At 55.0% G+C, this 57,671-nt stretch carries 50 protein-coding genes (2 of these 50 cut by a window edge); 30 read left to right on the top strand and 20 right to left on the bottom strand.

Translation table 11 applies throughout. The annotated features are described in order from the left end of the window. Nucleotides 1-154: the 3' portion of a hypothetical protein gene (locus HNV11_RS14600; protein WP_171740364.1), read on the top strand. The gene continues 29 nt to the left of window position 1, outside the view; the window shows 154 of its 183 coding nt (coding positions 30-183); its start codon lies beyond the left edge, outside the window; the stop codon is at nucleotides 152-154. A gap of 69 nt (nucleotides 155-223) precedes the next feature. On the opposite strand, the gene HNV11_RS14605 is transcribed toward HNV11_RS14600, so the two are convergent. From HNV11_RS14605 to HNV11_RS14615, 3 genes are all read right to left on the bottom strand, one after another. Further along, a complete protein-coding gene (locus HNV11_RS14605) occupies nucleotides 224-1,261 on the bottom strand; it encodes a spore photoproduct lyase family protein (RefSeq protein ID WP_171740365.1) in 1,038 nt (345 codons plus the stop codon). A 121-nt stretch (nucleotides 1,262-1,382) separates the two neighbouring features. After that, a complete protein-coding gene (locus HNV11_RS14610; RefSeq protein ID WP_171740366.1) occupies nucleotides 1,383-1,835 on the bottom strand; it encodes a DUF2147 domain-containing protein in 453 nt (150 codons plus the stop codon). A gap of 67 nt (nucleotides 1,836-1,902) precedes the next feature. Next, complete coding sequence (locus HNV11_RS14615) at nucleotides 1,903-2,664, bottom strand: NUDIX hydrolase (RefSeq protein WP_171740367.1); 762 nt, start codon at nucleotides 2,662-2,664, stop codon at nucleotides 1,903-1,905. A 158-nt stretch (nucleotides 2,665-2,822) separates the two neighbouring features. Between HNV11_RS14615 and HNV11_RS14620 the strand changes: the two genes are divergently transcribed. The 12 genes from HNV11_RS14620 to HNV11_RS14675 all read left to right on the top strand — a co-directional run bounded on the left by HNV11_RS14620 (nucleotide 2,823) and on the right by HNV11_RS14675 (nucleotide 17,912). Further along, nucleotides 2,823-4,451 (top strand): carboxylesterase/lipase family protein, encoded by a 1,629-nt coding sequence (locus HNV11_RS14620; RefSeq protein WP_171740368.1) that lies wholly within the window; start codon nucleotides 2,823-2,825, stop codon nucleotides 4,449-4,451. A gap of 169 nt (nucleotides 4,452-4,620) precedes the next feature. Further along, nucleotides 4,621-5,946: an extracellular solute-binding protein gene (locus HNV11_RS14625; protein WP_240163448.1), complete on the top strand. Its 1,326-nt coding sequence runs from the start codon at nucleotides 4,621-4,623 to the stop codon at nucleotides 5,944-5,946. Between the two features lie 42 nt (nucleotides 5,947-5,988). After that, the gene (locus tag HNV11_RS14630; protein WP_240163450.1) at nucleotides 5,989-6,840 is read left to right on the top strand and encodes a carbohydrate ABC transporter permease; all 852 of its coding nucleotides are present in this window, start codon (nucleotides 5,989-5,991) and stop codon (nucleotides 6,838-6,840) included. A gap of 69 nt (nucleotides 6,841-6,909) precedes the next feature. Beyond that, nucleotides 6,910-7,716, top strand: a complete 807-nt coding sequence (locus HNV11_RS14635) for a carbohydrate ABC transporter permease (RefSeq protein ID WP_171740371.1) — start codon at nucleotides 6,910-6,912, stop codon at nucleotides 7,714-7,716. A 20-nt stretch (nucleotides 7,717-7,736) separates the two neighbouring features. After that, nucleotides 7,737-9,188 (top strand): glycoside hydrolase family 130 protein, encoded by a 1,452-nt coding sequence (locus tag HNV11_RS14640; RefSeq protein ID WP_171740372.1) that lies wholly within the window; start codon nucleotides 7,737-7,739, stop codon nucleotides 9,186-9,188. Next, nucleotides 9,185-10,516 carry a hypothetical protein gene (locus tag HNV11_RS14645; protein WP_171740373.1) on the top strand — a complete coding sequence of 444 codons (1,332 nt, stop codon included), beginning with the start codon at nucleotides 9,185-9,187 and terminating at the stop codon, nucleotides 10,514-10,516. Before HNV11_RS14640 ends, HNV11_RS14645 begins: the two co-directional genes overlap by 4 nt. Beyond that, nucleotides 10,504-11,604 (top strand): ABC transporter ATP-binding protein, encoded by a 1,101-nt coding sequence (locus tag HNV11_RS14650; RefSeq protein ID WP_171740374.1) that lies wholly within the window; start codon nucleotides 10,504-10,506, stop codon nucleotides 11,602-11,604. The genes HNV11_RS14645 and HNV11_RS14650 overlap by 13 nt, the downstream gene beginning before the upstream one ends. A gap of 138 nt (nucleotides 11,605-11,742) precedes the next feature. Continuing rightward, complete coding sequence (locus tag HNV11_RS14655; RefSeq protein WP_240163452.1) at nucleotides 11,743-13,596, top strand: autotransporter outer membrane beta-barrel domain-containing protein; 1,854 nt, start codon at nucleotides 11,743-11,745, stop codon at nucleotides 13,594-13,596. A gap of 167 nt (nucleotides 13,597-13,763) precedes the next feature. Next, nucleotides 13,764-15,146 (top strand): Gfo/Idh/MocA family protein, encoded by a 1,383-nt coding sequence (locus HNV11_RS14660; protein WP_171740375.1) that lies wholly within the window; start codon nucleotides 13,764-13,766, stop codon nucleotides 15,144-15,146. 13 nt (nucleotides 15,147-15,159) lie between these two features. Beyond that, nucleotides 15,160-16,083 (top strand): SMP-30/gluconolactonase/LRE family protein, encoded by a 924-nt coding sequence (locus HNV11_RS14665; RefSeq protein ID WP_171740376.1) that lies wholly within the window; start codon nucleotides 15,160-15,162, stop codon nucleotides 16,081-16,083. A gap of 119 nt (nucleotides 16,084-16,202) precedes the next feature. Next, complete coding sequence (locus HNV11_RS14670; RefSeq protein WP_171740377.1) at nucleotides 16,203-17,297, top strand: PA14 domain-containing protein; 1,095 nt, start codon at nucleotides 16,203-16,205, stop codon at nucleotides 17,295-17,297. A 27-nt stretch (nucleotides 17,298-17,324) separates the two neighbouring features. Continuing rightward, nucleotides 17,325-17,912 (top strand): dioxygenase family protein, encoded by a 588-nt coding sequence (locus HNV11_RS14675; protein WP_171740378.1) that lies wholly within the window; start codon nucleotides 17,325-17,327, stop codon nucleotides 17,910-17,912. Between the two features lie 78 nt (nucleotides 17,913-17,990). On the opposite strand, the gene HNV11_RS14680 is transcribed toward HNV11_RS14675, so the two are convergent. The 4 genes from HNV11_RS14680 to HNV11_RS14695 are packed head-to-tail and all read right to left on the bottom strand — an operon-like array spanning nucleotide 17,991 to nucleotide 20,988. Continuing rightward, a complete protein-coding gene (locus HNV11_RS14680; protein WP_171740379.1) occupies nucleotides 17,991-18,527 on the bottom strand; it encodes a hypothetical protein in 537 nt (178 codons plus the stop codon). Between the two features lie 31 nt (nucleotides 18,528-18,558). Next, a complete protein-coding gene (locus tag HNV11_RS14685) occupies nucleotides 18,559-19,131 on the bottom strand; it encodes a hypothetical protein (protein WP_171740380.1) in 573 nt (190 codons plus the stop codon). A 43-nt stretch (nucleotides 19,132-19,174) separates the two neighbouring features. Next, nucleotides 19,175-19,966, bottom strand: a complete 792-nt coding sequence (locus tag HNV11_RS14690) for a LytR/AlgR family response regulator transcription factor (RefSeq protein WP_171740381.1) — start codon at nucleotides 19,964-19,966, stop codon at nucleotides 19,175-19,177. After that, a complete protein-coding gene (locus tag HNV11_RS14695) occupies nucleotides 19,963-20,988 on the bottom strand; it encodes a sensor histidine kinase (RefSeq protein ID WP_171740382.1) in 1,026 nt (341 codons plus the stop codon). The genes HNV11_RS14690 and HNV11_RS14695 overlap by 4 nt, the downstream gene beginning before the upstream one ends. A 64-nt stretch (nucleotides 20,989-21,052) precedes the next feature. On the opposite strand from HNV11_RS14695, the gene HNV11_RS14700 reads away from it, so the two are divergent. Further along, nucleotides 21,053-21,247, top strand: a complete 195-nt coding sequence (locus tag HNV11_RS14700) for a hypothetical protein (protein ID WP_171740383.1) — start codon at nucleotides 21,053-21,055, stop codon at nucleotides 21,245-21,247. Here HNV11_RS14700 and HNV11_RS14705 read toward each other — a convergent pair. Further along, nucleotides 21,244-21,861, bottom strand: coding sequence for a response regulator (locus tag HNV11_RS14705; RefSeq protein ID WP_171740384.1), 618 nt, complete (start codon nucleotides 21,859-21,861; stop codon nucleotides 21,244-21,246). The genes HNV11_RS14700 and HNV11_RS14705 overlap by 4 nt on opposite strands. A gap of 66 nt (nucleotides 21,862-21,927) precedes the next feature. Beyond that, nucleotides 21,928-23,907, bottom strand: a complete 1,980-nt coding sequence (locus HNV11_RS14710; protein ID WP_171740385.1) for a tetratricopeptide repeat-containing sensor histidine kinase — start codon at nucleotides 23,905-23,907, stop codon at nucleotides 21,928-21,930. Nucleotides 23,908-24,086: 179 nt separating this feature from the next. On the opposite strand from HNV11_RS14710, the gene HNV11_RS14715 reads away from it, so the two are divergent. The 6 genes from HNV11_RS14715 (at nucleotide 24,087) to HNV11_RS14740 (ending at nucleotide 28,891) form a co-directional block, all read left to right on the top strand. Beyond that, complete coding sequence (locus HNV11_RS14715; RefSeq protein WP_171740386.1) at nucleotides 24,087-24,515, top strand: nuclear transport factor 2 family protein; 429 nt, start codon at nucleotides 24,087-24,089, stop codon at nucleotides 24,513-24,515. A gap of 27 nt (nucleotides 24,516-24,542) precedes the next feature. Continuing rightward, a complete protein-coding gene (locus HNV11_RS14720; protein WP_171740387.1) occupies nucleotides 24,543-25,880 on the top strand; it encodes an NAD(P)/FAD-dependent oxidoreductase in 1,338 nt (445 codons plus the stop codon). A 36-nt stretch (nucleotides 25,881-25,916) separates the two neighbouring features. Then, entirely contained in the window at nucleotides 25,917-26,876 is a 960-nt protein-coding gene (locus HNV11_RS14725) for a nuclear transport factor 2 family protein (RefSeq protein ID WP_171740388.1), read from the top strand. A 305-nt stretch (nucleotides 26,877-27,181) separates the two neighbouring features. Next, complete coding sequence (locus HNV11_RS14730; protein ID WP_171740389.1) at nucleotides 27,182-27,688, top strand: monooxygenase family protein; 507 nt, start codon at nucleotides 27,182-27,184, stop codon at nucleotides 27,686-27,688. Next, a complete protein-coding gene (locus HNV11_RS14735; RefSeq protein ID WP_171740390.1) occupies nucleotides 27,685-28,230 on the top strand; it encodes an SRPBCC family protein in 546 nt (181 codons plus the stop codon). Before HNV11_RS14730 ends, HNV11_RS14735 begins: the two co-directional genes overlap by 4 nt. Before the next feature lie 25 nt (nucleotides 28,231-28,255). Next, nucleotides 28,256-28,891 carry a hypothetical protein gene (locus HNV11_RS14740; protein ID WP_171740391.1) on the top strand — a complete coding sequence of 212 codons (636 nt, stop codon included), beginning with the start codon at nucleotides 28,256-28,258 and terminating at the stop codon, nucleotides 28,889-28,891. 29 nt (nucleotides 28,892-28,920) lie between these two features. Here the strand turns inward: HNV11_RS14740 and HNV11_RS14745 are convergent, their stop codons facing one another. The 4 genes from HNV11_RS14745 to HNV11_RS14760 all read right to left on the bottom strand — a co-directional run bounded on the left by HNV11_RS14745 (nucleotide 28,921) and on the right by HNV11_RS14760 (nucleotide 36,426). After that, a complete protein-coding gene (locus HNV11_RS14745) occupies nucleotides 28,921-30,588 on the bottom strand; it encodes an MFS transporter (RefSeq protein ID WP_171740392.1) in 1,668 nt (555 codons plus the stop codon). Between the two features lie 38 nt (nucleotides 30,589-30,626). Next, nucleotides 30,627-33,830 carry an efflux RND transporter permease subunit gene (locus tag HNV11_RS14750; protein ID WP_171740393.1) on the bottom strand — a complete coding sequence of 1,068 codons (3,204 nt, stop codon included), beginning with the start codon at nucleotides 33,828-33,830 and terminating at the stop codon, nucleotides 30,627-30,629. Between the two features lie 75 nt (nucleotides 33,831-33,905). Then, complete coding sequence (locus tag HNV11_RS14755) at nucleotides 33,906-35,018, bottom strand: efflux RND transporter periplasmic adaptor subunit (protein ID WP_171740394.1); 1,113 nt, start codon at nucleotides 35,016-35,018, stop codon at nucleotides 33,906-33,908. A gap of 67 nt (nucleotides 35,019-35,085) precedes the next feature. Continuing rightward, entirely contained in the window at nucleotides 35,086-36,426 is a 1,341-nt protein-coding gene (locus HNV11_RS14760) for a TolC family protein (protein ID WP_171740395.1), read from the bottom strand. 193 nt (nucleotides 36,427-36,619) lie between these two features. Between HNV11_RS14760 and HNV11_RS14765 the strand changes: the two genes are divergently transcribed. Both HNV11_RS14765 and HNV11_RS14770 read left to right on the top strand, forming a co-directional pair. Next, the gene (locus HNV11_RS14765) at nucleotides 36,620-38,341 is read left to right on the top strand and encodes a glutamine--tRNA ligase/YqeY domain fusion protein (RefSeq protein WP_171740396.1); all 1,722 of its coding nucleotides are present in this window, start codon (nucleotides 36,620-36,622) and stop codon (nucleotides 38,339-38,341) included. Between the two features lie 292 nt (nucleotides 38,342-38,633). Beyond that, nucleotides 38,634-39,083 carry a DUF6036 family nucleotidyltransferase gene (locus tag HNV11_RS14770; RefSeq protein WP_171740397.1) on the top strand — a complete coding sequence of 150 codons (450 nt, stop codon included), beginning with the start codon at nucleotides 38,634-38,636 and terminating at the stop codon, nucleotides 39,081-39,083. A 47-nt stretch (nucleotides 39,084-39,130) separates the two neighbouring features. Here the strand turns inward: HNV11_RS14770 and truA are convergent, their stop codons facing one another. From truA to HNV11_RS14805, 7 genes are all read right to left on the bottom strand, one after another. Further along, entirely contained in the window at nucleotides 39,131-39,898 is a 768-nt protein-coding gene (gene truA / locus HNV11_RS14775; RefSeq protein WP_171740398.1) for a tRNA pseudouridine(38-40) synthase TruA, read from the bottom strand. A gap of 129 nt (nucleotides 39,899-40,027) precedes the next feature. Beyond that, a complete protein-coding gene (locus tag HNV11_RS14780) occupies nucleotides 40,028-41,209 on the bottom strand; it encodes a DUF6600 domain-containing protein (RefSeq protein WP_171740399.1) in 1,182 nt (393 codons plus the stop codon). A gap of 131 nt (nucleotides 41,210-41,340) precedes the next feature. Then, nucleotides 41,341-41,802: a hypothetical protein gene (locus HNV11_RS14785; RefSeq protein ID WP_171740400.1), complete on the bottom strand. Its 462-nt coding sequence runs from the start codon at nucleotides 41,800-41,802 to the stop codon at nucleotides 41,341-41,343. 57 nt (nucleotides 41,803-41,859) lie between these two features. Then, on the bottom strand, nucleotides 41,860-42,810 hold the full coding sequence (gene corA, locus HNV11_RS14790) for a magnesium/cobalt transporter CorA (RefSeq protein WP_171740401.1): 951 nt from the start codon (nucleotides 42,808-42,810) through the stop codon (nucleotides 41,860-41,862). A 131-nt stretch (nucleotides 42,811-42,941) separates the two neighbouring features. Continuing rightward, complete coding sequence (locus HNV11_RS14795; protein ID WP_171740402.1) at nucleotides 42,942-44,243, bottom strand: amidohydrolase family protein; 1,302 nt, start codon at nucleotides 44,241-44,243, stop codon at nucleotides 42,942-42,944. A gap of 55 nt (nucleotides 44,244-44,298) precedes the next feature. Then, complete coding sequence (locus HNV11_RS14800; protein WP_171740403.1) at nucleotides 44,299-47,358, bottom strand: amidohydrolase family protein; 3,060 nt, start codon at nucleotides 47,356-47,358, stop codon at nucleotides 44,299-44,301. 464 nt (nucleotides 47,359-47,822) lie between these two features. Next, nucleotides 47,823-49,334: a DEAD/DEAH box helicase gene (locus HNV11_RS14805; protein WP_171742191.1), complete on the bottom strand. Its 1,512-nt coding sequence runs from the start codon at nucleotides 49,332-49,334 to the stop codon at nucleotides 47,823-47,825. A 432-nt stretch (nucleotides 49,335-49,766) separates the two neighbouring features. On the opposite strand from HNV11_RS14805, the gene hisG reads away from it, so the two are divergent. The 8 genes from hisG to HNV11_RS14845 form a co-directional block, all read left to right on the top strand. Continuing rightward, nucleotides 49,767-50,627, top strand: a complete 861-nt coding sequence (hisG, locus tag HNV11_RS14810; protein WP_171740404.1) for an ATP phosphoribosyltransferase — start codon at nucleotides 49,767-49,769, stop codon at nucleotides 50,625-50,627. Nucleotides 50,628-50,681: 54 nt separating this feature from the next. After that, nucleotides 50,682-51,971 carry a histidinol dehydrogenase gene (hisD, locus tag HNV11_RS14815; protein WP_171740405.1) on the top strand — a complete coding sequence of 430 codons (1,290 nt, stop codon included), beginning with the start codon at nucleotides 50,682-50,684 and terminating at the stop codon, nucleotides 51,969-51,971. A gap of 27 nt (nucleotides 51,972-51,998) precedes the next feature. Beyond that, the gene (locus tag HNV11_RS14820) at nucleotides 51,999-52,238 is read left to right on the top strand and encodes a hypothetical protein (RefSeq protein WP_171740406.1); all 240 of its coding nucleotides are present in this window, start codon (nucleotides 51,999-52,001) and stop codon (nucleotides 52,236-52,238) included. Beyond that, nucleotides 52,235-52,615 (top strand): type II toxin-antitoxin system VapC family toxin, encoded by a 381-nt coding sequence (locus tag HNV11_RS14825; RefSeq protein ID WP_171740407.1) that lies wholly within the window; start codon nucleotides 52,235-52,237, stop codon nucleotides 52,613-52,615. The genes HNV11_RS14820 and HNV11_RS14825 overlap by 4 nt, the downstream gene beginning before the upstream one ends. After that, complete coding sequence (locus HNV11_RS14830) at nucleotides 52,612-53,112, top strand: peptide deformylase (RefSeq protein WP_171740408.1); 501 nt, start codon at nucleotides 52,612-52,614, stop codon at nucleotides 53,110-53,112. Before HNV11_RS14825 ends, HNV11_RS14830 begins: the two co-directional genes overlap by 4 nt. 14 nt (nucleotides 53,113-53,126) lie before the next feature. Then, nucleotides 53,127-54,302, top strand: coding sequence for a histidinol-phosphate transaminase (gene hisC, locus HNV11_RS14835; RefSeq protein WP_171740409.1), 1,176 nt, complete (start codon nucleotides 53,127-53,129; stop codon nucleotides 54,300-54,302). 16 nt (nucleotides 54,303-54,318) lie between these two features. Beyond that, nucleotides 54,319-54,849: a hypothetical protein gene (locus HNV11_RS14840; protein ID WP_171740410.1), complete on the top strand. Its 531-nt coding sequence runs from the start codon at nucleotides 54,319-54,321 to the stop codon at nucleotides 54,847-54,849. 65 nt (nucleotides 54,850-54,914) lie between these two features. Further along, nucleotides 54,915-57,671 carry the 5' portion of a UvrD-helicase domain-containing protein gene (locus tag HNV11_RS14845; protein ID WP_171740411.1) on the top strand. The gene runs 567 nt beyond the window's last position, so 2,757 of the gene's 3,324 nt are visible here — the first part of the coding sequence; it begins with the start codon at nucleotides 54,915-54,917; the stop codon falls past the right edge of the window.

Here is a 57,671-nt window from a genome sequence, read left to right on the forward strand (position 1 = left end):
GCAGACAGGCGGAGGCAACAGTCACAAAAATCAGAAGGAAGAAGGCAAAGCCGGAAAAGACGGCAGCAACCAGCGTTCGACAAAGAAGGTAACCGAGAAGAACGACCCCGACAAAGTCGAACAAACGAAACGTAACGCAAATAGCGTCGATTGATTCCTTACATCAACATAGCGGGTAGTTAGTCATCTAAAGCAAAGACTAACCTCCCGCTATGTTCGTGTATCAGAAACTATAGCGGATTTCGCACCAGGGAATTTCCTCGGTTATCAAGCGCCCAAAAACCTCGACCATCTTGCTCTTAAGCTGGTGGTCGTAACGAATATTCCAGCCGCCGTACTGGCTCCGCTTGTTTTCCTGCAGTTCCGGCACCCACAGCAACTCCTCTGCCTTCGGGTTAATGGCCAGATTGGCCTGGTGCTGCCACTGGTTATGGGTTAGAAAAATAACCTCGCACTTCAACTGCGCCTTAACTTCAGGGCGTAACTGCGCATCCACCTGCCGGAACAACTCCCGGTAGTCGTCGCGCCACTGCTTGCCGCCGTACACAATAACGGGCGAGAAGTTGACGTGCACTTCGTAGCCTGCATCATAAAAGTCGTTGATGGCGGCAATCCGTTTTTCAATTGAATCGGTTCGGACATCGACTAGTTTGCTGACGTGCGAGGGCATCAGGCTAAACCGCAAACGAACCTTACGGTGTGGATCAAACGCCAGCATGTCGCGGTTTACGAACTTGGTAGCAAACGTAGCCTTGGCGCGGGGATGGTCGCGGTAGAACTCGAACGCCTGCCGGATGCCGTCCGACAGGCTATAATCGACTGCAATGTCGGAATTGCAGCCAATGTCATAGGTCCAGTAGACCGGATCAGTCTGGTTGGCGGGTTTTGGCCACGGCAACGTATGTACGTGCTTGTCGACCGACGCCAGAATTTCTTCAACGTTGGTGAATAACGTAATAGGATTCACTTTTTTGTGCCGGTCAACATAGCAATAGGCGCAGCCGCCAAAGCAGCCATTCGCCAGACTCGGCGCGATGTAATCGGAACTCCGACCGCTCCACTTGATGTCCTGCGTCTTGAGCTTACCCAGCACCAGCACGTCGGACTTCACCTTGAAGTGATTCATGCCCAGCTCTGGCAGCCGGTTGTGCTGCTTTACTTCGAGCGTTTCGGCATCGGGATACTGAGCAACAACGGCTTCGCCCCGCTCATTAAGAGCATCGGCCGTGTATAGGATCAGATTAGGATTGAAATCAGGCATGAAAAGCGTTGAGTGTGACTCTATTATAACACCTGCCAGACCGATTACGTTCACCCGACCACCTCAATAACCCGTTGACAAACAAGTAGTTATACACCTAAAGCGACCTAATTAGACAGGTTTATCTAACGCGGGTCCAGCTTTGGGTTTTACCCAGAAAGGGGATACCGAGCACATAGCCACGAACATCGAGCGTGTTCGGATCTTTCAGCGTTACTTCGCAACCGTAGGTCTTTCCATCTTCAGGATTATAAATCTGCCCGTCATTCCAGACATTCCCGCCTTTAAAATCCAGATTACTCATAATCATCAGATTAAGCAGCGGCCGGGTCCGCAGTTTCTCGTCGGGGTTATTATCGTCCATCCTGGGCTTGTTCGAAGCTGCGTAAGTCGGCTCTTTCATCCAGACCAGTTTCCCGAAGTAGCGATTACCGTGTTTGTAGATCTGCACCTGATTTCGTTTCCGCGCGCTCAGCCAGCGGCCAACGATAGCATCGGGGTCATTGGGCTCAGTAGCCGAACTTAGCGTAATCGAAAACAGAAGGAGTATAGCAACCAGACGAAACTTATTCATAACCAAGTTATAGTGCGGTTAATCAACGATCACATGAGTCAAATATGATGAAATCTTCCGGTTAAATTTAATTCTGGCTACCAATGGCGTTTTCCGCGAAGCGGTACAGGTACGGCGCTTTATGCGCGCCACCACTGTATTTCTTATCGAGCCGCTCCAGAATTCCCAGACTAAGCATCTTCCGCTGGAAACTGGTCCGCCTAAGTTTTTGTCCAAGAATAGTCTCGTACAGGTTTTGCAATTCGCCCATCGTGAAGGTTTCCGGCAGCAATGGCGTAGCCAGGTGCCTCAACCCCATCTGGCGCTGATCAAGATTAACCCGTAGGGTCTCCAACGCCTTCTGCACGATGGTTTTATGGTCTAACATCAAAACCGGCAAATGAGTTAGATCGTACCAGTCACAACTGTCCGCCAGCGCATCGGCCTTTGGAACCGCCTTCGTGAAATCGACCAGGGCGTAATAGCCTACCGTCACAAACCGGCGCAGCAGCCAGTGTGAATCCGCAGGTTCAATTCCTTTTGCGGTCATGATTGCCCGGAGCGGAGCCGGGTTATGCCGGGACTGATCGCCGAAAAGATAAAACTGCTCCAGATAAATATCCTGCAAACCAGTCCGTTCGACCAGCGCCCGCCGGGCGGCATCATTGACGTCCTCGTCCTCGCGGACAAAGCCTCCCGGCAGGGCAAACAGGCCTGTGTTCCGGTATTCAAGCAGCAGAATTTTCAACTGATTCTGATGAAACCCAAAAATGACGCAGTCGATCGCCAGCCCCGGCAAAAAGCCCTGCCCATTCGCGCGGATTTCTTCAGCAATAAACGGGTGATTCATTCCATTCTATTTTTCCAACAAGTAACAATAAAATTTGGAGAGAAAAAGACCAGATGTTATTATTGTAACAAATTGAGACAATAATAGTCTATCCGATTCTCTATTGACCCCAAAGTAATTCATCTATCACGCTTTTCCAGTTTTCCTAACCACATACGATGAAAACAAGCCTGATTCTTTTAGCGATGGTTCTTCAGCTTAGCCCGGCGGCTTTTGCGCAGGAGGGCAAATCGCCCCAAGCCAAAACAGCCAATGGTGTGCTTGAAGGCACCCTTGAGCCGAGTGGCATCCGTTCTTTCAAAGGCATTCCCTTTGCTCAGCCGCCCGTTGGCGACCTGCGCTGGCGGGAGCCGCAGCCAACCAAAAACTGGACGGGTGTTCGTCAGGCCAACAAGTTTGGTCCCCGCGCCATGCAGCGCGCCATCTTCGGCGATATGGGGTTCCGTTCGGATGGTATGAGTGAAGACTGTCTCTATCTGAACGTCTGGACACCCGCCAAATCGGAAAAAGAGCGGCTGCCGGTGCTGGTTTATTTCTACGGGGGCGGCTTTGTGGCCGGTGATGGCTCGGAGGCCCGCTACGACGGCGAAAACATGGCCAGCAAAGGCATCGTAACGCTTACGGTGAACTACCGTCTGGGCGCCTTCGGCTTTATGGCCCACCCGGAGCTAACCAAAGAGTCTCCGCACCATGCGTCGGGTAATTATGGCTACCTGGATCAGAGCGCGGCTTTGCGCTGGGTTCAGCAGAACATTGCCGCCTTTGGGGGCGACCCGAAGCGGGTGACCATCGCTGGTGAGTCGGCGGGATCGATTTCGGTGAGTGCCCAGATGGCCTCTCCCCTGTCGAAAAACCTGATTGCGGGCGCCATTGGCGAAAGCGGTTCCCTGCTGGGTACGCTGCCGCCGACCTCCCTGTCGGAGGCCGAGCAGAGCGGTGTGAAATTCGCCGAGCAGGTAGGTGCCAAATCGCTGGCTGAACTGCGGGCGATGCCCGCCGAGAAACTCCTCGAAGCGACGGCTAACCCCAACACGCCCCGTTTTTCATCGAACGTAGATGGCTACTTCTTCCCAAAATCGCCATTCGCCATTTTTGCGGCTGGCGAACAGGCTAAAGTCCCGCTGCTGGTTGGCTGGAACTCCGAAGAAATGAACTACCGCATGGTTCTGGGTAAAGAAGCGCCGACAACGGAGAATTATACAAAAGCCGTTCAGAAACTCTATGGCGAGCGGTCCGCTGAGGCTTTGAAAGCCTATGCCAGTGCCGCCGACACAGACGTTGAGCAGGTAGCTACTGACCTCGCCGGCGACCGGTTTATTGGCTACAGCACCTGGAAATGGGCCGATCTGCAAAGCAAAACCGGGGGGGGCCAACCTGTTTATCGGTATTTCTATACGCGCCCTCGTCCAGCCATGACGCCGGAAATGGGTGATGCCGCACCCGGTCTGGCGGGTGGTGTTGTCAAAGGCAACAACACGGCCGCCATGAAGGTGCCACCCGCCCGTGGGGCCGTACACTCAGCCGAGATTGAGTACGCGATGGGTAACCTGGCCACGAACAAAGTCTATGCCTGGACACCGGAAGACTACAAGGTTTCGGAAACTATGCAGAATTATTTCGCCAACTTCATTAAGACCGGCAACCCCAACGGTTCGGGCCTGCCTAACTGGCCCAAAGCCAATAGCGGTAACACCGTTCAGTATATGCGCCTTGACGTTGATTCCCGTGCCGAAACAGAGAAGAACCGGGATCGGTACCTCTTCCTGGATCAGTTTTCGACCAAATAGACCGGACTGCTTTACTCAGTTCTATATAAGCAAAAGAGTATCCAAAGTTGGGTACTCTTTTTGCTTATACAGGCTGTAGCGCCAATAATGGGGGCCGCATTGGTCCGTAAGGCGTTTGTGCTGTATGTTTACGGTACTACGGCGTTACGGGGTGTTCATTCGCTTGATTATGCAGAAACTTGGACTGATTGCGGGTGTCTTAGGGGTGTTGATGGGCGGTTGCCAGCAGCCGCAAACCGAGCGCCCCCTGCTGTTCTGGTGTTCAAACAACGCGGCCGAAATCACCTTTGCCCGCGAGTTTACCAACCGCTGGCAACGCGAGCATCCCGACCAGCCCCTGCGCTACCAGCCCATCCCCGAAGGCCAGTCGAGCGAGGAGATCATCCTGGCGTCGGTCGTAGGCAAAACCACCCCCGACATCTACGCCAATATGTGGCAGGGCAGCGTCGAAATGTATGCCCGGGCCGGAGTGCTGGTGCCGCTCGACACCATCAGCGGGTTCCTGCCCTTCCTGCGCGACCGTTGCGACAGCAGTACCATCCGGGAGATTACGTCGTCGGACGGTCATATTTATCAGGTCCCCTGGAAGGTGAACCCGATCATGACGCTCTGCAACACCCGACTGGTCAACGGGCCGGGTCTGACCGGGCCACCTTATACGTATTCCAGCTATCTGAACGCCGGTAAACACCTAACCAAAGATCTAAACCATGACGGCTACACTGATCAGTGGCTGGGCTATACGGAGGTGAAGGCGATCTGGTACCAGCGGTTCTTCAACTTTTACCCCCTGTATCTGGCTGCATCCAATGGCGGTTCTTTGGTAAGCCGAGAACCCGGACAACCCGCCCGGGCCGCGTTCAACAACCGTCATGCCGTAGACGTTTTTCGGTTCCTGCAGCAGTTGTACCGTAACGGCTATTACTCCAAAGAGCGGCAGTCGGCCACACGTGACCCGTTCCTGGATCAGCGCATTGCAACGTCGTTTACGGGGCCGTGGCAGGTTGGCTTTCTGGAACGTTACAAAGACCCCAGGCTGCAATACGACGCCTGGCCAATGCCCGTCCCCGATACGCATACCGGCCCGGTTTACACCTACGGCGACCCGAAGAACATTGTCATTTTCAACACCTGTCCCGACCCACGAGCGGCCTGGGCATTCGTGAAAACGCTGATCGATGAACCCGGCGACCTGCGGCTCATGGAACTGACGGGGCAGTTTCCGCACCGACGTAACGTCGACACCGACCCGTACTTCAGCGACTTTCTCAGAAAAAACCCGAAACTTCTTCCCTTCGCTAAACAGACGCAGTACATCAGGGGTGTGGACAACAGCGAGGTGATCGTGGAGGTATTCGACATTATTTCGCAGGAGTACGAAGCCTGCGTGGTGTATGACCGAAAAAGCCCCGAAGATGCCATCCGCGATGCGGCAAAAGCCGTTGACGTACTATTAATGAACGACCGCGGGAAAGATCAGGCAAGCGTATTTTAACGCCGGTTATTTGCTGAGCTGCACCCGTTGCGCATGTATGAAATGAAAAAGCTTCTTCCCTACTGGCTGGTTTCGCCCTACATTCTGTATTTCTGCGTGTTCATCGCGTTTCCGGTGGTGTTCTCTGTGGTGCTCACCTTCCATAGCTGGAATATTATCTCGCCTATGGAGTTTATTGGGCTGGATAACTATATCCAGCTCGTCAACGACCGCTTGTTCTGGCAGGCGCTGTATAATACGCTGCGCTTTCTGGTTGTGCACATTCCTTTACAGATTGTCGTGGCGCTGGCCCTGGCCGAGTTTCTGAACCAGAAAATCCGGGGACAGGCGTTTTTCCGGGGGGCATTTTTCCTGCCGGTCATTGTGTCGGGGGTGGTCGTTACGATCCTCTGGCAGCAGTTACTGGGGTTCAACGCGGGTATCCTGAACCGGGGACTGACGGCCCTCTCTCTGCCGAAAATACCCTGGCTGGAAGACCCCGACATCGCCATGTATGCCATCGCGTTGATGGCTACCTGGAAGAACGTCGGTCTTTACGTCATTCTGTTTCTGGTGGGTCTGCAGACCGTGCCAGTGCAGTATTACGAAGCCGCCGATATGGAAGGCGCTACGCACTGGCAGAAGTTTCGGTACATAACCTTGCCGATGATCAACCCAACGATTTTTATGGTTGTCGTGCTGTCGACTATCGGTGGCTTTTCGCTGTTCATCGAGCCGTATATCATGACCGAAGGCGGCCCGCTGAACAGCACGCTTTCGGCCGTCATGTATATCTATAAACAGGCTTTTCAGTATTATCACATGGGGTACTCGGCCACGCTGGGGTTCTTTTTTGCTTTATTGATTCTGGGCGTCGTGGCCATTCAGAAACGCTACGTCGAACAGGAGGTATAGTTAAAGAGCGAACGAGTGAATGAGTGAATGGAACAGGCGGTTCAGTTTCTAGATTTGGATTTTTAACGCATGAAAATAGTCCGTTACGTATTGCTTCTTCTGGCGGCTCTGTCGTTTGTTTATCCGTTTATCTGGATGATCAGCGCATCGCTGTCGTCGGAGCATGGCATTGGTTCGCTGACACTACTGCCGGTTGACCTGACTCTCCGCAACTACACGACCGTCTTTGAGCGGATACCGCTTGGGCGGGCCTTCGTTAATAGTTTGCTGGTAGCGCTTGTCACCACCAGCCTGGTCGTCGTGCTGGGCGCAATGGTTGGCTACGCCCTGGCGCGGCTACGGTTTCGGGGACGTAACGCGATATTCTACCTGATCATCTTCACGATGACCCTTCCCTTCCAGATTACGCTGATCCCCAATTACATTACAATGGTGAAGCTGGGCTGGGTCGATACCTATTTCGCCCTGATTGTGCCGTTCGTGATGAACTCACTGGCGGTGCTGCTGTTCCGACAGGCGTTTGCGGGTCTGCCCCAGGCCCTGATCGATGCCGCCCGCATCGACGGCTGTAGTGAACTGCGGATTATTTTTCAGATTCTGCTGCCCAACATTCTCCCGACCGTACTGACCGTAACGATCCTGACTTTTATGGGTTTATGGAACGAAGCCCTCTGGCCGCTGATCGTTATCCGCGACGAATCGACAATGACCATGCCCCAGATGGTAACCCTGTTTTCGGTGGGTGGCCGGGCTGATGCCCAACTGGGGGTAAAATTGGCCGCAGCCGTCATGCTGGCCCTGCCCATTCTGATTGTGTACCTGTTTTTTCAGAAGCATTTTATCCGCAGCATGGCCTCGTCCGGCCTGAAGGACTGAATTTTTGTTTACGTCAACGCATGATCAACGTTAACCGCACTGCCATTCGTTTTTCCGCTAATCCCGAACGGCTCATTGCCCGCTATCTGTTTCTTCATGGTCCACACCGCGTCCTGCACATCAGCGAGCGAATCGCTAAATTTTCGGAGGATGAGGTAGATGCTATCCTGGCCGAAACCCGGCAGCGATTCGGCGAACGGCATCGCAACCTCGAAGCCGCCTTCGAGCGAAATTATACGAAAGCCGTTGAACAGATGGAGCGTGAACCCGCCGGGTTTTCGCCCAATCGTCGGCTGCTGCTGGGGGCCTGCCTCACCATGGAATACTCAACCCAGGCAGCTGCGCTCTTTAACCCTTCGATTGTGCCTCACCCCGATCATTCGGGTCTGGAAGAAGGCACCATTCGGTTTGTCATGAGTTTACGGGCAACGGGCGAAGGTCATATTTCGTCCATTGAATTCCGGACCGGCACCGTTTCGCAGCAAGGATTTATCCATCTGGACGAAGCCGACCGCTTTGCGACCAGTTCCGAGAAAGATCTGCGCAAAACCTATACCCGCGAATTCGTCAAACGTCGGCTTTCCTACTTTCCGCATACCGACGACGGCCTGCTTGACGCGCTTCCGGCTGAGTTCGATCTGGCTCAGGCGACAAAACGGCTGAATGAGCTGGCAACGCAAACCAGCAGCCCGACGTTTCAGCCAACGCGCCGGGCCATCCTGACCATTCTAGATACGAATTATGACGTAACCACGGATGCAGAAGCCCCCTTGCACGAACGGGTCATTTTCCCAAACGCCAAGGGCGAGAGCAAAGGGATGGAGGACGTTCGGTTCGTTAAATTTCGCGATGACGACGGCTCCGAACGCTATTACAGCTCCTACACGGCTTATGACGGTAAGACCATCAAAACCCAGCTGATGGAAACCACGGACTTTATCCGCTTCAGCGTCCGCACCATGTATGGCGACGCGATTCAGGATAAGGGCATGGCGTTGCTCCCCGAAAAAATAAACGGGCAGTACGTCATGATCAGCCGACAGGGTGGCGAATATATCAACATCATGTTTTCCCGCGATCTGTATTTCTGGGATACGTACGAAACATTGCTGACGCCCAGGTTCCCCTGGGAGGTGATTCAGCTAGGCAACTGCGGCTCACCCATCAAAACCGATCAGGGCTGGTTACTGCTTACGCACGGCGTGGGTCCGGTCCGGCGTTACGTCCTGGGCGTAGCTCTACTGGACCTCAACGACCCAAAGAAGGTGCTGGCCCGAACGCCGGAGCCGCTGATTTACCCACTCGAATCCGAGCGGGAAGGCTACGTTCCGAACGTAGTGTACACCTGCGGCTGGCTGGACCACGGCGATCTGATCGTTGTTCCCTACGCCATGTCCGACTCAGCCTGTGGTATGATTACTCTATCCAAACAGGAACTGCTGGATGAACTGCTAGCCAACCCGTCGGTATGACCAATTGCTACCGTTTGCATTGGCTTTGCCTGGTTCAGCTTTCCCTGCTGCTGATTTCCTGCCATAAGCCCCGGCCGACTCAGTCGGCGCAAGATCGGACCCGGCTGGTCAACACGGCTCACCTCGATCATCTGTATCAGGTCGTTCAACTGAATGGCGTGGCGGTTGGCCTGATCAATATTTATAGCGAGTACCCGGACTATACATGGGTCGCGGACGACGACGAAGGAGCCGCCTGCGTGGACGACGTAGCCCGGGCGGTTCTCTTTCTGCTGCATGAGCCCGATCTGAAAGTCAACGCTGGCAAGCAGGATAAACTCCATAAGCTGACGGAGTTCGTGCTCCAGATGCAGGCCAACACGCCCGACGCCGGGGGAGGTTATTTCTATAATTTCATCTTCGGCAACCGCGTCATCAACAAAACGGGCAGCACCAGCATCAACCAGCCTAACTGGTGGTCGTGGCGGGCGCTGTGGTGCCTGACCGAAGTGTATCCCTATTATAAAACTGTCGACCCGGCTTTTGCGCTACGTTTGCAAACGGCCAGTCAGCGGCTCGTGGCCAATATCATCCGTGATTTCGGCAGCAAACCCCAGGCGTACAATCAGGTTGCGGGGCTGAACATACCGACCTGGCTGCCCTACGGTTCCGGCTCGGATCAGGCGGCTATCATGATTCTGGGTTTGCTGAATTATTATCAGCAAACCCCCGACCCGCAGGTACTGAACGTAATGACAAAGTTAGGCGATGGCATTGTTCAGATGCAGCAGGGCGGAACCCGGCAGGTACCGTACGGCGCGATTCTGAGTTTCGAAAACAACTGGCACGCGTATGGAAGTGATCAGGCCTATGCCCTGCTGCGGGCGGGCAAAGCGTTGAACCGCCCCAACTGGCTGGCCGTTGCCAGACGGGAGGTTGACCAGTTCTACCCGTATCTGCTGAAGGAAGGGTTTCTGGAGTCATTTACAATCGACAAAAAAGGCCAGGATTTGTCATTCATCAAAAAATCGCGTTTTTCGCAGATTGCTTACGGTGTCCGGCCGATGGTCTGGGCCGCGCTCGAATTATACGACCAGACCCAGAACGCCCGGTACCTGAAACTGGCCGGTCAACTGGCCAGCTGGTTTCTGGGCAGTAATCCTGCAAAAGCGCTCATGTACGACAAAACGACGGGTATGGCCTTCGACGGAATTAGGTCGGATTCGACCATCAATAAAAACTCGGGGGCCGAATCCACCATTGAATCGCTGCTGGCCTTTCAGCGGCTGGAGCAGTATCCGGCTGCCGTAACGCAGGCAACTAACTCCCGTTCCTTATGGCCGAAGTAAAACTGGTCCATGTTGCCAAAGCGTACGAGACGGGCCCCCGCGTGATTCGGGACGTCAGCATCGAGGTCAAAGACCACGAATTTCTGGTGCTGGTCGGGCCGTCGGGCTGCGGCAAATCGACAATATTGCGCATGATTGCCGGCCTGGAAGAAATCACCGAAGGCGATTTGCTGATCGACGGCCAGCGCGTTAACGACGTACCGCCCAAAGACCGCAACATTGCCATGGTCTTTCAGAATTACGCGCTCTACCCCCACATGACCGTATTCGACAATATGGCCTTTGGATTAAAGCTCGCGGGTTTACCCAAAGACGCGATCAGGCAGCGCGTCGGCCGGGCCGCCAAACTGCTCGAAATCGAAACCCTGCTCGACCGCAAGCCCAAAGACATGTCGGGTGGGCAGCGGCAGCGGGTGGCGATTGGCCGGGCCATCGTCCGTAATCCCAAGGTGTTTCTGTTCGACGAACCCCTGAGTAATCTGGATGCTAAACTGCGGGTGCAGACGCGTATTGAGCTGCAAAAACTCCACCGCGAGCTGAACGCAACGATTATTTACGTCACCCACGATCAGGTGGAGGCCATGACGCTCGGCGACCGGATTGTGGTTCTGCGCGATGGCGACGTAGTGCAGCAGGATACACCCATCAACCTGTATAATCACCCCGCAACGCAGTTTGTGGCCGGGTTCATCGGCACGCCACCCATGAACTTCGTATCGGGTTATATTGCCGAAGACGCGCCTATTCGCTTTATCAGCACGGGCGGGCAGATACAGATCAGCCTTGAAAACGCTCCGCAGGCCGATCGACTACGGCTGTACATGGGGCAATCCATTACGCTCGGTATCCGCCCCGAACACCTGTGTAATCAGCCGCCCCAGGCGCAGGCGGTTCATGAGCAGCGCGTGGTGCTTGAGGCCATTGAAAACATGGGCAACGAAACACTGGCGTACTGTACCGTCGAGGGTACTCAACTGATTGCCCGTCTGGCGCCCAACTTCAGCGCGCCCTTCGGCGAGTCGATCGAGTTGCACTGGAATCTCGACAAATGCCATTTCTTCGATCTCCAGAGCGGTATAGCTCTGTAGCGCTTCGGTTCACAAACCTTTTCCAAAACGCCATTAATGAAGGCGTTTTTTTATTTCCTACCACCCAGATATCTTATTGAAAATCAAGAACTCAATTAGCTATTGACTTACATTTAGCCGAACAAAACCTTCTACCCTATGCAATCAACGCTTACTTTCCGGGCTTTTCTGGCCCTGACAGCCCTCCTGCCGTTCGCTGCAGCTGCGCAAACCAATTACGTGGCCAATACGCCCAACTCGGTCGTGCCCAGCACCAACAATACGCTGGTTGGCCCGAGTGCGGGTAATCTGATCATGAGTGGCGACAACAACACCTTTCTGGGCACCAATGCGGGCCGGTCGAATACTTCCGGCCAGAGCAATGCGTTTGTGGGTTCCAGCGCGGGCTACAGCAACACCAGCGGCAGCTATAACTCGTATGTCGGCACCTTTGCCGGCTACTACACCACAACCGGCAGCTACAATGTTTTTTCCGGAATTGCGGCTGGCAACAACAACACGTCGGGCAGCAACAACGTCTTCACGGGCGCCAACGCCGGGCGCAACAATACTTCGGGCAGTAACAATACCTTTCTGGGCTATTATGCCGGCTACAACAACCTGACGGCCAGCAACAATATCCTGGTCGGGTATCAGGCCGGCTACTACACCAACGGCCGCAGCAACGTTGCCCTCGGCGTCCGGGCGCTTTACATCAATCAGTCGGGCTCCAACAATACGGTCCTGGGCGACTCGGCGGGTTATTCCAGCAACGCATCGGGGAACGTCATGCTCGGCAGCAAAGCAGGCTATTCGAACCAGACCAGCACCCAGAATACATTTGTGGGCTACCAGGCCGGTTACAGTTCGACAGGGCCCTCGAACACCTTTATCGGCTACGCAGCCGGGCGCGCCAACACCTCGGGGCAGTTCAACACGTTTGTCGGTGTACAGGCGGGCTTATCGAACACGACCGGCGCGTCGAACTTCATAATGGGCACGAATGCAGGCAGCAGCAATACCACCGGTTCGGCCAATTTTTTTCTGGGCGATAACGCCGGGGGCCAGAATACCACGGGCGGTTACAATGTCTATTTAGGCGCGAATGCCGGCAACGGCGCGGGCGTCAACGGCGACAACAACGTAGCCATCGGTTTTGAAAGCGGCCGGGCCAATAGCGCGGGAGCAACCAACCTGTTTGTAGGTTTCCGGGCCGACGCGGGCGCTAACGGACTCACCAACGCAACGGCCCTTGGCCCCAACGCAAAAGTGAACGTAAGCAACGCGCTGGTGCTTGGCAACGGCGCAAACGTAGGCATCGGCACCTCGGCTCCAACCACCCGCCTGCAGGTAACCAGCGGCACCAGCGGGCAGTCGGGCCTTCGCTTCGAGAACCTGACCTCGGCCACTGTACCCGTTACTTCGGCCAGCAAGTTCCTGACCGTTGATGGCAACGGCAATGTAATTCTGGCCAATTCGGTTAGCGGGACGCGCGTTGGCGATTCATCCGTTGAGAGCCTGTGGCAGCGTAACGGTCAGTTTCTGCAGAGCACCAAAGGGGAAGCCATCATCATTGGTCAGGGCGTGGGCAAGACACCGGCCGGTTACCGGCTTTACGTGGAACAGGGTATCCTGACCGAGAAGGTAAAGGTGGCCGTCAAGAATACCAGCGAGTGGTCGGACTACGTCTTTGCTGATGATTACCGCTTAAAAAGTTTGACGGAAGTCAGTCGGTACGTTTGGGCCAACAAACACCTGCCGGGCGTTCCCTCGGCCGCTGCGGTAGTTCAGGACGGCATCGACGTCGGCAAAATGACCGCTACCCTGCTGGAAAAAATCGAAGAACTGACGCTCTACAGCATCCAGCTGGAAAACGAATTGAAGTCGGCCAATCAGAAACATCGGCAGGTTAGCCAGCAGCAGGAAAGTCGCTTACAGGCCATGGAGCAGCGCCAGGCTGAACTGGAAAATCGGCTGAAAACGCTTAGCCAAAAGCCCGCCAATCAGAAGTAATTCCCTGACTACGTCCGTCAAAAAAGCCGGAACCTTCGATTCCGGCTTTTTTGACGGGGTTGAATCAGTATGGATACCTCCCGAATGACTTTTTATATAAAGCATTACGATTCTGGCAACGGCCCTGACGGGCCCGAAGCGAACAATACCCGAAACCATCGATTCAAATGTATCACTTTCACATTGACCGTCGTAAGTTCCTGCAGGGAACTACCGCATCGCTCGCGCTGTCGGCCCTGAGCGCCAGCGGCATGAAGACTGACTTCTTTAACCAGGCAAAGACCTACCGTGTGGCCCTGATTGGCACCGGCTGGTATGGCAAAAGCGATTTGTTCCGGCTGATTCAGGTCGCTCCGGTTGAAGTGGTGGCACTCTGCGACGTAGATAAGAACATGCTGGATGGAGCCGCCAAACTGGTTAGCCAGCGTCAGAAGTCCGGCAAGACACCGAAGCTCTACGGCGACTACCGGAAGATGCTGGCCGAAAACAAGCTGGACATCGTACTCATCGGCACCCCCGACCACTGGCACGCCCTACAAACTATCGACGCGGTGAAATCCGGCGCTCACGTTTACGTTCAGAAGCCAATCAGCGTCGACGTCATCGAAGGGGAAGCCATGGTGGCTGCGGCCCGTAAATACAACAAAGTCGTTCAGGTAGGTACGCAGCGCAAAAGCACTCCTCACCTGATCGACGCGAAAAAGAACATTGTTGATGCGGGTCTGCTGGGCAAAGTGTCCCACGTGGATATGTGCTGCTACCTGCACATGCGCAACAACGGCAATCCGCCGGTGCAGCCCGTTCCGGAGTTCCTGGACTACGAAATGTGGACCGGACCGGCCCCCATGCGGCCATACGACGGTCTGCCGCACGTTCGTTGGTGGCGTACATTCATGGAATACGGCAACGGCATCATGGGCGATATGTGCATCCATATGTTCGATACAGTACGCTGGATGCTGAAGCTGGGCTGGCCTACCCGCATCAGCTCGACGGGTGGTATCTACGTCCAGAAAGATGGTAAGTCAAACATCCCCGATACGCAGTCGGCTCTGTTTGAGTACCCCGACCTGAACTGCTCGTGGGAGCAACGCTCCTGGGGGACGGCCGTCAACCCCGACTATCCCTGGTCGTTTACGCTATATGGCGATAAGGGCACCTTGTGGGCCAGCACCATGCAGTATGATTTTATTCCCGTAGGCAAGGGCGAGAAGATTCACAAGGACGTTGTCTACGAAAAGGAAAAATATCCGGAAGACGTGACCGAGCCAACCAACCCGAAAATTGAGTTGAACGCGGCCCCGGCTACGCGCCTGCACATGCTCGACTTCCTGAACGCCATTGAACACAACAGCCGTCCGGTGGCCGACATCGAGGAAGGACACATTTCGACGGCCAGCTGCATTCTGGCGAATCTGTCCATGCAAACCGGTCGCCCGATGGTTTATGATCCGCAGAAGCGCGAAGTGGTAGGCGATAAGGAAGCGACCAAACTACTACAGCGGCCGTACCGTTCGGGCTGGGTGCACCCTGATCCTAAACGTGTTTAACAGCCTACAGAGAATGACGTATTGCTATAAAGCCGGCCTGTTTGCAGCGGCTCTCCTTACCATAGCGGGGCATGCCTTTGGGTTGCAGAACGAGGCCCCTAAACTTGATTCGGCAAGAGTCGTTGCGCCCGGCGCTCAGCCCAGGCAGATTTCCAGTCAGTTTACGTTTACCGAGGGCCCGGCCGTCGATAAGAAGGGGGTAATTTATTTTACCGATCAGCCCAACGACAAAATCTGGAAGTTTGACACCGACGGGAAGCTGTCGCTTTTCATGGACAAGACCGGCCGCTCAAATGGCCTGTATTTCGACAAGAAAGGCAACCTGATTTCCTGTGCCGACGAGAAAGATGAACTCTGGTCGATCAGCCCGAAGAAAAAGGTTACGGTGCTGCTGAAGAACTACCAGGGTCAGCGGCTCAATGGCCCGAATGATCTCTGGATAGATTCCAAAGGCGGAATCTATTTCACCGACCCTTACTACCAGCGGGACTACTGGGATCGAAAGAAGCCGGACATCGACGGCCAGAAAGTGTACTACCTGCCGAAAGGCAAACAGGAAGCCACGCTGGTTGCCGACGATCTGGTGCAGCCCAACGGGATTGTAGGCACCCCCGACGGTAAATTTCTTTACGTCGCTGATATTCGGGCCAACAAGACCTACAAGTACCAGATCAATGCCGATGGCAGCCTGAGTAATCGCCAGTTGTTTGTCGAGCAGGGTTCGGATGGTATGACGCTGGATGAACAGGGCAACGTGTACCTGTCGGGCCGGGGCGTAACGGTCTATGATCCGAGCGGTAAAAAGATAACCAACATTCCCGTTCCCTCGCGCTGGGTTGGCAACCTGTGTTTTGGCGGCAAGGACCGGCGTACGTTGTTCATTACCGCAACCGAGTCGGTCTATACGCTGCCCATGCAGGTCAGGGGCGTCGAATAAAACAACGGGCGACTTAACAAACCGGTCGAAACTGAGACAGCTTGTAGACTCAGTTTCAACCGGTTTACTTGCTTTTACGTAAGCGATGTAGTAGCTTTTGTACGGTAACGCATACCGTTATGGAAGCAAGCCTCTACTCACTCATCGTTGGTCTGTCGCTGTTATTCGTCACGGGCCACACGCTCGCTCAAAAGCCCGTCAGCGGCCTAAAGGGCGAGTATTTCAACGGGCCAAACTTCGAGAAAAAAGTGTGTACCCGCACCGACCCGCAGATCAATTTCCGCTGGGACTGGGCAAGTGAACCGGCGCCGGGGGTTCAGCGGGAATACTTTTCGGTACGCTGGACCGGTAAGCTGTATGCGCCAACGTCGGGCGTCTATCATTTCAGCGCGCTCGTCGACGATGGCGTTCGCGTTTGGGTGGGCAACCAGAAGGTCCTTGACGAGTGGCGCAAACAGGACGACAGCAATTTCATCGGGTCAATCCGGCTCCGGGGTAAGCAATGGTACGACCTGAAAGTCGAATATTACAACGACTGGAAAGGCAGCGTCATTCAACTGTTCTGGGCCCAGCCTAACGACCAACGAATTGGCCTGATTTCGCAGAGTATCTATCGAACGATTATTCCGGGCGACTATCTGGCGCTGCCCACTCCTTCCCGCAAGCCAGTGGCAGTACGGCCCGCCCAAGTCGCTGCGGCTCCTCCCCGAAAAGCCGCCAATCAGCCGATAGACAGGTCAACGCCGGTTGTTAACGCCCCGGCTAAAAAATCCCTGGCGGCATTCGCGCGGGTAAGCACCGTAAAAGCCGATCATGAACCCGCCGAAGCAGCATCCGAGCCGGTAGCGGCAAAACCATTCGTGATGCCGGAGCGGGGTAAAACGCTGGTCTTGCAGCAGGTTCGATTTGAACAGAGCAGCTACGTGCTGCTTTCCGAATCCTTTCCGTTTCTGAATCAGCTGGCGAAGGCCCTGAAAGAGAATCCGGCTTTACGTATTGAGATTAGCGGCCATACCGACAACGTGGGCGACCCGCGATTGAACCAGACCTTATCCGAATACCGGGCCAAACAGGTTGCCTCCTATCTGATTCGACAGGGTGTTGCCGAGGGCCGCCTGGAAGCGAGGGGCTACGGCAGCACACGGCCCCTGTTCGACAATAGCATTGCTGCCGAACAGGCCCGCAACCGACGGGTTGAAATCAAACTGCTCTGACCCGAATTCCCTAACAACCCTTAGCCAATGGACACCACACGACGCCGTTTTTTTGCGCTGCTGTCGGCTCTGCCGCTGTTCAGCTTTTTCTCGACCGTCAACTACCGACGGTCTGTAACTTTACTGCCAACGCCCCCCTGCGACGACCACGACGAGCCCACGCCACCGCTGGAAGAGGGGCCGTTTTATTCGCCCCGATCGCCCGAACGGAACAGCCTGCTCGAACAGGGTATGGCCGGCACTCCGCTCGTGCTGAGTGGCCAAGTGCTGAACACCAATTGCAAACCCGTCGCCAATGTGCTGCTGGACTGGTGGCAGGCCGACAACGGGGGTGAATATGACAATAAAGGTTTCCGGCTGCGCGGGCATCAGTACTCTGACCGCAATGGGCGTTTCCAGCTGGAAACCATCGTTCCCGGTCTGTATCCCGGCCGTACGCGGCATCTGCACGTAAAGGTACAGGCTCCAAACCAGCGTATTCTGACTACGCAGTTGTTCTTCCCCGACGAGCCGCATAACCAGCGCGACCGGATTTTCGACCCTGCTCTGCTGATGGCCATCCGCCAGAAAGGTGACACGCAACGGGCCGATTATACGTTCGTCGTGAACGCCTGAACAAGCTACTGCACACTCCTTACGTAAAAGCCTCGTTATGAATCGTTCATAGCGAGGCTTTTACGTAGTTTAATTTACTTACCAGTTAGCCGACTTTAGCGACATCGCCTGCGTGTCGTTCGGGCCGTCGCGCAGCACTAACTGCTTCTGTCCCTGCACCGTTACGGTTTCGTAGTAGAACGTACTGGATTTTAACTCACTGGGCCTGGCGTCACGCTTAAAATTGCTGTTTGGATAGCAGGAATAGAAACCCCGGTAATTTCCACTGGAGGGCGTCAGGGTAAACGACTGCTCCGCTTCGTTAAATTTAACTTTGCCCTTGAAGTACGAAAAGGCTTCAGTGCGGCAGCTATAGCTGGTGGTGGAGTTGATGACGTATTCTTCAAATTCGCCGTTGGGCTTAAAGTCCAGGACGAACGCCTGCTCGTATGGTTTTCCCTGATAACTTCCGTCGTAACCCCAGAAGTTGCTCATGGAAAACGTACCCCACATCCATTTTCCGGAAACGTCGCCCGGTACGTTGCTTTGAATGGCGGGGTCGATCCTGTCCGAATTGGGTGTGCAGGCAATGGACAGCGATAGAATCGCAAACAGGGTAAACAGATGTTTTTTCATGGTTCAAAAGAGGATTTGTTGTTAAAAAAGATCAGATAAGAACTGCATTCGGAACTACCGGCTTCCCTTCCCGGCCTTTCAGCACGACGACGGCCAGCAGCGACCAGGCAATGATTGTATGCAGGACGACAAACGGAAACGTGAAGTCATTCGGAGGAAGCAGCTTCGTGGCCATAGCCACTGGAAACCACAGTCCGCAGAGCAGGGGCACGAACCGTTGCCAGCCAGTCAGGCGGTTAGCTATGATGACCGTTAGGCCATAAATCAGCATCAGGACGTTGCTCAGCGGCCAGAACATATCCAGCCGCCAGAAGAGCGTGGATTTATTTGTCGGGGCAACCAGTTGCCAGACGTTCGAAAGGTTGGCGATAGTCAGGAAGCCAAGAATGACTAGCGGAAAGACCCGGCCAAAGCGGCTGTTACCCGCAACCTTCATCCGTTGTAGGGCGACCATACTACACATCCAGGCCGTAATATAGATCAGTCCCCAGACGCCCGTAAACCAGGAATCGGCCAGCGATTTGTCTTGTTGCTCGACCCATATGCCAAGCCCCATACTTGGTGCGCCCAGCAAGGCCAGCGCTCCCAGCGTTTTGTTGTTCATTGGAGTTGTTGTTTTATTGGTTAAAAGAAATGAAAACGTATGATCAGCCCCCCAGCCATTTCTTGAACTCCGGCGCGCGGTCGCGACTCACGAAGAGCATTTCGTTGATAGCGGGCTTCAGGGTAAGTTTCAATTTGCCGTTCAGGTGCACATACACGCCGGTAACCGCCGGTCGGGCAACTAAATACTGGCGGCTGGCCCGAAAGAACTGCCGCTCGTCGATCTGCAGCTCAACCTCCTCCAGCGTCTGGTCAACTGGGAAGTAGCGGCCGTCGTGGGCTTTCAGAAACGTAACGCGGTCTTCGCTGTAGAAGTAAGCCACTTCATCCACCCCAACCGAAATCAGTCGCTGCCCCTGCCGAACCAGGAAGTGCTCCCGGTGCGTGAGCGAGGTCGGGGCCGTGGCACGGCGGAGCTCATCAATCAGCGCGTTTACGTCGAAGGTCGGTGTCACCGATTTATAGACCTGGCTGAGCTGCCGGAATTTCGTCAGGCTGTTGTGCAGTTCTTCGCGCTGGATGGGTTTAAGCAGGTAATCAATACTATGGACTTTGAAAGCACGCAGGGCATATTCATCGTAGGCCGTCGTGAAAATGACCGGACACGTAATCTCCACTTCCTGAAAGATTTCGAAGCTCTGCCCGTCAACCAGTTCAATATCCATCAGAATCAGGTCAGGGTCGTCGGGACCGGCTTTGTGCGTCTGCAGAAACTGAACGCTGGCGTCAACGCTATCGGCCCAGCCGACTATCCGGGCGTCGGGGTCGATTTGCCGGATCAGTTCTCTGATGCGCTCGGCCGCCACCACTTCGTCTTCAATAATAAACAGGTTCATAGGGCAGTTGACGGAATAAGTGGAACTTTCACCGTAAAGTATGTCGGCTCTTCCAACACGATCACGTTGGGTTGATTTAACAGTTTATATTTTGCCGCGATGTTGGCCAGTCCCGTGCCGGTAGTGGGTACGCTGACGCGCTTCTGCTGCCGATTGTTCGACACCGTCAGCCACTGGCCGTCTTCCACCTCAATCCGCACGCTCAGCGGTTTACTGATCGACACCTGATTATGCTTAACGGCGTTCTCGAGCAGGATTTGTAGCGTCAGCGGTGGAATCAGGTGGTTTTCGTATTCCTCCCCAATTGTTGTGGCAAGCTTAATGCCCTGCCCAAACCGCGTCTGCAACAGAAAGAAATAAGCCTGCGTAAACTGCAGTTCGCCAGTCAGTGCGATCAACTCTTTTTCGTTGCTCTGTAGCAGATAGCGGTAAACTTTCGACAGCTCGGCGATGAATTTTACCGCCTGCGTCTGATCTTTCTCGACCAGAGCCGTCAGTGTGTTCAGGCTATTGAACAGAAAATGCGGCTTCACCTGATTCTTGAGCGAGTCCAGCTGACTCATCAGATTCGCTTTTTTAAGCTGTTCGGCTTCCTGATTTGCTTTTTGCCAGGCTTCCATATAGATCAGGAGTTCGTAAAATGCGGCCGTCAGCGCTCCGTACAGATAGGTGTAGAACAGCCCGAAGATGTGAAAAAACAGCGGTGTCGACTCCCGAGAAAAGAACTGTTCGAAGATCACCGCCCGCAGGCCGTACACCCCTCCCATTACCAGCAGAAGCATCAAAGCCTCCTGACCGAACCGCCACCCCGAGAGCGCACTGAGCGGATACCGGCGATGCATGTACAGAACCACGGCCCGGCTCGACTCCCAGATCAGGACGGCGGCTATCAGCGTGTTGTCGAACACCAGTATAAGCGGTACGGTGCCGCGCCAGATTTCTCCACTCATCAACCCGAACCGCAGCGTGGCGACAATGACAATGCCGACAAGGCGAATCCAGCCATCGTTTACTAATTTCATCAGTGACGTTTACGGGGTTAGGTGCGTACTCAGGTTAAAGTTTGTTGTTCACAGTTCAGCAGGTTTGCAGCAACAACTCCGGGATGGCGATACAAAACAAATCGATGGCTGTGGCGTAACCAACGCGGCCCTGTTCGACTTGTCGACTGTCTTGCCCGAGTCGTCCATAAGCGCGACTGAGTCGTCACGATGGCTTGCCGGTGAAGCGTGTTTAGGGGTATCTTTTACGGTATCGGCGCGCAGCCAGCAGGAAGCTTAAATGAGCTGGTTTTCGACCGCTACCCGCACCAGAGCGGCTGTATTTTTGACTCCGAACTTGGCCAGAAGGTTCTTTCGGTGACTATCGACGGTGAGTGGGCTTACGAAGAGCTTGTCGGCGATTTCGTGATTGGTCAGACCTTCGGCGATGCAGGCCAGCACTTCTTTTTCGCGGGAAGTCAGCAGCGGAACTGGTTTGGGTGTCGGACCCGACAGCAGCACCTGCGAAACCTCCTGACTCAGATACATGCGCCCGGCCTGCGCCTGCCGGATGGCCTCGATCAGCTCATCGCTCGATACGCTTTTCAGCACGTAACCCGACGCGCCCTGCTCGATCATGCGGGTGATGTAGCTCCGCTCCTTGAAGGTACTCATCGCCAGAATTTTCAGGGTCGGAAACTCGGCTTTCAATTTCTGGCAGAGGTCGATGCCGCTAAGATCAGGGAGGTTTATATCCAGCAGCACTACGTCGGCGCGATTGGCTTTGAGGAACGCCATCGCCGAAAAGGCATCGTTCACCGTTCCGACCACCTCAACGCTGTCGGCAGCGGCCAGCAGGGCCTTTACGCCCTCAATGACCATCGGGTGGTCATCTACGATCAGAATCTTCGTCATTCGCTTCGCGTCTATTGGTAGGCATTCAGGATCATTCGGCTGTCAGCAATGAATGGCCCTGAACGATTAGGAAACCATAAACTCAACATGAACCGCCGTCCCTTTTCCGGGAGCTGATTCAACTTCCAGCGTACCGTTCAGGTAATCGACCCGGGAGCGGATATTGAGCCAGCCGATTCCCTGCTGTTGAGCCAGATTGGCCGTATCGAACCCCCTGCCGTTGTCTTCGACCGTCAGGTGGAAGCGTTCGCCATCCCGAATGAGCTGCACGAGCGTCTGGCTGGCCCCCGCGTGTTTCTGGACGTTGTTGAGCAGTTCCTGCACAATTCGAAATACGATAATTTCGGTGGCTTGCGGCAACCGTTCGCTCAATCCGAACGTCTGGTAATCAATTTGTTGCCCGCCCGGCCGATTCAGGTAATCGACGTAATCCTGCAGGGCGTCTTTCAGCCCAAAGCGAACCAGCGCTTCGGGCATCATGTTGCGGGCCACCCGGCGCAGTTCCTGAATTGAGGTTTCGAGATTGTCGATAACCCGTTCAAACGTCTGTGCCGCTGCCTCGGGAATAATCTGATTTCCGTTCATAGCCATAAGAGATGATTTGATACCCGACAGCATACCGCCCAGACCGTCGTGCAGGTCGCGGGCCAGTCGGCTCCGTTCTTCTTCCTGTCCCCGCAGAATTCCTTCGGCGGCCGACAGTTGCTTTTCCTGCTCTAACTGTTTGATTTTCTGCTCGCTAATTTGATGCGCCTGTTCGGCCAGCCGCTGTTTGTTCCGGGTGTTTCGGTAATACAAACTGCCAATGATGCCTAGTAAGACCAGCAAGGCCGCCAGCCCCGCAATCAACAGATTTTTTCGCTGGAGCGACAGTTGCTGAATCTGCTGCTGCTGACGTAAGGCGCTGATCTGCGCCGTCTTCTGCCTGGTCTGGTATTGGGTTTCAAGCTCCTGCGTTGCCCGCAGTACCGTTTCGTTGCTGATTCGGGTACGGATGTCCTGCCATTTCTGTCGCCACTGGTCACCTTCCCGCAGTCGCCCACGACCGATTTCAATATCGGACAGTAGCAGATACAGGTTCGTTACGTACTCGTTGTACTGGTTTTTCTCGGCAATCTGACGCGCCTGCTGGGTTAGGTCGTAGGCCGGTTCCCATTCTTTTTTCCAGTAATGCTCCAGCGCAATACCGTGCAGCGCCCACATTTCGATTTCATGATTCTGGTTGGCACGTGCCAGTTTCAGCGACTGATCGTAATAGTCAAGGGCTTTGGGGACATTGCCTTCATGGCTGAAAATATCGGCCAGATTCGACAGCAGAGATGCTTCCAGATACGGGTCCTGGGTTTGTCGGGCGAACCGCAGTCCTTTCTGAAAATAATAGCGGCTTTTAGAGAGTTGTTTCAGCACCAGATAGATCTCTCCAACGCGCTGGCAGTTATAACCGGCCGCGTTGATCGCTCCTACGTTTTCGGCCCGCTCAATCACCCGCAGGCCATACGTAAGGGCTTTGGTGTACTCCCGCAGATCAATGTACAGCTTAACAATATTGCCTTCAATGGTAATGGGGAAATGAACCGGCACTACCGCCTGATTCACTTCAGTTAGGGCATTCAGATAGTTTTCCAGGGCCAGTCGCTGTTCACCTTTGGCAGTGTGCACGTTACCAATGTAGTTATACAAGGCCCCCAGCGTTTTATGCGCTTTCAGGGGGCGGGCCAGACGGATGGCCGTATCGCAGTTCTTCAAGACCTGATCATACTTCCCTTCGATGTACAGGTAATAGTTGTAGTTGGCGAGGCAGTTGGCCACGCCCAGCGCGTAATTGGTTTTGCGGCTCAGGGCCATGGCTTTGTCGATCCAGGGGCGCGACTCAGTGGCCGTGTAATACAGCTTGCCAATATCCAGCAGGGTCTGCACCCGGGCCGAATCGGTCCGGGCCTGCTCCAGAATGCGCAGCAGACTGTCCCGGCGGGCCTCAGACTGGGCCGCGCAAAGCCGGGCGGTCAGGCCCATCAGCAGGAACAGAGAGAGGATACGTGGTCGCATCGGCTTCGGGCTTATTTCCAGTCAAGTTTTTCACTTTTTAGGTCTCTTCCAAGCCTTCACCGCAAAATCCCCTTTTTCGGGGAGAAAAAATCCCTGCTTTTACGGGATTGATTCACAGCGGTTTAGCAAGCGAACTTTGCATCGTCAGCGACGAACTAAACCCGTTGAACCAGCCAATCATGAAAACAAATCAAGAAATCGTACAGGCCATTTACGAAGCCTTCGGACAGGGGAACATCCCAGCTATTCTGGACCACCTTGCCGACGATGTGCAATGGGAATCCTGGGCCGATAACTCGGCTCAGCAACAGAACGTCCCCTGGCTGAAAGCCCGCCAGGGGAAAGAAGCAGTACCTGAATTTTTCAGTATCGTGGGCCAGTTGAACCTTACCGATTTTCAGGTATTATCCATCATGGCAGGTGGCAATCAGGTAGCCGCCGAGATCATCGTCGAAACGGCTTCCTCGGCCCTGGCGACGAGCTTCCGCGACGAGGAAATGCACCTGTGGACCTTCAACGACGAAGGAAAAGTAACCCGCCTGCGCCATTACACGGATACGTTCAAACACATTCAGGCGGCTAAAGCAGCTACGACTGTACCGGCATAACCTTCTATTCCTAAACCCTTAGCAACAATGACTTCCCGTGCAAACCAGCCACGCGCCCATGCAATTGTGATGGGTGCCAGCCTCGGCGGACTCATGACCGCCCGCGCCCTGAGCCACCATTTTCAGAAGGTAACCCTGATCGAACGGGATGTGGTGAACCGTCAGCCCGAATCGCGGCAGGGCCAACCTCAGACCCGCCATCTGCACGGGCTGCTGCCCGGTGGCTTCCGGATTATGATGGATTATTTTCCGGACCTCCGGCAAGCCCTGGCCGACGCCGGTGCCAACGTGTGCGATTTTGCCAATACGATGACCTGGTTCACCCACGGCGGCTACCGGAAAAGTTTCGACATGAATCTGCCCGCCGTTACGATGAGCCGCCCGCTGCTGGAGCACCTCATCCGGGAGCGCGTGCTGGCTCTGCCCAATGTTCAACTAATCGACAACTGTTCGGTACAACGTCTGGACACCGACGCCGACCGGCAACGGGTAACCGGCCTAACCGTGCTGCACAAGACGAGCCGGCAACTGGACTCGCTGACCGCCGATCTGGTGATCGACGCAACAGGGCGGGGTTCGAGAAGCCCGCAGTGGCTGGGCGAGCTGGGCTACGACGCCCCGCCCGTCAGCGAGGTTAAAGTAAAAGTAGGCTACACGACCCGCATCTATGAACGCGACCCGAACGACCGCCTGACAAACCACTGGATTCTCTGCACGCCTGCTGCCCCGAGCGAACGGCGGTTTGGTGGTCTGTTCCCCGTCGAAGGAAATCGCTGGGTCGTAACCGTCGGTGGCTGGCATGGCGACAGCGCCCCGGTCGATGAACCGGGTTTTCTGGAATTCGCCAGGAGTCTGCCGGCTACCGATATTTATGACATCATCAGCCGCAGTGAACCGCTTTCCGATCCCATTCCGTACCGGTTCCCGTCGAGTCTGCGCCGTCATTATGAACGTCTGAACCGGTTTCCGCTGGGCTATCTGGTCCTGGGCGATGCCATCTCCAGCTTCAACCCTACTTACGGCCAGGGCATGACGTCGGCCACGATGCAGGCCGCTGCTCTGGACAGGCTTCTTGCCGACAACCCTTCCGACGAGAAGCTGGCGAAAACTTTTTTCCAGCGGGCCGCCAAAGTCGTGGACATTCCGTGGCAACTGACAGTGGGCGAAGACTTCCGCTATCCGGAAACCGAAGGTCCAAAACCCGCTGCCGTCGATTTTCTCAATAAATACGTTTCCCGCGTTCAGCGCGCTACACTGCGCGACGAGGTAGTCTGCGCGGCTTTCCTGCGGGTGATGAGCCTGTTGAAGCCGCCCACATCGCTGTTTCACCCGCGAATTCTCTGGCGGGTCATGACGGCTGCCTGATGCTATTGTATTCTCAAACCCTTAATCAATAATCCAATGAAAACGAACAGCACAAAAAAGTCTATTCTTTTAACCGCTTTACTGGCAACGGGTCTGACGATGGCTCAGGGCACAGCCAACGCCGACAACTTCGACAGCATTCTGGCCCGGAAACGAACGTCGCCGACAGAATCGGCTTTAGTGGCAGATTCTCTCGAGGAACGAAACAAAAAGCTTACCCGGGAGGCATATGAGGCCATTGCCAGGCGCGACCTCGACAAATTCATTACGTATATCGCCGACAATGCCATCGACTATGGTATTGGGCCAACGCCTGTTCAGGGCAAAGCGGCCATTATAGCAGGCTTAAAAGATTTCTTCAGTGCCTTTCCCGATTACACGGTTATCGTAAGTGGCATAGCCGCCGACGGCAACAAAGTTTACGTGCAGAATACCTTTAAAGGCACGCAGAAAGGTGCGATCGGGATGATTCCGGCGACGGGAAAACCCGTGATCTGGAACGATGTGGACATCCTGGAATTTGATCAGAGCGGTAAAATCTCCGCCCACTGGGCCAATAACCCCAACGCCGTGCTGGACCAGATTGGCTTCCACAGTTTTTCTAATCCGAACACGGCGGTCGTTATGAACGGCTATGCACTGTTTGGCAAGGGCGATATTGCGGGTATCCTCGCAGCCTGCGCCGACGATGTGGTCTGGGATACGTCGGAGAGCCCTTCCGCGGCTGTCGCCCGGGTTTACAAAGGCAAAACTGAGCTGGCCGCGTTTTTCAAAGCGTTGGCCACTAACGTGCAGATCACCAAGTTTCAGCCGTACCGCTTCCTGGCCGATGGCGATGATGTCGTTACGTTCATTAACACCGAATATAAGCTGAAAGGCTCGCCAAAGCCGTTTAAAGTGACGGTTATCCACCACTTCGTTGTGCGCGATGGTAAGATTGTTTTCAGCAAAGAAATCATGGATAAGCCGCAGGCCGTAACGGTAGCCGTCAAATAGATTACCATTGACCGTACCATCCTCTTTTCTGCAGACCAACCGTCGATGCTGAGCAATATCAGAAATTGGTCGATAAGGCAGGTTTTGGTATTCGGCACTTAGGCCACCAGGCTCTATTTTGCGGATAATCGACGGCTTAAAACGCTGACGTGCCAGAGTACGGAGCCCCTTTACGAAAACTCTTGACAATCAATCGTAAGCACTTGTTTGCCAAGAGTTTTCGTAAATTTCATACAAAACAGAACCTGAGATTTATCCGGCCGGTTCTGCCTTTCCCGAAACGACTCCTATACCCCTTTCAAACTATGAAACCCGTACAACTCGCAGCTGACCTCGACAGCTACCCCAACCTGGTTGTTATTTACCTCGGCATGACCCACGATTCGTTCAAAGGGCTTCGAACCATGTTCAAAATCGGTCCGCAGATTCAGAAAGCGGTGGATGCTAAGCCCGAAGGACTGTTGCGGCACGAACAATTGTTTTTTGGCTTTGCCCCGCTCCATCTCGGTATGCGTCAGTACTGGCGGGATTTCGAATCCATGGAAAACTGGACACGCGCCCTGCCGCATCAGGGCTGGTGGAAAGATTTTATGAAAGACCCGCAGGGTACGCGCTTCTGGCACGAGGCCTACTGCATGAAAGGCGGTATGGAAGGCGTCTATTTAAACATTGACAACGTAGGTTTTCTGCAATTTGCCCCGAAAGTCGAGAAAGCCGGGCGTATGTTCTCTTCCCGCGACCGGCTTAACCTCAAAAGCGATACACCCATGCCCACGCCTGTTTATACGGAAGCCGATTTAAAGAAGCTGTGAAATCTAATACGAACGCTTATCATTTTGTTACGCACTGGCACCTTGCCGCTTCGCCCGAAGAGGTGTATCGGACGCTTGAGGATGTCAATTCACTGCCGCAGTGGTGGCCCTCAGTTTATCTCGACGTAAACGTGCGTGAAAAAGGGCAACCCGGCGGAGTCGGGAAAGTAGTGGAACTGTTCACCAAAGGCTGGCTGCCCTATACGTTACGCTGGACATTCCGGGTAACGCACACGAGTTTTCCCCAGGGCTTTTCACTCGAAGCCTATGGCGATTTTGAAGGGCGGGGCATCTGGACCTTTACGCCCGAAGAGTCGGGTACGCACGTCACCTACGACTGGCGGATCGAAGCCCAGAAGCCGCTTTTGAAGAAGTTCTCGTGGTTGTTAAAACCTGTTTTTTCGATGAACCACGAATGGGCAATGCGGAAAGGACTGGAAAGTCTTATCCTTGAACTGCGCCGACGCCGGGGCGAGGTCCATGTGCCGAACCCGCCTAAACCAACCTTCCCGCATAATCGAACGAACAATCAATTATTGTGATCATTTCCAGAACCTCTTACCGATCATGAAACGGTGTTTGGTTTTCCTGATTCCGCTGGCACTCGCCGGTTGGGTGTTAACTGATTTGCTGATACCCCGACAGGTTAATCTGCGGCATTTTGAACCTGAAGAAGTTGCCCGACTGGACGGCGCCATGTGGCGGTCTTATTACGAGAAAAAACCGCTGCTACTGTTCTGGCAGTCGGCCAGACTCATTCGGGAGCAGATGAATGCTCCGTTCTGGCGGTCATTTATTATCGCCTACCATGCCGCCAAGGCCGCTTTCCTCTTTAAGAACGGCAGTAGTCGTCTGGATTATAACCAGGCCTTACCCGATCTGGAAGCGTTCTATACGGCTATCGGCAATCTCAGCGACCAGCCGCTGAACGTAACGGCCACCGCCCGCAACGAACTGGAGTGGTGGATAATCCGACGCGAACGTAAGCAACACCCACCCGCCGAATGGGCCGCCCTGCAGGCGCAGATAGCCGCGGACCTGTACCACATTCCCGTTGCCAGCTGTTTAAAATACGGTCAGTTAAGAACCGAAGCCATGGTGTTCCGCGATCACAAAGGTGAGGCCATTACCGAATCCGACTGGCAGCACGTTGACAGCCTTTTGAACCAGTCCTGGCAGTCGCTGGCCAAATCCCTGAGTTGACCCAGCAAGCCGGACTGGTACCTGCACACTCACTGACCTTCGAGCGTTACCGAATCCGGCACGGCAATGGGCGCGGCCAGTTCGGTTAACTTATCCGTCTGGGCTACGAAGTGCGTAACAAGCGGAGGATTCGGGCCGACATGAAACTGACGGACCATGCGCTCAACGGCAACATCATCCTGCGTAAACCGCTGATGCTGGCGCAGATGCTCGCCCCAGGAAGCAACCGTAAAGAACTCGACCTGCCGTTCGGGCTGGGCTATATCGGTGAACACCCCAACCCGCAAGGCGCCGTCCCGCAGCCGGACTCGTTTCAGGTCTTCGACCGCTTTGAGGAAGGCGGGTAGTGTAGCCGGATTGATGCGGTATTCAATCATGACCACTACCGGTCCTTCTTCGGGATCAACCCTGGCCAGATTGTCGGGGTCAGTCCAAGTGTTGGCTGGCGCCAGGTTTAACTGTTCCCCCTGGTTAATCGGAAACGGTATCGCCAGCAGCGTGCTCAACAGCAACCAGCCGGCTGCAGCTCCGAGCGCGGTTTCCAGACCAAACCGGCTGGCCACACTACCCCAGATCAAGCTGCCGAACGCCATGCCGCCCTGAAAGACGAGCAGGTAAATGCTCAGTACCCGCGCCTGCACCCACTTGGGCAAATTGAGTTGCACCGATACGTTGAAACTGGTCAGGGTCAACAGCCAGCAAACGCCGGCTACGTACATGATTGGATAAAGAAAGGTCACGGAAGGCAGCACGCCCAGCGACACCGTCGCCAGCGCGAAGCCAAACAGCCCTACCAGAATCCGCCGGTTGGTGGTCAGCATCCGTCGGATGGAATCCATCAGTAGCGCACCACTGACGGCCCCGGCGCCCAGACACGATAGAAGGGTACCGTAAGTGCCCGCTTCGAGCTGAAATTTGCGGGCAATAACCAGCGACAGCAAGGCCCACAAAGCACTGGCCCCAAACGTAAATGCCGACGCCCGAATGAGGATGGCATGAATCGATGGCGAAAACTGGACGTAACGCAGTCCCGCCCGCAGGGCATTGACGAAATTTTCGCTCGGCAGATTCGACAGCACAGCCGGGCGTCGCCAGCGGTACAGCACCCAGCACGTTCCCAGAAACGACAGACTATTCAGCAGAAAGACGTAGCCCGGTGAGTAGTAAGCGATAATCAGCCCACCCACCGCCGGGCCAACGGCGCGGGCCGCGTTGATACTAACGCCGTTGAGCGTCAGGGTTGCAGGCAGCAGGTTACGTGGTACCAGTTCAGAAGCTACTGTTTGCCAGGCCGGCGCGTTGAAAGCCGCACCAATCCCGAGTACAAACGTCAGAAACAGCACCGACCAGCTTGTTGACACGCCCGACAACGTCATCAGCGCTAAGGTCAGAGCCGCAGTTGCCATGAACAACTGGGTCACCAGCAGCAGCCGACGACGGTCCAGCAAATCGGCAATGACGCCCGCCGGAATACTCAGCAGGAACACGGGCAGGCTCGTAGCCGTCTGCATCAGGGCAACCAACACCGATGAGGTTGATAAGGTCGTGATAAGCCATACACCAGCCGTGTTCTGCATCCAGGTTCCAATGTTGGAAACAAACGCAGCAATCCACACGGCTCTGAACATACTCACCGAAAAAGCCTGCCAGATAGTAGGCGGTTTCTCGGCTGGCACGTCGGTGTCGATGGTTTTCATAGACTCGGTTTATTCAGCGCAAATGCCGGCGCAACAGCTTACTTATCGACCATCTGCGGTTGCTCTTCCGGTTGGTTCTCCTCAGCCTTTTTCTGATCGGCGTTCTTTTTAAGCTGCTCCAGCCCTTTCTTTCCATAGGCCAGCCGGGTGATGCTCACGTATAACACCGGCACGATGAAAATGGCCAGCGAAGTAGCCGCCAGCATCCCGCCCAGTACCGTCCGGCCAATGGTGACCCGCGCCACAGCACCCGCGCCACTGGCAATGGCCAGCGGAAACACACCCAGAATAAACGCCAGCGAGGTCATCAGGATCGGGCGCAGCCGAAGCCGCACGGCCTCAATGGTGGATTCCAGCAGATCTTCGCCCCGGTCGACGCGCTCCTTGGCAAACTCCACAATCAGAATGGCGTTTTTAGCGGCCAGACCGATGAGCGTAATCAACCCAATCTGCGCGTAGATGTTGTTGTTCAGGTACGGGAACAGCGTCAGGGCCAGAATAGCCCCCAGCGCGCCAATGGGCACCGACAGCAGGACCGAAAATGGCACCGACCAGCTTTCGTAGAGAGCGGCCAGGAACAGAAAGACGAACCCAATCGACAGCGCGAAAATGAAGACCGAGCTGTTACCCGCGTTAATCTCTTCGCGGCTTAGTCCCGAGAAATCATAGGAATACCCGGCGGGCAGCACCTTATCGGCCACTTCACGCAGGGCGTCGATGGCCTGGCTGCTGCTGTAACCGGCCTTGGCGCCCCCGTTCAGCTCGACCGAACGGAAGAGGTTGAAGTGCGAAATCAGCGGAGCGTTTTCGATAATGCTCGTCTTGATGACCGTACTGATCGGAATCAGCTGCCCACCCGAATTGCGGACGTAGAACTGGTTCAGCCCTTTTATATCGGTTCGATAAGACGTATCGGCCTGCGCGACAACCCGGAATTTACGCCCGTAAATAATGAAGTCGTTGACGTACTGACTACCCAGATAGGTTTGAATTGTTCTGTACACATTACTCACCGAAACACCAAGCTTCTTCGCTTTTTCGCGATCCACTTCAACGCGGTAGGCGGGTGTTTTGGCCGTAAAGTACGTAAACGCCCGCCCAATCTCCGGTCGTTTGTTGGCTTCGGCAATGAAGTTCTGCACGACACCGTCGAACGCCCGGACGTCGTCGTTGGTCTCCCGCTGCTGAATCTCGAAGGTAAAGCCCGAACTCTGGCCCAGCCCCGGAATAGCCGGTGGCTGAAGCACCTGCAGCCGAGCGTCGTTCAGATCCGCCAGCGCCCGCTGGAGCTTGCCAACCAGCGAATCGGCCTGCATATCACGTTCCTTCCGCTCTGCCCACGGTTTTAACTGAATAAACACCGTTCCGCTGTTTGATTTCGACGCAAACGTAATGGCGTTCAATCCACCCAGGGCAGAGAAGTGGGCTACATAAGGTTGCTGTTTCAGGGTTTGCATGATGCGGTTAAGCACCACCAGACTGCGCGCAGTTGAAGCTGCTTCGGGAATTTCGTAGGTTACAATCAGACGTCCTTCATCTTCCGTCGGGATAAAGCCTGTCGGCTTGGCCCGGAACAGCAGACCCGTTCCGACGTAAAGCACAATCAACCCAACAATGACCAGCGGAGTAGCTTTGATAAGCCGCTGAACGGCATTCGAGTAGCGGGTCGTGACGCGCTCAAACCACTGGTTGAACTTATAGAAAAACTTGTTCAGCCCTTTCGCGTTTTCGTCGATATGCTGGGGCCGAAGCAGGATCGTACAGAGTGCCGGGGTAAGCGACAGAGCGACAAAGGCCGAAATCAGCACTGAAACGGCGATGGTGATGGCAAACTGCTGATACAGCCGTCCGACAATCCCCGGTATAAAACCGACCGGCACGAACACGGCCGCCAGAATCAGGGCGATGGCGATAACCGGCGCCGATATTTCGCGCATAGCATCCAGCGTAGCCTCCTTCGGTGATTTTCCTTTGTCGATGTTGGCCTGGACGGCCTCCACGACCACAATGGCATCATCCACAACAATACCAATAGCTAGCACGAACGCAAAGAGCGTGAGCGTATTAATGGTAAAGCCAAGCGGCACGAACAGGGCAAAGGTGCCGACAATAGAGACCGGAATCGCCAGCAGCGTAATGAGCGTAGCCCGCCAGCTTTGCAGGAACAGAAACACCACCAGCACCACCAGTACCAGCGCTTCGAGCAGCGTTTTAACCACCTCCGAAATCGACACCTGAATAACCGATACCGATTCGAAGGGAACGACGTACTCAATATCATTCGGGAAGTTTTTTTTCAGGTTTTCCATTGCGGCATAGACGCCTTCGGCCGTAGCCAGGGCGTTACTGCCGGGCAGCTGATACACCAGCAGGTAAGCCGCCCGCTTGCCGTCCACAAACGAGTTGCTGGCGTAAGAGAACTTGCCTAACTGCACCCGCGCTACGTCTTTCAGATACACCAGCGAACCCCGCGCCGGATCGCTGCGGACAATGATATTGTTAAATTCCTCTTCTTTACTGAGCCGGCTGTTGGTGAAGACGGTGTACTCAAACGCCTGCGTCGACGGTTGTGGCGATCCACCAATGGACCCACCGGCCACCTGTAGGTTCTGCTCCTGCAAAGCGGCCACAACCTCATCGGACGTAATGCCGAGCTGAGCCAGACGGTCGGGCTTCAGCCAGATCCGCATACTGAAATCATCAGCCCGGCTGAAAATGTCGCCCACGCCCTGTACCCGCAGCAGAGCGTCGCGGATATAAATGTTGGCGTAGTTATCCAGAAACGAGACGTTGTGAGTGCCCTTCGGCGAATAAATCGCCACCAGCATAAACAAAGACGGGTTCCGTTTCCGGACCGTTACGCCCAGCTGGTTCACTTCTTCGGGCAACTGCGGCTCGGCAATACCAACGCGGTTCTGCACGTCCAGCGCGGCAATGTTTACGTCCGTGCCGACGTCGAACGTTACGTTCATACTCATGCGGCCGTCGTTCGTCGCGTTGGTTTGCACGTAACTCATGCCCGGTGTTCCATTCACCTGGGTTTCGATGGGGGTTGCAACGGTCTGCTCCACCGTCTGCGCATCGGCACCGGTATAGGTACCGGTTACCTGAACCACCGGGGGCGTAATGTCAGGGTACTGGCTGACAGGCAGGCTCAGCAGCGACAGCACGCCCAGTGCCACAATGACGACAGACGCCACGATGGCCGTAACAGGTCGGTTGATGAATATTTCTGCGAACATAATCTCTTGTTTGAGCGATTGAGCGAATGAATGATTGAGTGATCTGGTATTTCACTCAATCATTCATTCGCTCAATCACAAATTACTTACCTTTACAACGGCCCCTTCCCGGATCTTCTGAGTACCCTCCGTTACAATCAGCTCACCTTCGTTCAGGCCATTTTGAACCACAACCTTATCGTTGATACGGGCCCCGAGCGTTACCTTTTTTTGAGTCACCTTGCTACTGTCACCAACCACAAACACGAAGAATTCGCTCATCTGCTCCGTTACGGCCTTATAGGGAATCAGGAGTTGCGGCTGATCGGTGCTGTTTTTCACCCGCACATTGCCGTTCAGACCAACTTTCAGTTCCTTATCCGGATTAGGGAATGCAATCCGGACCCGAAGCGTGCCGGTCTGCGGATCAACGGCCCGGTCCACAATACGGACCTCGCCGGGGTATTTGTATTGACTGCCGTCGGGCAGCATGAGAATAAACGTAGAATCACGGGCTGCCTTTTTCTGGTTCTGGAGTCTCAGGAACCGCGGAATCTGCGTTGCATCGACCTGAATATCGGCCGCAACCGGATCATCGGCCGAGATGGTGTTCAGGGGCGTCGAGCCGGGAGCTACTGCCGCGCCAAGCCGCACCTGCGAAATGCCGATGGTACCGTCCAGAGGGGCGTAGATTGTTGTGTATTTAAGGTTGGTGGCCACCTGCCGGATGTTGGCCTGAGCCGCGGCAACCTGCATCCGGGCTGCTTCGAGAGTGGCCGTCGCGTTGTCTACCACCTGCCGGGCAATGGCGTCCTGCTGCGCAAGCGTATTATAGCGGTCGGCGTCTTTCTGGGCGCGGTTGAGGTTCGCCCGCTGCACGTTCAGGTTCGCCACCGCCTGGTCGTATCCCGCCCGGTACTGCTGCGGATCAATGGTGTACAGCTTCTGCCCTTTCCGTACGCGCTGCCCATCCTCAAAGAAAATCCCCGTAATATTTCCCGATACCTGCGGCTGAATCTCTACTTCTCGCAGAGCCGTTACCGTGGCCGGGAACTCGTCATAATAAGTTGCATTGCCTTTGATCGCCCGCACGGCCGTAACGGCCGTTGGTGGAGGAGCCTGCTGTTGCTGATCATTTTTTTTCTCCCCGCAGGCCGTCAGAAACAACCCGCCACCGGCAATTAAGATAAACTTGATGTGGTTTTTCATAGTACCGTTACTCTACTCGCTCCCGAAAGTCTTTTCAGGTATCTAGAATTGTCTTTATTGACTTGTCTTAAAATCGAATCAGGCCCAGCGCCCGCTGTACGTCCAGCTTACTAATCAACACGGAATACAGTGCGTTGAATACGTTCAGCCGGGCCGTTCGCAGATCGGCTTCGGCTACGGTTACGTCCAGATACGTCTTTACGCCGGAACGGTATTGCAGGTTAATGATTCGGTAAACATCCTCGGCCAGCGCCAGATTTTCGCGCAGGGCGAGGTAGTTCGCCAGATTCCCTTTATAGTTCGACAGCGCCTGCGCATATTCCGCGTCGACCGCACTCGACAGAGCCGCCAGATCCCACTGCAACCGCCGAACCTGCAATTCGGCAATTTTCAGTTGCTGGATTCGTCGGCCACCCTGAAAAATCGGCAGTGCCACCGACAGACCAATCAGTGAGTTGGGAAATGTCTGGTTATATAGCTGCGGAAAGACGTTGCTCTGGTACAGGAGGTTATAGTTGGCGTTGGCGTTCACCGTGGGCAGGTAGGCCCAGCGATTGTAGCGAACGTTGGCTTCGAGGAGTTGTCCCTGCGTTTGCAGCAGCTGATATTCAATCCGGTTCTGCGGATTCACGAGCAGGGTTGTGTCCAGCATCACTTCGTTTGCCAGTTGCAGGGTGTCGTACGTCAGGGTGAGCTGTGAATTCGGCGGGTAGCCCATGAGCTGTTTCAGCGTCTGCATCTTCGCCCCGACCAGATCGCGGTACTGTTTCTGCTGCGCCCGGGTGTTGTTGAGCGCAATCCGGGCACGCTGGGCGTCGGTTTTGTCGACTACGCCACTCAGATACTGATTCGTGGCATCCTGAAGGCTTCGCTGCTGCCGCGTAATATCTTCGCCCAGAATCTCGACCTGCCGCTGGGTCAGGATTACGTCATAAAACGCCTTGCTGACATTGACCACCACGTCGATTTTGTTGCTGACCGTTGCCTGACTGGCCTGCACACGGTAGGTATCGGCCGTTCGGCTGGCCAGCAGCAGATCCCGGCTGAAGATACTCTGGGTCAGCGAGAACGAAGCCGTAGACGTGTTTTTAGCCCCCAGTGATACCGGTCGTCGCTCACCGGTCGTAACGTCCGGAATAAGCGTAACGGGTAGTTTCAGGTAGTGGATAAGATTGTAGCCGGCGCCCAGTTGCGGATACCAGGCCGCCAGCGCACTGCGCACGGTACGATCCGCAATCTCCTGATCAATAACCGATTGCAGGATGAGGGGCTGGTTGTCCAGAGCATATTGAATGCAATCCGGCAAATAGGCCTGTCTCGCTAAAGAATCGGGGGTTTTCTGTGCTATTACGTCACAGGAAAGGCCATGGAGAAGAACAAAGAGGAATACAAACCAGCAGTTTTTCATAACAGAACAAAAGCCAACCTGACCCGCGCTGACGGATAGTCAACAGCGTGTACTATCTCTGAACTACTGAAAAGGGGCCTTTTGTTCGGCAACGCCCTAAATTCTATGCGTACGATTACGCCCCGTCCCCGATTACGTTTGTCAAACCCACCCAATCGCCGTAATTTCGGGGCTTTATCAGCAACCTGGCGCCATGACTGAAGCTCCGAAAGAATCCAATGAACGTGACGAACGCAGCAATGCTGGTGGGTCACTTAACTTTATTGAACAAATTGTCGAAGAAGATATCGCAGCCGGTAAAAACGGCGGACGCGTGCATACGCGCTTTCCGCCCGAACCAAACGGATACCTGCACATCGGTCACGCCAAATCCATCTGTCTGAATTTCGGACTGGCCGATAAATACAGCGGACAAACAAACCTGCGGTTTGACGATACTAACCCCGTTACGGAAGATACGGAGTATGTAGACTCCATCAAGAACGACGTTCGCTGGCTCGGCTTCGAATGGGAAAATGAGTATTACGCATCAGACTACTTCGATCAGTTGTATCGGTTTGCCGAAACCTTGATTCAGAAAGGGCTGGCTTACGTCGACGATTCGACTGCCGAAGAAATCGCAGCTCAGAAAGGTACGCCCACCGAACCGGGCCGGATGAATCAGTACCGCGACCGGAGCGTGGACCAGAACCTCGACCTGTTCCGCCGAATGAAAGCCGGGGAGTTTTCCGACGGATCGAAAGTGCTGCGGGCGAAAGTCGATATGGCGTCGCCCAATATGCAGCTGCGCGACCCGATCATGTATCGGATCAAGCACGCTCACCATCACCGCACGGGTGATACCTGGTGCATCTATCCGATGTATGACTTTGCGCACGGGCAGTCGGACGCCATTGAGCATATTACCCACTCGCTCTGTACGCTGGAGTTTGAAGTGCACCGGCCGCTGTACGAGTGGTTCATTCAGCAGCTCGACATCTTCCCGTCTCGTCAGATCGAGTTTGCGCGGCTCAATTTGACCTATACGGTCATGAGTAAGCGTAAGCTGAAACAACTGGTCGAAGAAGGTCACGTCAGCGGCTGGGATGATCCGCGCATGCCGACCATCGCGGGGATTCGTCGGCGCGGCTACACGCCCGCCAGTATCCGCGAGTTCTGCGACCGCATTGGTATTGCCAAGCGCGACAACCTGATCGATGTGGGGTTGCTGGAATTCTGCATCCGCGAGGAGCTGAACAAAACAACCCCGCGTGTCATGGCCGTGCTGGACGAAAAACCCCTGAGGCTCGTTATTACGAACTACGAGCTAGGCCGGGAAGAAGAACTGAACATCGAGAACAACCCCGAAGAAGAAACGATGACGTATCGCCGGGTGCCGTTCAGCCGCGAAGTGTATATCGAGCGCGACGATTTCATGGAAAATCCGCCGAAGAAATTCTTCCGGCTGTTTCCGGGCGGCATGGTCCGGCTCAAGGGTGCCTACATCATCAAGTGCGATGAGGTCGTTAAAGACAATGCGGGTGAAATTATCGAATTGCGCTGCTCCTACATTCCCGAAAGCCGGAGCGGTTCCGATACGTCGGGGATCAACGTAAAAGGGACGATTCACTGGGTGTCGGTACCTCATGCTGTTGAGGCCGAAGTGCGGCTCTACGACCGGCTGTTCTCCGTCGAGAACCCGGCCGCCGACGAGCGGGAGTTCCGCGAACTGCTGAATCCCAATTCGCTGGAAGTAGTGCGGGCGTTTGTGGAACCCGCCCTGGTCGAAGCCGCCCGCAGCGGATCGCAGACCAACTTCCAGTTCATGCGGAAAGGCTACTTCATCCTGGATTCAGACTCGACGGCCGAGCGTCCCGTTTTCAACCGGACTGTTACGCTGAAAGACGGCTGGGCCAAGGAGCAGAAGAAAGGCTAGAATTTGATTTGTGCGTGTTAAATGAACCAGACAAATGCTGTTAGGAAGTCGGTCTGGTTCATTTAACACGGTCTGTTTGCCTACTCGCAGTGATACGTACCCTTTACGTTTTGCTAATCTCAGAATATGTCGAACGGAGTTTTTAAATCCAGCCGATTTGAGGACGTACCCACTTACGACAAAGCGTACTGGTGGGCCAAAACACCCGAAGAACGTTTAGAAGCCGCGCTAAAACTAATCCAATACGCGAAGGCCATCTACTACGCCAATCCGGCTAACCCGCCCCTCACGAATGGAGCCCGAATACTTAAATCTAATACGCCTATTCAACGAGGAAGGCGTTGAGTATGTGGTGTTAGGTGGCCATGCTGTCATTGCCCATGGCTACCTACGCACAACTGGCGACATTGACATTTTCGTCCGTCCCAGCAACGAGAACGCAACCTGTTTGTTGAGGGCGCTGGAGCGGTATGGATACACCAACGGAGAGTTTGAACATGCTGATTTTACCCAGGTACCTAATTATCTGTCGTTTAGTCGTCACGACGGCTGGATTGACCTGATGACTTTTACACTGGGCGTTACGTTTGAGGAGTGCTACCAAAATCGCGTCGTGCTGACTGTACAGACCATTCCAGTCAGTTTCATTAGCCTACCCGATTTAATTCGCAATAAACAGGCAACGGGCCGTCTGCAAGATCAGCGGGATCTGGAGAATCTTCCTGACCAGGCAGATGTGTAACGTTATGGGTCTTACTGTATAAAACAAGTAGCCCCTGACAATCTAATCTATCTGAACAGTATCCGCTGCGCCAGTACTTCGGCTGGATAACCGACTTCTACCAGATATAAGCCGTTGGCCGGCGCTGCCCGACCGGCAACCGTGCGGTCTCTGGCTTCAATCAACTGGCTGAACTGGTCCAGATTCATACGCCCCTGCCCTATTTCGAGCATTGTACCGACAATGGTGCGGACCATGCCCCACAGAAACCGATTGGCTTTGATGTGAAACGTTAGTCGGTCGTCGGCGTCACGCTCCCAATAAGCAAAGTCAAGCAGACACCGGAAATGCGACACATTCGCGCGGACTTTACTGAAGCTTTTAAAATCCCGGTGCTGCATTAGTATCCGGCAAGCCTCATTCATTTGCGCTACGTCCAGTTCCGGCCGGAAGTGATACGTCAGCCCCGGCTCAAACACATTCTTCTGGCGGGTGATATAGTAGTGGTAATAGCGCGAGATGGCCGAGAAACGGGCATGGTCGTCGGCCCGCACGGGAAAGATTGTTCGGATGGCGATATCGTCGGGCAGGATGCAGTTCAGCGAGTAGACAAGCTGGTCTGTAAGGGCCAGGGGCTCCTCGCGGTCAAAATGCGCAAACTGCTGCCGGGCGTGTACGCCGGCGTCGGTACGGCCGCTGCCGGTAATATAAACGGGATGCTGCAGCCGCTGGCTCAGGGCCGCTTCGAGGGTTGTCTGCACACTCACGCCATTAGCCTGCGTTTGCCAGCCGTGGTAGGCCGTTCCGCGGTAGGATAGCTCAATAAAATAACGCATAGCCCACAAAGGTACCGTCTATCGGCGATTTCCGACGCTTTCTAAAACCGACTACTCTGGGACTTTTGGAATGAAAAAGCCGCCCATCGCATAACGACAGACGGCTTTAGCTTTTGTCAATCTATCTGGTTATCGTGGCCCCCGACTACCGCGCCCGCCCGGATTCACGTCGCGCTGGCCCCCTTCCTGAGATCGCTGCTGCGCCTGACCCCGCTGCGGATAGACGTCTGCGCCCCGGCTTTCGGGCATTCGCTGCTGGTAATTACCTTCCGACCGCTGTCCCCGGCTATAAGGCTGGTTAGGCTGGCTTACGTTCGGCTGTGAGCGCTCGGGACTTTCATACCGACGTTCGGGCTGGGTTTGCTGCGGATAACCGCCTGCGGACTGTTGGCCATAATCGCCCCGGTTCGAACCGCGCCGGTCTGCGCGATTGTCATACGTTCGATTGTTGCCACCGTAGGGCGAAGTTTCATTCGAATAACTGCCCCGCCGGTCGTTTGGAGAATTATTGCCGTACGCGGGACCCGGGCTGTTATCGAACCGATCCTGGTACTGACCATACTCCCGTCCGCTACCCCGCGACGCATCCGGGCGGTAAAGACGTACCGATCTATCACCCACCACCGAACGACCCGGCCGGTCCAAGTTGTCGATCCGGTAGACGGGCACGCTGCGTCGAGTGGCGTACTCAATATCCCGGTGCTGCGGCCCGTACACGTATGCCCGGTTATTGATCCGGTATATGTTGTTGATGATCGTTGTGTTCTGGTAGATGTTCACCACGTTGGGCCGGGGCACGCGGTAGCTGTACAGGCGCGGGCTGGTGATGTAAGCCTGCGGCACGAAGGTCCAGTACGGCGCGGGAATGTTAATGTTTACGTTAATATCCACGCCTGGCCCGAGGGGTGCCCAGCCGTAATATCCTCCTCCCGATCGCCAGGATACCCAGGCCGGTCCCCAGTCTGAACCGGGAATCCAGAGCCAGCCGCCATAGGCGCCGTCAAAAATCCAGCGGCCGTAGTGGAACGGAGCCCAGCCCCATGGATAGTCGGACACCCATGTATTACCAAACTCGGTCACGACCCAATGGCCGGCCGTAGCGTAGGGCTGAAAATCAGGTCCGGCATTGGGCAGCCATACGTCGCCGTAGCCGGGATACCGTAGCCACTGCCCGTACGGAGCCAGCTCATTATAAAACGTTTGCGGAGCCATGCTGTAGCCCGGCTGAGCCGTGGCCGATTGCATAAGCGACGGACCAGCGACCAGCATGGCCATAATACCCAGTCGTATGATGATGTTTGGAATGCCCATTACCCAGTTGATTTAGTCAGTAGGCGACCTACTGCGGGTTAGACCACAAAAACTTTCTAACGTTTAATCCAGGGCAGGAACATTTTCAGGCTGACTAACGGCGAATTAGTAGACCTTTCCAACCGGCTCCGTTAACTGGCCGATCGGCGCAGCCGGTCAAAGACGAACCCGGCAACCAGACCGCCAAACAGATACCAGCCAACCGTCATGACGACCGTAGCTTCGGTGCGTTTAGTGGGCGCTTCGCCCAGGCCCATTGGCCCCGGCAGCGTTACGGCCCCAACGCCCGCCAGAACGCCCAGTGCGGCTCCGGTCAGGATGGGCGCGTTTTTCCCCAGGCCGACCAGGCTATAGTAGAGCGCATTGGACGTTACGTCGCCGAGCATGGCGAGTCCGTATAGTTTGTTGCCCGTAGGTGGCTGCTTGCCCGCCTTCTGGAACCCCTTCGTGATACTCCGCTCGCCCAGAATATCGGCGCGGGGCGCTTCGGGCACAAATTGGCGGACCGTTTCGTGCAGAATGTTCAGGGCAATGGCCCCGGCAAGTCCGCTGCCGATCGCCTGAGGCAAGGTTGATTCAAGTGGGTTATTCATCGTTGACAGATCTTTACGGAATAACCCCTGCAGCCCAGGGTTGTTTACGGCTTGCGTCTATAGCCAGTTTTTCCGCCGGAAAATCCAGACCGTCAGCGCTGATGAAAACACCATCATCGCCAGCGCAAACACGTAGCCGTATTTCCAGTGGATTTCGGGCATATTATCGAAGTTCATGCCCCACATGCTCGCCAGCAGCGTAGGCGGCAGAAACACGAGCGAAACAACCGTAAAGATTTTAACGACCCGGTTCTGCTCCAGGTCAATCAGACCAAGGTACGTGTTCTGCAGAAACTCCAGCCGCTCGAAGATGAAGTTGGTATGATCGATCAGCGAGTTAATGTCTTTGATCAGCGTTCGCAGGCGCTGCTGTTCGGCCTCGCTGAACCAGCCGTCCGAGCGGATCATGGACGATATAACCCGTTGTTTGTCAACCACGTTCTCACGAATCGACATGGTCAGCTCCTGGTAATCGTTGATATTGAGCAGCATCTCGCGGTCCAGCGTAGCGTCGAGATCGAGCAGGCGGTTGATGGCCTTGATTTCGCCCGATACCATCTCGATCAGGTCGGCATCGTAATCAATCCGCGATTCAAAAATATAAATCAGGATCTGCGCTCCATCGCTGAACACCGCCCGGCGCGACTTGATACGCTTGACCGTATCGGCAAAGGATTTGAGGTCGGCGTTGCGGTAGGTAAACAGCGTATCGTCCTTGAGAATAAAACTGACCGGCACCGTTACGTAGCGCTGCTCCTGATCCGGCACCAGAAAGTTGGAGTTGGCAATCATCAGATCGTCTTCCTCAATGTAGCGCGAACTACTTTCAATTTCCAGCTGCTCCTGCTGACTCAGAAAATCTACGTCAAATTTCTCTTCTACACTCTTGATTTCGGCCGAGGTCGGGTTCTGAAGATCCACCCAGAGCGTCCGTTCGGTGTCGGAGAAAGAATCTATGTCGCGGATTTTACGGACGGCGGTTTCGTCCTGTTGGAAGATACGAATCATAAAAGTCGAGCGGACAGATTGTCCGGGCGCAAAGTTCACAAAAAAACGGGCCGACTCAACGCCGACCCGCTTTTGTCTCAACAGCTAACTCTTCCGGCCCTGGTGTGCTTCGCCAGCGGGCAGCCAATCGTTTATTTCTGCTCGTATTTCTCTTTATAAGTTTTGTAGAGTCGCTTGTGCCGGTCGTCCAGATTGACTTTTCGACCCTGCACATACGCCTGTTCGACCACATTCGTCCGCATATCGAGCGCATCGCCCGCCGACACAAACAGGGTGGCCTGTTTGCCTTTTTCGAGCGTTCCAACGAGGTTATCGACGCCCAGGATTTTGGCGGTATTCGACGTTACCATCTTCAGAGCTTCTTCGCGGTCATTGATACCAAAACCAACGGCGGTACCGGCCAGAAAGGGCAGGTTGCGCGTCCGCCACCATTCATCAGCATAACTCAGACTGACCAGCACACCCGCTTTTTGCAGGATACCGGGCATGCGATACGGCAGGTCAACGTCTTCGTCTTCCCGATTGGGCAGACGGTGCAGAGCACTCAGAATAACCGGTACGTTGTTGTCTTTCAGGAAGCTGGCGACCCGGTGGGCTTCTTCGCCACCCACAATCACCACGTTGGGAACACCAAACGACTTAGCAAACTGAACCGCTTCGATGATGTCTTTCCCGTAGTCAGCCCGGATGTATAGATTCTGTTTCCCCGAAAACAAGCCCCGCATGGATTCCAGCTTCAGGTTTTTAGGTGTCTGGCTGGTCAGGGCCGCATAGGCTTTCGCATCGCCGAAGGTGGCCTCAAGCGCACCGATGGTTTCGGAACGCTTTTCGTTTTTCTTAACGACCAGCGAGAAATCGACGATATCGAAACTACGGGCGAAGTAGGCAGGCCAGTTGAGCCAGATACCATCGTCTCGCTTCAGAACGGCGTCTTCCCAGTTCCAGCCGTCGGCCATCATGACACTCGAACTCCCCGACACGGTGCCTCCCTGCGGCATGGCCTGCGTCAGCAGCACGCCGTTGTTCCGGATGGTCGGTATGATCTCGGAATCAGTGTTGTAGGCAATCAGCGCCCGGACGTTTGGGTTCAGGACGCCAATTTCCTGCTTATCGACCGTCGAGCGTACGGCCCCGATTTCCTGCAGACCCACCGTCGATGCGGGCGAAATCAGACCGGGATAAACGTGTTTGCCCGTTACGTCGATAACGTCCATGGTGCTGGTGTTCAGCCGGACGGTCGTCGCGTCGGCTACGTTCGAGATGATGCCGTTCTCAAAAACGATCACTCCGTTTGGAATAACCTGCCCGTTTCCGATGTGAATCGTGCCGCCCATCAACGCTATCATCCGGGCCTGCGGCCGGGCCGGAGCGGGGTTCTGGCCAAAGCTCGTAAGCGAGGTCAGGGTAAGTATGCTAATTAGTATTTTTTTCATTATTCGTAGTCATTAGATGGTCATTAGGGACTGTGAATTATGCGATGAATGACTTCTAATGACTATGTCCTTCTTCGCCCTCGGCAATTACGCCCTCGACATCTTCGCAATGCCACATCCGCGCCCGCTTGAAAGTTGGCTTAACGGCCGAGGCTCCGCCCGCTTTGGCGGCAATCATTTTCTGGATAATCCGGGCACGCTCGGCCTGCATGGCCTCCCGCTTGGCATCTTCGGTTTGCAGGTCAAAATAAATGGCGCCGTCGATGATGGTTTTTTCGGGCCGCGCATAAATAGCCAGCGGGTTCGCATTCCAGAGTACCAGGTCGGCATCTTTACCGGCCCGAATGCTGCCCAGCCGGTTGTCCAGGTGCAGCAGTTTGGCCGGATTCAGGGTCACCAGTTTCCAGGCTTCCTCTTCCGTCAGAGCGCCGTACTCGACCGTCTTGGCGGCTTCCTGATTCAGCCGGCGGGCCATTTCGGCGTCGTCGGAGTTGATCGAAACCGTTACACCCTGCCGGTGCATCAGCGCGGCATTATAGGGAATGGCATCTTTTACCTCCATTTTGTAAGCCCACCAGTCGGCGAACGACGAACCGCCCGCGCCGTGCTTGGCCATCTTGTCGGCCAGTTTATAGCCCTCCAGAATGTGCGTAAAGGTGTTGACTTTAAAGCCCAGCGAGTCGGCCACTTTCAGCAGCATATTGATTTCCGACTGCACATAGGAATGGCACGTAATGAACCGTTTCTTGGCCAGAATTTCAGCTAGTGCGTCGAGTTCGAGATCCCGGCGCGGGGCTGTGGTCTGCGCTTTTTCTTTCGCGCTGAGCTTGTTATAAGCAGCCCATTCACTGGCGTATTCTTTTGCCCGGGTGAAGTGGTCCATATACACCTGCTCTACGCCCATCCGCGACTGTGGAAAGCGCGTCAGCACGTTCGGGTTGGGGTAGTTTGCCTGCTTTACGTTCTCGCCGAGGGCAAACTTAATGAAGCCGTCCGCGCCCTTAATGAGCATGGCGTCCGGCGCTTCGCCCCACTTCAGTTTCACCAGGGCCGACTGCCCACCGATGGCATTGGCTGAGCCGTGGAGTAACTGCGAGGACGTAACCCCACCCGCCAGCTGCCGGTAAATATCCACGTCTTCGCTATTGATAACGTCGGCCATGCGGACTTCGGCCGTGCTCGACTGCGACCCTTCATTGATCGACAGCAAGGCAATGTGCGAGTGTTCGTCAATAATGCCATTGGTCAGGTGTTTGCCCGTTCCGTCGATTACGGTCGCATTCGCCGGAGCCGAAAGACCTTTGCCCACCTGCGCAATCTTGCCGTTCTGCACCAGCACATCCGCTCCCGATACGATCCCGTCTTTCTCGTTCGTCCAGACCGTCGCATTCCGGATCAGCATCGTCTGCGGCTGCGGTTTGCGAACGTTACCCAGGCCTACGAACGGAAACATTACCGTCGTTGCCGAAGCAGGCATCGTCGTTACCGCAGCCGTAGCAGCCGTTGTCGCAGCTGGTGCAGTGGCCTCCGCCGTGCGCGTAATGGACCACGTTACCGGCTTCCCGTCGGGGGTTTGTCCATCGCCTTTGAAGGAAGTCGGGCTGGTCCGGTAACCGGTCAGACGTGTCGTACCCGGTTTCGTTTTGTCGAGCTGCAGCTGAATCGACATCAGGTCTCCGCTCACGGCTACCTTCGGCGTAATTTTCGTGGTGTCGGCCTGGATCTGATACTCCGGCTTTTCCGGTGATTTACCCGTTATGTTCAGTTTCAGGTTCGAGCGATTGCCGATGGCCAGCTGCCACGTACCGCGCAGGTCGGCCGCGTTTTTCTGGTTGACGATGTACTGCTTCCCGCGAATCCAGTTTTCATAGATCACGTTATCGGCGCTGAACAGATTGCCCGATGTAATCAGGAAACTGGCCACGCGCCCCTTCTGCAACGTCCCCACCTGATCGTCTACGTGAATCAGCTTTGCCGGTATGGTTGTCAGGGCTTCGAGCGCTTTCTGCTCCGGCAAACCGTTCTCAATGGCTTTGCGGAGGTTCGCCCAGAAGTCGGCTTTGCTTCTCAATCCTGCCGTTGTCAGCGCAAACAGAACATTGGCAGCCGCCAGCCGCCCGGTGTTCATCGGCGCCATTTCCCAGTGCTTGAGTTCGGCCATCGATACGTTGTCGGCATCCCAGGCATCCTCCACGTCGTAGGGTTGCGGGAAGTTAATCGGCACAATCAGCGACGCTCCCGTTGCTTTAATTTCGTCCAGACGCTGGTATTCGTCGCCCATACCTTTGATGATGTACTGAACGCCAAACTCATCGCCAATTTTGTCGGCCCGGAGAACGCCTAATTTGTCGTTGACTTCAAAAATGGAAGGCAGCGCCTGAATCCGGTTCAGGGCATCGAGCGAGAGATTAGCCTGCTCTTTATTCCCGGCTCGTTTATACCAGTCGGCATCGTACAGAGCCTGCCGCAGCAGGGCTACTGCGCCCATCGCCGAGTTTGGGTTGGTCTGCGTCGAGCTGCCCTTGCTGAGCGAGTAGTGCGCCGTTACGTTCGGCTTCAGAACAACCGAATTCTCGCGGTCGTCGGACAGCGTAACCAGTGCGCCCGTTCCCCGAACGATGCCATCGTGGGGATGCGTCAGAACGGTCGCGAAACCCAGTTTGCGTAGTTCGTCGGCCTTTTTTGCGTCGGCTTTGAAGAGCAGGCTGGCGTCATTCTCAGGCTGAACGGCCTGGTTCCAGTAGTAGGCACCCTTTTTGTTGGATTCGTACTGGGGTGGGGATGTAAAGGCCCGGCGCTCAGCCCGAACTTCGGCCATCCCGTAGTCTGAATCAACGTCGATCAGAGCCGGATAAATCCGTTTGCCTTTCAGATCGGCCACAACCGCTCCGGCGGGCAGTTTTACACTGGTACCAACGGCTTCGACGCGACCGTTACGAATAAGCAGTGTAGCATTTTGAAGGGTAGTCTGTGGGTCAACGACGATCGTAGCGTTGGTGAAGGCATACAGCCCCGGCCGCTCGTCGTAAACACCATTGCGCGGGAACGTTGCCTGGGCCTGCACGTAACTGATCAGACCGACAGCGAACAATCCTGTCAGGAAGTGTTTTAACATGAAGAAAACAGTTGATGATTGGGCATTAAACGGCAAAATTACACAATCTAACGCCGTTTTAACTTGTCTTATCCAAAGAAGATTTTGTCAGTAAGGACTATTACAGGTAATTTATTCAGAAAGTCGGAACCACCTGATTCGTCAGCCAACGGCTATTCCTGTCAGAATACGCTCCGCGAAACCCTGCTAAATCTACACCGTCAATCATCTTTTTTGATTCGTTTTATTCCTTTCCCGCTTTCCCAGGGCTTCGGAGCTGGTTTTTGTCCAGACTGACTGCGCAAAGGCAATCCATCCGGGCAATCTGCTGAAAATAGGGCAACGGCACATTCATAACCGGGTTTGCAAGGTTGTTCTGCGGGAGACGAGAGTAGTCATGCCTTTTGAAAGCGTTTCTTCATGAAGGAAGCAAAAAAACAGCACGAAGGTTTGCTTCGTGCTAGAGAATCTTGTTCGTCAATTATCTATTCGACAGCAGGTACCGGAACAGGCGCATGACTTTGTCCATTCTCACGGTTTAGTCCGTCGTACTGATCGCTCCGTGGCCCGCGCCGACGTTTTTTCCGGCGCTTTGGCTTGTCGGATGCCGGCCCATCACCATTGATCGGTCGGGTCGACGCGGCTGCCGCTGTTTCAACGCCATTTGTGGCGACGTCAGTATTTAAAGGTATGCCTTCGGGACGTGGTTTACGTTCATCGCGTCCGCGCCGATCCCGACGTCCGTCATTCCGGTTGCCTTCTGGCCGTTCGCCAGTAGGTGCATTGTCTTTGTTTGCCCGACGGGGTTCGCCGTTACGGGAGCCATCGCCCCGGCGACCGTCGCGCCCACCCCGACCAGAACCGCCTTTACCGCGCAGACCGCTGAATCGCTTCGGATCAAACACAGGCGACTTGCCCATGCCCAGCTCCTCGGTAATTGACCGCTTCTCCACCTCGCGTTCAATGAGCTTTTCGATGTTGACGATACGGTTCTGATCCTGATCGCTGATAAACGTAATGGCAGTGCCGGTAGTGGCGGCCCGTGCCGTGCGGCCAATCCGGTGCACGTAGTCTTCGGCATCGCGCGGAATGTCGTAGTTCACCACGTGCGTCAGGTTATCAATGTCGATACCGCGCGAGAGAACGTCGGTCGCTACCAGAATCGGGAACGCTTTGTTTTTAAAGTCGCGCAGCACCACCTCCCGGTTGTCCTGCTCCAGATCGGAACTGATGCCCCGAGCTTCGTAGCCCAGTTTGCTCAGCGCCCGCACAATGCCGTTTACCTCCGACTTACGCGACGTAAACAGCACCATACTCTGCACCGGCGTTAAACTGTTTTTAATCAGATGCGCCAGCAGGGGCAGCTTCTGGTTATCGTAGGCCAGGTAAAACTGCTGGTCAATGCCCGCAGCCGGTTTCGATACCGCCAGCCGAATCTCTTCGGGATCGGTCAGGATGCGCTTCGAGAATTCGCGGATTTTGTTGGGCATCGTCGCCGAGAACAGCAGCGTCTGCCGCTTACCAGGCAGTTTGGCTACGATGTTCAGGATATCATCCGAGAAGCCCATGTCGAGCATCTTGTCGGCCTCGTCGAGCACGAGATAGTCAATCTTGTCGAAGTTGACGTAGCCGAGCTGCATATGTGCAATCAGCCGGCCCGGCGTAGCGATGATAATATCGGCCCCGGTTTCGAGGGCTTTACGTTGTTTGTCCCAGTCGTCGCCCTTGCCCCCGCCGTAGATGGCGATGCTGTTGGCCTGTACAAAATAGCCGAAGCCTTCGACCTGTTCGTCAATCTGCTTGGCCAGCTCACGCGTCGGCACCAGAATCAGCGTACTGGTATGGTCGTGGTTAGCGTGCGAAATACGATCCAGAAGAGGAATGAGATAGGCGGCTGTTTTGCCGGTGCCCGTCTGAGCGCTGGCGATAAGGTCTTTGCCTTCGAGAATTTTGGGGATGGCCATCTCCTGGATGGGTGTGGCCTTCAGGTAGTTCATGGCGTCCACGCCGGTCAGCAGGTCGTCGTGGAGGTTGAATTCGGAAAATGTCAAGGTAACGTTTGTGAAAGTTAAAAAACGCTGACCTTGTTTTCCCGGTCAGCAAACCGCTTGATTTGGAAACAAATATAACGAAAAAATAACCAGAAATCAATAGAGTTCCCCCGTGCCAGTGCTCCTTCCAGGCTCATAATCAATTCATACAGCCAGCATTCACTTGGCGATTGTTCCGCTTCTGTTTACCTTTGCGCCATGATCTCCCAGCGGGCCACCGATTCTCCTTTCCGACATCGTCGCCATCATTACGGCCGCTGAGCCGCCGGGTCCGTTACGTCGGGCCGTCATTTTTCCTGTACTTTTGCATCTTCATTTACTGAGTTTACGACCGTAGCGGTCAGTGTCCAGCCGTCGGTTGATTGTTTATCCTGCATTATGTCTTCTGTGTTACGCATTGCCCTACAAAAATCCGGTCGGCTGAGCGAAGATTCGTACCAGCTTTTCAAAGAATGCGGCATCCGCTTCGACTATGGCACCGGCAAGCTCAAGTCTGTTTCATCCAATTTCCCGGCCGAATTCCTGTTTCTGCGGGATGACGACATTCCGGGTTACGTCGAAGACGGCGTGGCCGACCTCGGTATTGTCGGCGAGAACGTAGCTGTTGAAACGGGGCGTCCCGTGCAGACCATTCATAAGTTAGGTTTTTCGAAGTGCCGTCTGTCGATCGCCGTTCCGCGCGGCACCGACTGGACGGGAATTCAAAGTCTGGACGGAAAGAACATCGCTACCTCCTACCCGAATCTGCTGGGTAATTACCTCGCTGGCGAAGGCGTTCGAGCCGAAATCCACGAGATCAGCGGTTCGGTTGAGATTGCCCCGAGCATCGGGTTGGCCGAAGCAGTCTGCGACATTGTTAGCTCGGGAAGTACGCTGCTGAGCAACGGTCTGAAAGAAGTGGAAACCATATTCCGTTCGGAAGCAATTCTCATTGCCCGGCCCGAGCTGGACGAAGATAAGCAGGCCCTGGTCGAAAAGCTGTTGTTCCGGATCAAGTCAGTGCAGGCGGCCAAGAACAACAAATACATCGTTCTGAACGCGCCGAACCACGCCCTCGACCAGATTACGGCGCTGCTGCCCGGCATGAAAAGCCCTACCGTAACGCCATTGGCCACCGAAGGATGGAGTTCGGTCCATTCGGTGCTAAACGAAAACGAATTCTGGGAAAACATCGAAGCCATCCGGGCCGCTGGTGCGGAAGGAATTCTGGTGATTCCGATTGAGAAAATGATCTATTAAACGAATGAATAACCTCGCCCAGGACGGTTCGTCATTATCCATTGTTTATCGTTCATGAATATCATCTCTTTTCCCAGCCGTGCGGAATGGCCTCAGTTACTGGCCCGACCCGTGCAATCGACCCAGCAGATCGAAGCGGTCGTTGCTCCCATCCTGGCGCAGGTCCGAGAGCAGGGCGACGCAGCCCTGATTGAACTGGCGCAGAAGTTCGACAAAACCGACTTATCGCAGAGTGGACTTGAGGTATCGCGGGCCGAACTCGACGCGGCCGAAGAGCAGCTCAGCGACGAACTGAAAGCGGCCATCCGGCAGGCTTACCAGAACATTCGTCTGTTTCACGAACGGCAGAAGCAGCCTGTCGAAAAGATTGAAACCATGCCGGGCGTAGTGTGCTGGCGCCGAAGTGTGGGTATCGAGAAAGTGGGGCTGTATATTCCGGGGGGCACGGCTCCCCTGTTCAGCACAGTGCTGATGCTGGGGGTTCCGGCGCAGCTGGCGGGTTGCCGTGAGGTGGTGCTCTGCACACCCAGCAACCACCCGGCTATTTATTTCGCGGCCCGCCTGGTGGGCGTAACGAAGGTGTTTCGGGTTGGTGGGGCGCAGGCGATTGCCGCGATGGCCTATGGCACTGAGTCAATTCCGCAGGTTTATAAAATCTTTGGGCCCGGCAACCAGTATGTCACGGCGGCCAAGATGCTCGTCGCTAAAGAAGGCGTGGCCATTGATATGCCAGCCGGACCAAGCGAAGTAGCCGTTTATGCCGACGATTCGGCGGTTCCGGCCTTCGTGGCTGCGGATCTGCTCTCGCAGGCTGAACACGGCGCCGACAGTCAGGTACTGCTGGTTTCGACCAGCAAGAAACTGGTCGAGCTGGTGAATCTGGCTCTTCCGACGCAACTGAGCAAACTTCCCCGAGAAGCGCTGGCCACTAAAGCGCTGGAAAACAGCAAAGCGATTCTGGTCGAAAGTCAGGCGGATGCCATTGAGTTGCTCAATGCGTACGCAGCCGAGCATTTAATCCTGAGCGTCGACAACGCCGAAGCGGTTGCCGAACAGATTACTAATGCGGGCTCTATTTTCCTGGGCAACTACACCCCCGAGTCGGCCGGAGACTACGCGTCGGGCACGAATCACACACTGCCGACCAACGGCTTCGCCCGTGCGTACAGTGGTGTATCGCTGGACAGTTTTGTGAAGAAAATCACTGTGCAGCAGATTTCACCAGAGGGCTTACAGGCGCTGGGACCAGTGGTGGAAGCCATGGCCGAAGCCGAATCGCTCGATGCGCACAAGCGAGCCGTGCGTCTGCGGCTGGCGCGTCTGGCCGAAGCCAATCCGGCCTGATTTTGTTATCTTGCTAAAAAAGAAGTCATGAGCCGGTTACTAATCGAAATTAATTCGGAAGAGAACGAAGCCATACTGCTGTCGTTATTACCCAAACTGGATGGACGCCTGATCGAGAAGAAACCCAGTCCTGAAAAGCCATCACTGGCTTCGGTATTGGAGACAATTATCCAGTCGGGCGGGGCGGGCGATTCGTTCGGTGATCCGTCAGAATGGCAGCGGGAGATTCGTAGCTGGGATCGTATTCTGGACGGCCGCGAAGAATGATCTTAGATAGCAACATCATTATTTACTCAGCCAAGCCGGAGTATATCAGGCTGACCCGCTATCTGCAGGCTAATCAGGAAATCGTTCGGGTTTCGTTAATCTCTACGCTTGAAGTGCTTGGCTTTAGTCGATTGTCTGTTACGGATAAACAAATCTTCGAAGCTTATCTGAACAGCGTTCATATACTCCCTATTACCGAGGCCGTCATCACCGAAGCCATTCGCCTGCGTCAGCAACGTAAACGCTCCGTGGGCGACGCCATTATTGCGGCAACGGCACTAATCCATAATCAACCCGTACTCACCAATAACCCAGCGGACTTCGCCGACATCGCCGGTTTACAGGTCATTGCGCTGGCCGAGATTCTGAACGCATGAAACACCTCGCCGATCTGCTTCTTCTGGGCGATCCACGCTTGTACCAATCCTGCGAACCGGTACTCGAATCAGAACTGCCGCTGGTGCCGGACTGGGTAGCCGATCTGCACAACGTCATGGAGGAGATTCGGGCAATGTACCAGTTCGGGCGCGGCATTGCGGCCCCTCAACTGGGCATTATGAAGCGGCTTATCTACCTGAACGTTGATCGGCCACAGGTTATCATTAACCCCGAACTGACGGCCGTCAGCGATGAACAGGACGAACTCTGGGACGACTGCATGAGTTTTCCGAATCTGCTGGTGCGGGTCCGGCGACACCGTAGCCTGACGCTCCGCTTTCGGGATGAACTCTGGCGACCACAGACCTGGGACGTAACGGACTGGGGGCTGTCGGAACTGATTCAGCACGAGTACGACCACCTCAACGGCGTCCTCTGTACCATGCGGGCAGTCGACGCGCAGTCGTTCCGGTGGCGTCCTACGCCAACCCATTAACAAAACCGATCCTTATGTTTGAACTCAATAAGCTTCTCCGCCCGCACATCCTGACGTTAACGCCTTACTCCTCGGCCCGCGACGAGTATACCGGCACGGAAGGCGTTTTCCTGGATGCCAACGAAAATCCGTTTGGCTCAGTCGTTGATACAAAACTTCAGACGCCCGATCACGCCGAGCCGGACGACTATAACCGCTACCCCGACCCGCACCAGGGGGCTACCAAACAGCGCCTGGCTCCGATCAAGGGCGTTCGGCCGGGGCAGATCTTTCTTGGAAACGGCTCCGATGAACCCATCGACCTGCTTATCCGCGCGACCTGTCGGCCCGGTCAGGATTCGATTCTGATTATGCCGCCCACCTACGGGATGTATGAAGTTTCGGCGACAATCAACGACGTTGCCGTGGTGAAAGTCCCGCTTCGACCCGACTTCCAGGTGGATACGGATGCGGTCCTGGCGGCTATTACGCCGACGACCAAAATCATCTGGCTCTGTTCGCCCAACAACCCCTCGGGGAACCTGCTGCAGCCCGACGCTATCCAGACCATCCTCGAAGCGGCTACGCAGTCGCTGGTGGTTGTAGACGAAGCCTATATTGATTTTGCGACTACGCCCTCCTGGACCGAAAAGCTGGATCAATACCCGAATCTGGTCGTGCTGCAAACCTTCTCAAAAGCCTGGGGCATGGCGGCTCTGCGGTTAGGGATGTGTTTCGCTTCGGAGGAGTTGATTCAGGTCATGAACAAAATCAAACCACCTTACAACATCTCGGCTCCCACGCAGGCACTCGCGCTGGAGGCCCTCCGTCATGAGAATACGAAGAACGAGATGGTGGCTAAGATTTTGGCCGAACGGCAAATTTTGGCCGAAAATCTGCGTTCTTTGCCAATAGTACAGGTCATTCACCCGTCGGATGCCAATTTCCTGCTGGTGCAATTTGCAGATGCTAAAGCAACGTTTGAGTACCTGATCGAGCAGCAGGTTATTGTTCGTGACCGCTCGAAGGTGAAACTTTGTGACGGCTGCCTGCGCATTACGGTCGGGACCAGGACCGAAAACGAGCGGCTGCTTGCGGTCCTCCGGCAGATCAAAAAATCGGCTAACGATGGCAATGCACCTATTTCGGACAACCTGCCCCTGGGCACGGGCGAATCGGCAACGAAGCCGGAACTGGTATCGAATGCCTGAGTTTGATAAATTACTTATGAAAAAAGTATGGTTACTGACAGCGCTGGTACTGCTGGGCTGGCTGGCAACACCCAAAACCGCACAGGCACAATACAACAACTGGGCCGTGGGCTTTCGCGTCGGCGAACCGGCGGGCGTAAACGTCCGCAAGTATTTCGGCGAAAACCGCGCGTTCGACCTCAACATCGGCACCTATGGCGGGCTTTACGGTAACGCGCGTAAGTACCGGTCGGGCCGCTACAGGAGTGTCGGGCTGGCGGTTCAGGGTCATTACCTGTGGCACAAAGCCCTGACCAAGAGCGAAAGCGTTCGGGGGTATTACGGTTTCGGTGGCCAGATCAACACCCGACGGTATTACCCCATCCGGCTGAACGGCGAATACGAGAACGCCCTGTCGCTGGGCGGGTCGGGGATTGCAGGCGTCGAATATTTTCCGGCGGGTAAGCCTTACTCCTTTTTTCTGGAAACCGGCTTGTACGTCGAATTACTACAGGCTCCCTTTTTCCTGAATCTGAACTCAGGACTTGGGCTGCGCTATAATTTCTAAGAGCGAAGAAAAGCCGGGGTAGCGAATCTTGTCTCTACTTTCTTCGCTTTCTCTGGCTCCTCCATATGTTTAAGATTTACAGTTCCTCGGCCGGGTCGGGCAAAACATACACCCTGACTAAAGAATACCTCAAGCTGGCGTTACGGCCAGGGGCCGAGGACAGCTATTTCCGGCATATTCTGGCAGTAACGTTTACTAACGCGGCTGCCAACGAGATGAAAAACCGGATTCTTGAACGACTCAGCGACATTGCCGGGGGGAAAGAGCTTCCGTTGTTGACCGATCTGGTCGCTGAACTGTATGCCCACGCGCCCGGCTCCGATGCGTTTGAAATAGCCAAGTCTGAACTTCGTCAGAAGGCCCGGTCGGTCTTCAGAACCATTCTGCATCGCTACGCGGATTTCTCGGTGACGACCATCGACTCCTTCACGCAGCGCGTTGTGATGGCGTTTACGGATGAGCTGGGACTCCCCTATTCATTCGAGGTCGAGATGGAAACCGATGAGGTGCTGGAACTCGCCATCGACAACCTGATTGAAAAGGCAGGCGTTGACGAAATGGACGAGATTACAACCATTCTGAGCGAGTATTATACCAGCACCGCTACCGAAGGTAAGAGCTGGAATCAGTTGCCCGAACTGCTGAAAGAATTTGGTCGCAACCTGACCTCCGATCAATTTTACGAAGCTGTCAATGCCGCGCAGGAATTGTCGCCGGTAGCGTTGCGGGCTATTCGGGCGCAGTTGCTCGACTACAACCAGCAGCTCGAAGCCGATATCGTCGGGCAGGGCCAACGCGCCTGGAAGCTCATCACCGACGCGGGGCTGAGCGAAGAGAACTTCAAGGGGAAACGAAACAGCCTTGCTGCATATTTCAAGACAATTGCTCTCAAAGACTACGATAAACAACCAACGGCAACGCATCGTAAGCAAATCGACGAAGCTGATTGGTATTTACCTAAAGCTCCGCTCTCCGTAACGAGTTCTATTGATCGAATTGCCGATGAACTGTGTCAATGTTTTTCCCTAATAGAAACCATCCGGACTGAGCGCGGGCGTCAGGCGGCTCTGTTTGATTGTCTGTTGCCGCACCTGCAGAAGCTGGCTCTGCTCAAGCAGATGCGCCTTGAATTCGATGATCTGCTGCGGAAGGATGGTCGGGTACACATTTCCGAATTCAACAAGAAAATCCTGAACATTGTCGCTTCGGAGCCGGTGCCGTTTCTGTATGAGCGGCTGGGTACGAAGTACAACCATATCCTTATCGACGAGTTTCAGGATACTTCCCGGCTACAGTTCGCCAATCTGCTGCCGCTCATTGAAAACGCCCTTGGCGCCGACCACTTCAACCTGGCCGTGGGCGACGGTAAACAGGCCATTTATCGCTTCCGCGGGGGCGATATGGACCAGATTGTTTCCCTGCACCGAAACGATCTGGAGAGTCTAAAAACAGCTCACGGTTCCGGAACCTGGACCGCCGACCGCATCGACATGCTCGACGGGCATCTGCAGGGTGAGCTGCTGGATACCAACTGGCGAAGCGCCGAGCCCATTGTGCGGTTCAACAACCAGTTTTTTGAGCACACGGCCCGCCGGTTTGAACATGAGCACCCCAAACTGGCCGATGTGTTCGATGCTGAGCAGCTGTTTCACCAGAAAACTTCGCCCAGGGCCCGGACAGCCGGACACGTTCAGTTAGACTTCGTTGGCAAGGATACAGATGAAGGCAAAGACCTGACAGCGCTCATGCTCGAAACGACGCTGAAACACCTGCACCAGGCCTTGATGGACGGCTACCAATACGGCGATATCGCAATACTGTGCCGGAAAAAAGCCCATGCCCGCGCCCTGGCGAATGAACTGAACGCCCAGCGGATTCCGCTCGTATCAGCCGACTCCTTATCGCTCGAATTCTCCGATCCGGTCAAGTGGCTTGTTACACTTATGCGGTTGCTGCAGCGGCCCGATCAGCAACTGTTACGTTACGAACTGCTATATCTGTTCCACCGGGTTGTGCAGGGCGTTTTCCCCGACGATAAACTCACCGAGCAGCTTCGCGAGGTTGCCCAGGGCGATATCATGGGCGTGTATGATTACCTGACCGCACAAGGCTACCCGCTCGACCCGTATGCCCTTGGTCAGTTGAATCCCTATGAACTTGCCGAGCGGCTGACGGCTCAGTTTGGCTTATTCAATCAGGCTGATCACAACCCGTTTCTGTTCCGGTTTCTCGATGAGGTGCTCACGTTCAACCAAAAACGCAGCGGTCATCTGAGCGATTTTCTGCTCTACTGGGATAGCGTCCGGCAAAAGATTTCGGTAGAAGGCGACGCCCGAAATGCCGTCAGTATTCAGACCATCCACAAGGCTAAAGGGCTGGAATATCCGGTCGTTATCATTCCCTTTGCCAACTGGGATGTCGGCCCCAACAGTAAAGGCACGATCTGGCTCGATCTGGACGATGTTCGCACCGACCTGCTGGCGCATCAGGCGCCGACCGGCGAACTGACGCGGCTGCTGAGCGCCCCGGCCCATCCCACTAGTCAACTCAAAAACACCCCCGTCTCGGCGCAGTATCAGGAGGAACTAACGCGTACGTTCCTCGAAAACATGAACCTGCTTTACGTAGCGTTCACCCGCCCTACCGACCGGCTTTACGTCATCAGCGAGCTCAAAAAGGATTTTGGCAGCGGAAAACCGGCAACGGTAGCGCACTGGCTGTATGAGTTTCTGCGTCACAGTGACGTGGCTCAGGCCTGCGGCTGCCCGTGGCAGGACGGCAAGTTTAGTTACGCAATCAGTTTATGCAGTGAATCATTCGGG

Origin of the sequence: Spirosoma taeanense (assembly GCF_013127955.1) — a bacterium.
Taxonomy (GTDB): Bacteria; Bacteroidota; Bacteroidia; order Cytophagales; family Spirosomataceae; genus Spirosoma; species Spirosoma taeanense.

Excerpts from the sequence above, each read along its gene's own strand:
- HNV11_RS14630 (WP_240163450.1), top strand. The coding sequence starts at position 5,989 with ATGAAAAAGCTTCTTCCCTACTGGCTGGTTTCGCCCTACATTCTGTAT.
- HNV11_RS14660 (WP_171740375.1), top strand. The coding sequence starts at position 13,764 with ATGTATCACTTTCACATTGACCGTCGTAAGTTCCTGCAGGGAACTACC.
- HNV11_RS14620 (WP_171740368.1), top strand. The coding sequence starts at position 2,823 with ATGAAAACAAGCCTGATTCTTTTAGCGATGGTTCTTCAGCTTAGCCCG.
- HNV11_RS14695 (WP_171740382.1), bottom strand. The coding sequence starts at position 20,988 with ATGAAATTAGTAAACGATGGCTGGATTCGCCTTGTCGGCATTGTCATT.
- HNV11_RS14840 (WP_171740410.1), top strand. The coding sequence starts at position 54,319 with ATGAAAAAAGTATGGTTACTGACAGCGCTGGTACTGCTGGGCTGGCTG.
- HNV11_RS14795 (WP_171740402.1), bottom strand. The coding sequence starts at position 44,243 with ATGAAAAAAATACTAATTAGCATACTTACCCTGACCTCGCTTACGAGC.
- HNV11_RS14770 (WP_171740397.1), top strand. The coding sequence starts at position 38,634 with ATGGAGCCCGAATACTTAAATCTAATACGCCTATTCAACGAGGAAGGC.
- HNV11_RS14605 (WP_171740365.1), bottom strand. The coding sequence starts at position 1,261 with ATGCCTGATTTCAATCCTAATCTGATCCTATACACGGCCGATGCTCTT.
- HNV11_RS14830 (WP_171740408.1), top strand. The coding sequence starts at position 52,612 with ATGAAACACCTCGCCGATCTGCTTCTTCTGGGCGATCCACGCTTGTAC.
- hisG (WP_171740404.1), top strand. The coding sequence starts at position 49,767 with ATGTCTTCTGTGTTACGCATTGCCCTACAAAAATCCGGTCGGCTGAGC.
- HNV11_RS14670 (WP_171740377.1), top strand. The coding sequence starts at position 16,203 with ATGGAAGCAAGCCTCTACTCACTCATCGTTGGTCTGTCGCTGTTATTC.
- corA (WP_171740401.1), bottom strand. The coding sequence starts at position 42,810 with ATGATTCGTATCTTCCAACAGGACGAAACCGCCGTCCGTAAAATCCGC.
- HNV11_RS14635 (WP_171740371.1), top strand. The coding sequence starts at position 6,910 with ATGAAAATAGTCCGTTACGTATTGCTTCTTCTGGCGGCTCTGTCGTTT.
- HNV11_RS14765 (WP_171740396.1), top strand. The coding sequence starts at position 36,620 with ATGACTGAAGCTCCGAAAGAATCCAATGAACGTGACGAACGCAGCAAT.
- HNV11_RS14720 (WP_171740387.1), top strand. The coding sequence starts at position 24,543 with ATGACTTCCCGTGCAAACCAGCCACGCGCCCATGCAATTGTGATGGGT.
- HNV11_RS14750 (WP_171740393.1), bottom strand. The coding sequence starts at position 33,830 with ATGTTCGCAGAAATATTCATCAACCGACCTGTTACGGCCATCGTGGCG.
- HNV11_RS14705 (WP_171740384.1), bottom strand. The coding sequence starts at position 21,861 with ATGACGAAGATTCTGATCGTAGATGACCACCCGATGGTCATTGAGGGC.
- HNV11_RS14730 (WP_171740389.1), top strand. The coding sequence starts at position 27,182 with ATGAAACCCGTACAACTCGCAGCTGACCTCGACAGCTACCCCAACCTG.
- HNV11_RS14710 (WP_171740385.1), bottom strand. The coding sequence starts at position 23,907 with ATGCGACCACGTATCCTCTCTCTGTTCCTGCTGATGGGCCTGACCGCC.
- HNV11_RS14685 (WP_171740380.1), bottom strand. The coding sequence starts at position 19,131 with ATGAACAACAAAACGCTGGGAGCGCTGGCCTTGCTGGGCGCACCAAGT.
- HNV11_RS14725 (WP_171740388.1), top strand. The coding sequence starts at position 25,917 with ATGAAAACGAACAGCACAAAAAAGTCTATTCTTTTAACCGCTTTACTG.
- HNV11_RS14610 (WP_171740366.1), bottom strand. The coding sequence starts at position 1,835 with ATGAATAAGTTTCGTCTGGTTGCTATACTCCTTCTGTTTTCGATTACG.
- HNV11_RS14645 (WP_171740373.1), top strand. The coding sequence starts at position 9,185 with ATGACCAATTGCTACCGTTTGCATTGGCTTTGCCTGGTTCAGCTTTCC.
- HNV11_RS14755 (WP_171740394.1), bottom strand. The coding sequence starts at position 35,018 with ATGAAAAACCACATCAAGTTTATCTTAATTGCCGGTGGCGGGTTGTTT.
- HNV11_RS14715 (WP_171740386.1), top strand. The coding sequence starts at position 24,087 with ATGAAAACAAATCAAGAAATCGTACAGGCCATTTACGAAGCCTTCGGA.
- HNV11_RS14785 (WP_171740400.1), bottom strand. The coding sequence starts at position 41,802 with ATGAATAACCCACTTGAATCAACCTTGCCTCAGGCGATCGGCAGCGGA.
- HNV11_RS14760 (WP_171740395.1), bottom strand. The coding sequence starts at position 36,426 with ATGAAAAACTGCTGGTTTGTATTCCTCTTTGTTCTTCTCCATGGCCTT.
- HNV11_RS14780 (WP_171740399.1), bottom strand. The coding sequence starts at position 41,209 with ATGGGCATTCCAAACATCATCATACGACTGGGTATTATGGCCATGCTG.
- HNV11_RS14625 (WP_240163448.1), top strand. The coding sequence starts at position 4,621 with ATGCAGAAACTTGGACTGATTGCGGGTGTCTTAGGGGTGTTGATGGGC.
- HNV11_RS14655 (WP_240163452.1), top strand. The coding sequence starts at position 11,743 with ATGCAATCAACGCTTACTTTCCGGGCTTTTCTGGCCCTGACAGCCCTC.
- truA (WP_171740398.1), bottom strand. The coding sequence starts at position 39,898 with ATGCGTTATTTTATTGAGCTATCCTACCGCGGAACGGCCTACCACGGC.
- HNV11_RS14650 (WP_171740374.1), top strand. The coding sequence starts at position 10,504 with ATGGCCGAAGTAAAACTGGTCCATGTTGCCAAAGCGTACGAGACGGGC.
- HNV11_RS14640 (WP_171740372.1), top strand. The coding sequence starts at position 7,737 with ATGATCAACGTTAACCGCACTGCCATTCGTTTTTCCGCTAATCCCGAA.
- hisC (WP_171740409.1), top strand. The coding sequence starts at position 53,127 with ATGTTTGAACTCAATAAGCTTCTCCGCCCGCACATCCTGACGTTAACG.
- HNV11_RS14820 (WP_171740406.1), top strand. The coding sequence starts at position 51,999 with ATGAGCCGGTTACTAATCGAAATTAATTCGGAAGAGAACGAAGCCATA.
- HNV11_RS14740 (WP_171740391.1), top strand. The coding sequence starts at position 28,256 with ATGAAACGGTGTTTGGTTTTCCTGATTCCGCTGGCACTCGCCGGTTGG.
- hisD (WP_171740405.1), top strand. The coding sequence starts at position 50,682 with ATGAATATCATCTCTTTTCCCAGCCGTGCGGAATGGCCTCAGTTACTG.
- HNV11_RS14805 (WP_171742191.1), bottom strand. The coding sequence starts at position 49,334 with ATGAACTACCTGAAGGCCACACCCATCCAGGAGATGGCCATCCCCAAA.
- HNV11_RS14825 (WP_171740407.1), top strand. The coding sequence starts at position 52,235 with ATGATCTTAGATAGCAACATCATTATTTACTCAGCCAAGCCGGAGTAT.
- HNV11_RS14690 (WP_171740381.1), bottom strand. The coding sequence starts at position 19,966 with ATGAACCTGTTTATTATTGAAGACGAAGTGGTGGCGGCCGAGCGCATC.
- HNV11_RS14675 (WP_171740378.1), top strand. The coding sequence starts at position 17,325 with ATGGACACCACACGACGCCGTTTTTTTGCGCTGCTGTCGGCTCTGCCG.
- HNV11_RS14745 (WP_171740392.1), bottom strand. The coding sequence starts at position 30,588 with ATGAAAACCATCGACACCGACGTGCCAGCCGAGAAACCGCCTACTATC.
- HNV11_RS14680 (WP_171740379.1), bottom strand. The coding sequence starts at position 18,527 with ATGAAAAAACATCTGTTTACCCTGTTTGCGATTCTATCGCTGTCCATT.
- HNV11_RS14615 (WP_171740367.1), bottom strand. The coding sequence starts at position 2,664 with ATGAATCACCCGTTTATTGCTGAAGAAATCCGCGCGAATGGGCAGGGC.
- HNV11_RS14800 (WP_171740403.1), bottom strand. The coding sequence starts at position 47,358 with ATGTTAAAACACTTCCTGACAGGATTGTTCGCTGTCGGTCTGATCAGT.
- HNV11_RS14665 (WP_171740376.1), top strand. The coding sequence starts at position 15,160 with ATGACGTATTGCTATAAAGCCGGCCTGTTTGCAGCGGCTCTCCTTACC.